49 protein-coding genes and 1 riboswitch (2 of these 50 cut by a window edge) are annotated in these 56,740 nt (G+C 73.1%); of the genes, 33 read left to right on the top strand and 16 right to left on the bottom strand.

What is annotated here, in order from left to right; translation table 11 throughout:
* The 4 genes from ABT123_RS15855 to ABT123_RS15840 form a co-directional block, all read left to right on the top strand.
* Positions 1-74 carry the final stretch of a serine/threonine kinase C-terminal domain-containing protein gene (locus tag ABT123_RS15855; RefSeq protein ID WP_351313844.1) on the top strand. Its footprint begins 2,533 nt before the window's first position, so the window shows 74 of its 2,607 coding nt (coding positions 2,534-2,607); its start codon lies off the left edge, out of view; the stop codon is at positions 72-74.
* A 137-nt stretch (positions 75-211) separates the two neighbouring features.
* Positions 212-1,948: a serine/threonine-protein kinase gene (locus tag ABT123_RS15850; protein ID WP_351313841.1), complete on the top strand. Its 1,737-nt coding sequence runs from the start codon at positions 212-214 to the stop codon at positions 1,946-1,948.
* Between the two features lie 119 nt (positions 1,949-2,067).
* Entirely contained in the window at positions 2,068-3,705 is a 1,638-nt protein-coding gene (locus tag ABT123_RS15845; RefSeq protein WP_351313838.1) for a succinic semialdehyde dehydrogenase, read from the top strand.
* Between the two features lie 11 nt (positions 3,706-3,716).
* Positions 3,717-5,507 carry a GMC oxidoreductase gene (locus ABT123_RS15840; RefSeq protein WP_351313835.1) on the top strand — a complete coding sequence of 597 codons (1,791 nt, stop codon included), beginning with the start codon at positions 3,717-3,719 and terminating at the stop codon, positions 5,505-5,507.
* Positions 5,508-5,533: 26 nt separating this feature from the next.
* On the opposite strand, the gene ABT123_RS15835 is transcribed toward ABT123_RS15840, so the two are convergent.
* Positions 5,534-7,174 carry a COG1361 family protein gene (locus ABT123_RS15835; RefSeq protein ID WP_351313832.1) on the bottom strand — a complete coding sequence of 547 codons (1,641 nt, stop codon included), beginning with the start codon at positions 7,172-7,174 and terminating at the stop codon, positions 5,534-5,536.
* Between the two features lie 258 nt (positions 7,175-7,432).
* On the opposite strand from ABT123_RS15835, the gene ABT123_RS15830 reads away from it, so the two are divergent.
* The gene (locus tag ABT123_RS15830) at positions 7,433-8,782 is read left to right on the top strand and encodes a hypothetical protein (RefSeq protein ID WP_351313829.1); all 1,350 of its coding nucleotides are present in this window, start codon (positions 7,433-7,435) and stop codon (positions 8,780-8,782) included.
* A gap of 229 nt (positions 8,783-9,011) precedes the next feature.
* Here ABT123_RS15830 and ABT123_RS15825 read toward each other — a convergent pair whose 3' ends face one another.
* Positions 9,012-9,290: a chorismate mutase gene (locus ABT123_RS15825; RefSeq protein ID WP_351313826.1), complete on the bottom strand. Its 279-nt coding sequence runs from the start codon at positions 9,288-9,290 to the stop codon at positions 9,012-9,014.
* Positions 9,291-9,582: 292 nt separating this feature from the next.
* On the opposite strand from ABT123_RS15825, the gene guaA reads away from it, so the two are divergent.
* The 4 genes from guaA (at position 9,583) to ABT123_RS15805 (ending at position 14,026) form a co-directional block, all read left to right on the top strand.
* Positions 9,583-11,163, top strand: coding sequence for a glutamine-hydrolyzing GMP synthase (gene guaA / locus ABT123_RS15820; protein ID WP_351313823.1), 1,581 nt, complete (start codon positions 9,583-9,585; stop codon positions 11,161-11,163).
* A gap of 115 nt (positions 11,164-11,278) precedes the next feature.
* Positions 11,279-12,070, top strand: coding sequence for a class II aldolase/adducin family protein (locus ABT123_RS15815; protein WP_351313820.1), 792 nt, complete (start codon positions 11,279-11,281; stop codon positions 12,068-12,070).
* Positions 12,071-12,180: 110 nt separating this feature from the next.
* Positions 12,181-13,446: a hypothetical protein gene (locus tag ABT123_RS15810; RefSeq protein ID WP_351313817.1), complete on the top strand. Its 1,266-nt coding sequence runs from the start codon at positions 12,181-12,183 to the stop codon at positions 13,444-13,446.
* Between the two features lie 58 nt (positions 13,447-13,504).
* Positions 13,505-14,026, top strand: a complete 522-nt coding sequence (locus ABT123_RS15805; protein ID WP_502970968.1) for a DoxX family protein — start codon at positions 13,505-13,507, stop codon at positions 14,024-14,026.
* Here the strand turns inward: ABT123_RS15805 and ABT123_RS15800 are convergent.
* The gene (locus tag ABT123_RS15800) at positions 13,972-14,196 is read right to left on the bottom strand and encodes a hypothetical protein (protein ID WP_351313814.1); all 225 of its coding nucleotides are present in this window, start codon (positions 14,194-14,196) and stop codon (positions 13,972-13,974) included. The genes ABT123_RS15805 and ABT123_RS15800 overlap by 55 nt on opposite strands.
* On the bottom strand, positions 14,183-15,505 hold the full coding sequence (locus ABT123_RS15795) for a PspC domain-containing protein (protein ID WP_351313811.1): 1,323 nt from the start codon (positions 15,503-15,505) through the stop codon (positions 14,183-14,185). The genes ABT123_RS15800 and ABT123_RS15795 overlap by 14 nt, the downstream gene beginning before the upstream one ends.
* 143 nt (positions 15,506-15,648) lie before the next feature.
* On the opposite strand from ABT123_RS15795, the gene ABT123_RS15790 reads away from it, so the two are divergent.
* The 3 genes from ABT123_RS15790 to ABT123_RS15780 all read left to right on the top strand — a co-directional run bounded on the left by ABT123_RS15790 (position 15,649) and on the right by ABT123_RS15780 (position 17,912).
* A complete protein-coding gene (locus tag ABT123_RS15790) occupies positions 15,649-16,944 on the top strand; it encodes an ATP-binding protein (RefSeq protein WP_351313809.1) in 1,296 nt (431 codons plus the stop codon).
* A complete protein-coding gene (locus tag ABT123_RS15785) occupies positions 16,941-17,624 on the top strand; it encodes a LuxR C-terminal-related transcriptional regulator (protein WP_351313806.1) in 684 nt (227 codons plus the stop codon). The genes ABT123_RS15790 and ABT123_RS15785 overlap by 4 nt, the downstream gene beginning before the upstream one ends.
* Positions 17,625-17,693: 69 nt before the next feature.
* On the top strand, positions 17,694-17,912 hold the full coding sequence (locus ABT123_RS15780; RefSeq protein WP_351313803.1) for a hypothetical protein: 219 nt from the start codon (positions 17,694-17,696) through the stop codon (positions 17,910-17,912).
* Between the two features lie 15 nt (positions 17,913-17,927).
* Here the strand turns inward: ABT123_RS15780 and ABT123_RS15775 are convergent, their stop codons facing one another.
* Entirely contained in the window at positions 17,928-19,049 is a 1,122-nt protein-coding gene (locus ABT123_RS15775) for a C40 family peptidase (protein ID WP_351313800.1), read from the bottom strand.
* A gap of 100 nt (positions 19,050-19,149) precedes the next feature.
* A complete protein-coding gene (locus tag ABT123_RS15770; RefSeq protein ID WP_351313797.1) occupies positions 19,150-19,503 on the bottom strand; it encodes a hypothetical protein in 354 nt (117 codons plus the stop codon).
* 83 nt (positions 19,504-19,586) lie between these two features.
* Here ABT123_RS15770 and pcrA point away from each other — a divergent pair, with 83 nt between their 5' ends.
* On the top strand, positions 19,587-22,085 hold the full coding sequence (gene pcrA, locus ABT123_RS15765) for a DNA helicase PcrA (protein WP_351313794.1): 2,499 nt from the start codon (positions 19,587-19,589) through the stop codon (positions 22,083-22,085).
* A gap of 52 nt (positions 22,086-22,137) precedes the next feature.
* Here the strand turns inward: pcrA and ABT123_RS15760 are convergent, their stop codons facing one another.
* A complete protein-coding gene (locus ABT123_RS15760; RefSeq protein WP_351313791.1) occupies positions 22,138-23,673 on the bottom strand; it encodes a M23 family metallopeptidase in 1,536 nt (511 codons plus the stop codon).
* Between the two features lie 221 nt (positions 23,674-23,894).
* Positions 23,895-24,725, bottom strand: coding sequence for an esterase/lipase family protein (locus tag ABT123_RS15755; protein ID WP_351313788.1), 831 nt, complete (start codon positions 24,723-24,725; stop codon positions 23,895-23,897).
* A 171-nt stretch (positions 24,726-24,896) separates the two neighbouring features.
* Here ABT123_RS15755 and icmB point away from each other — a divergent pair, with 171 nt between their 5' ends.
* The gene (gene icmB / locus ABT123_RS15750; RefSeq protein WP_351313786.1) at positions 24,897-25,304 is read left to right on the top strand and encodes a coenzyme B12-dependent isobutyryl CoA mutase small subunit; all 408 of its coding nucleotides are present in this window, start codon (positions 24,897-24,899) and stop codon (positions 25,302-25,304) included.
* 185 nt (positions 25,305-25,489) lie between these two features.
* Here icmB and ABT123_RS15745 read toward each other — a convergent pair whose 3' ends face one another.
* A complete protein-coding gene (locus ABT123_RS15745) occupies positions 25,490-27,031 on the bottom strand; it encodes a DUF5691 domain-containing protein (protein WP_351313783.1) in 1,542 nt (513 codons plus the stop codon).
* 67 nt (positions 27,032-27,098) lie between these two features.
* Positions 27,099-28,454 (bottom strand): SWIM zinc finger family protein, encoded by a 1,356-nt coding sequence (locus ABT123_RS15740; RefSeq protein ID WP_351313780.1) that lies wholly within the window; start codon positions 28,452-28,454, stop codon positions 27,099-27,101.
* A 135-nt stretch (positions 28,455-28,589) separates the two neighbouring features.
* Here ABT123_RS15740 and ABT123_RS15735 point away from each other — a divergent pair, with 135 nt between their 5' ends.
* The 5 genes from ABT123_RS15735 to sucD all read left to right on the top strand — a co-directional run bounded on the left by ABT123_RS15735 (position 28,590) and on the right by sucD (position 35,603).
* Complete coding sequence (locus ABT123_RS15735; protein ID WP_351313777.1) at positions 28,590-29,696, top strand: ATP-binding protein; 1,107 nt, start codon at positions 28,590-28,592, stop codon at positions 29,694-29,696.
* A complete protein-coding gene (locus tag ABT123_RS15730) occupies positions 29,693-32,047 on the top strand; it encodes a DUF5682 family protein (RefSeq protein WP_351313774.1) in 2,355 nt (784 codons plus the stop codon). Before ABT123_RS15735 ends, ABT123_RS15730 begins: the two co-directional genes overlap by 4 nt.
* 48 nt (positions 32,048-32,095) lie before the next feature.
* Complete coding sequence (locus ABT123_RS15725; RefSeq protein WP_351313771.1) at positions 32,096-33,271, top strand: VWA domain-containing protein; 1,176 nt, start codon at positions 32,096-32,098, stop codon at positions 33,269-33,271.
* A gap of 242 nt (positions 33,272-33,513) precedes the next feature.
* Positions 33,514-34,695, top strand: a complete 1,182-nt coding sequence (gene sucC / locus ABT123_RS15720) for an ADP-forming succinate--CoA ligase subunit beta (RefSeq protein ID WP_351313768.1) — start codon at positions 33,514-33,516, stop codon at positions 34,693-34,695.
* Positions 34,696-34,718: 23 nt separating this feature from the next.
* Positions 34,719-35,603 (top strand): succinate--CoA ligase subunit alpha, encoded by an 885-nt coding sequence (gene sucD / locus ABT123_RS15715; RefSeq protein ID WP_351313766.1) that lies wholly within the window; start codon positions 34,719-34,721, stop codon positions 35,601-35,603.
* Between the two features lie 94 nt (positions 35,604-35,697).
* Here the strand turns inward: sucD and ABT123_RS15710 are convergent, their stop codons facing one another.
* On the bottom strand, positions 35,698-37,161 hold the full coding sequence (locus tag ABT123_RS15710) for a helix-turn-helix domain-containing protein (RefSeq protein WP_351313763.1): 1,464 nt from the start codon (positions 37,159-37,161) through the stop codon (positions 35,698-35,700).
* Between the two features lie 110 nt (positions 37,162-37,271).
* Here ABT123_RS15710 and ABT123_RS15705 point away from each other — a divergent pair, with 110 nt between their 5' ends.
* On the top strand, positions 37,272-38,744 hold the full coding sequence (locus ABT123_RS15705; protein ID WP_351313760.1) for a cell division protein PerM: 1,473 nt from the start codon (positions 37,272-37,274) through the stop codon (positions 38,742-38,744).
* A gap of 450 nt (positions 38,745-39,194) precedes the next feature.
* On the opposite strand, the gene ABT123_RS15700 is transcribed toward ABT123_RS15705, so the two are convergent.
* The gene (locus ABT123_RS15700; RefSeq protein WP_351313757.1) at positions 39,195-39,797 is read right to left on the bottom strand and encodes a hypothetical protein; all 603 of its coding nucleotides are present in this window, start codon (positions 39,795-39,797) and stop codon (positions 39,195-39,197) included.
* Positions 39,798-40,041: 244 nt separating this feature from the next.
* On the opposite strand from ABT123_RS15700, the gene purN reads away from it, so the two are divergent.
* A complete protein-coding gene (gene purN, locus ABT123_RS15695) occupies positions 40,042-40,665 on the top strand; it encodes a phosphoribosylglycinamide formyltransferase (RefSeq protein WP_351313754.1) in 624 nt (207 codons plus the stop codon).
* Positions 40,662-42,224: a bifunctional phosphoribosylaminoimidazolecarboxamide formyltransferase/IMP cyclohydrolase gene (gene purH, locus ABT123_RS15690; protein WP_351313751.1), complete on the top strand. Its 1,563-nt coding sequence runs from the start codon at positions 40,662-40,664 to the stop codon at positions 42,222-42,224. The genes purN and purH overlap by 4 nt, the downstream gene beginning before the upstream one ends.
* 87 nt (positions 42,225-42,311) lie before the next feature.
* Here the strand turns inward: purH and ABT123_RS15685 are convergent, their stop codons facing one another.
* On the bottom strand, positions 42,312-42,968 hold the full coding sequence (locus ABT123_RS15685) for a hypothetical protein (RefSeq protein ID WP_351313748.1): 657 nt from the start codon (positions 42,966-42,968) through the stop codon (positions 42,312-42,314).
* A gap of 209 nt (positions 42,969-43,177) precedes the next feature.
* On the opposite strand from ABT123_RS15685, the gene ABT123_RS15680 reads away from it, so the two are divergent.
* The 6 genes from ABT123_RS15680 to ABT123_RS15655 all read left to right on the top strand — a co-directional run bounded on the left by ABT123_RS15680 (position 43,178) and on the right by ABT123_RS15655 (position 48,966).
* On the top strand, positions 43,178-44,038 hold the full coding sequence (locus ABT123_RS15680; protein WP_351313745.1) for a bifunctional methylenetetrahydrofolate dehydrogenase/methenyltetrahydrofolate cyclohydrolase: 861 nt from the start codon (positions 43,178-43,180) through the stop codon (positions 44,036-44,038).
* Positions 44,028-44,465 carry a DUF3017 domain-containing protein gene (locus ABT123_RS15675; RefSeq protein ID WP_351313742.1) on the top strand — a complete coding sequence of 146 codons (438 nt, stop codon included), beginning with the start codon at positions 44,028-44,030 and terminating at the stop codon, positions 44,463-44,465. Before ABT123_RS15680 ends, ABT123_RS15675 begins: the two co-directional genes overlap by 11 nt.
* 164 nt (positions 44,466-44,629) lie before the next feature.
* A complete protein-coding gene (locus tag ABT123_RS15670) occupies positions 44,630-45,619 on the top strand; it encodes a malate dehydrogenase (RefSeq protein WP_351313740.1) in 990 nt (329 codons plus the stop codon).
* A gap of 135 nt (positions 45,620-45,754) precedes the next feature.
* On the top strand, positions 45,755-47,518 hold the full coding sequence (locus tag ABT123_RS15665) for an AbeC-like domain-containing protein (protein ID WP_351313737.1): 1,764 nt from the start codon (positions 45,755-45,757) through the stop codon (positions 47,516-47,518).
* Positions 47,508-47,918, top strand: coding sequence for a hypothetical protein (locus tag ABT123_RS15660; RefSeq protein ID WP_351313734.1), 411 nt, complete (start codon positions 47,508-47,510; stop codon positions 47,916-47,918). Before ABT123_RS15665 ends, ABT123_RS15660 begins: the two co-directional genes overlap by 11 nt.
* 316 nt (positions 47,919-48,234) lie before the next feature.
* On the top strand, positions 48,235-48,966 hold the full coding sequence (locus tag ABT123_RS15655) for a serine/threonine kinase C-terminal domain-containing protein (RefSeq protein WP_351313732.1): 732 nt from the start codon (positions 48,235-48,237) through the stop codon (positions 48,964-48,966).
* Here ABT123_RS15655 and ABT123_RS15650 read toward each other — a convergent pair.
* Positions 48,956-49,468 (bottom strand): carboxymuconolactone decarboxylase family protein, encoded by a 513-nt coding sequence (locus tag ABT123_RS15650; RefSeq protein ID WP_351313730.1) that lies wholly within the window; start codon positions 49,466-49,468, stop codon positions 48,956-48,958. The genes ABT123_RS15655 and ABT123_RS15650 overlap by 11 nt on opposite strands.
* A gap of 46 nt (positions 49,469-49,514) precedes the next feature.
* Between ABT123_RS15650 and pdxR the strand changes: the two genes are divergently transcribed.
* Positions 49,515-50,924 (top strand): MocR-like pyridoxine biosynthesis transcription factor PdxR, encoded by a 1,410-nt coding sequence (gene pdxR / locus ABT123_RS15645; RefSeq protein WP_351313727.1) that lies wholly within the window; start codon positions 49,515-49,517, stop codon positions 50,922-50,924.
* Here the strand turns inward: pdxR and ABT123_RS15640 are convergent.
* The gene (locus ABT123_RS15640; RefSeq protein ID WP_351313724.1) at positions 50,921-51,766 is read right to left on the bottom strand and encodes a DMT family transporter; all 846 of its coding nucleotides are present in this window, start codon (positions 51,764-51,766) and stop codon (positions 50,921-50,923) included. The two genes, pdxR and ABT123_RS15640, sit on opposite strands and share 4 nt — an antisense overlap.
* A 115-nt stretch (positions 51,767-51,881) precedes the next feature.
* Between ABT123_RS15640 and ABT123_RS15635 the strand changes: the two genes are divergently transcribed.
* Both ABT123_RS15635 and ABT123_RS15630 read left to right on the top strand, forming a co-directional pair.
* A complete protein-coding gene (locus ABT123_RS15635; RefSeq protein WP_351313722.1) occupies positions 51,882-52,181 on the top strand; it encodes a hypothetical protein in 300 nt (99 codons plus the stop codon).
* A gap of 8 nt (positions 52,182-52,189) precedes the next feature.
* Entirely contained in the window at positions 52,190-53,383 is a 1,194-nt protein-coding gene (locus tag ABT123_RS15630; protein ID WP_351313719.1) for a glutathionylspermidine synthase family protein, read from the top strand.
* A gap of 13 nt (positions 53,384-53,396) precedes the next feature.
* Here ABT123_RS15630 and rocD read toward each other — a convergent pair whose 3' ends face one another.
* Positions 53,397-54,602 carry an ornithine--oxo-acid transaminase gene (gene rocD, locus ABT123_RS15625; RefSeq protein ID WP_351313716.1) on the bottom strand — a complete coding sequence of 402 codons (1,206 nt, stop codon included), beginning with the start codon at positions 54,600-54,602 and terminating at the stop codon, positions 53,397-53,399.
* A gap of 112 nt (positions 54,603-54,714) precedes the next feature.
* Positions 54,715-54,805: riboswitch (ZMP/ZTP riboswitch) on the top strand.
* 35 nt (positions 54,806-54,840) lie between these two features.
* Between rocD and glyA the strand changes: the two genes are divergently transcribed.
* Together glyA and trpS are read left to right on the top strand one after the other, a co-directional pair.
* Positions 54,841-56,106, top strand: a complete 1,266-nt coding sequence (glyA, locus tag ABT123_RS15620) for a serine hydroxymethyltransferase (RefSeq protein WP_351313713.1) — start codon at positions 54,841-54,843, stop codon at positions 56,104-56,106.
* Positions 56,107-56,266: 160 nt separating this feature from the next.
* Positions 56,267-56,740: the 5' portion of a tryptophan--tRNA ligase gene (trpS, locus tag ABT123_RS15615; RefSeq protein WP_351313710.1), read on the top strand. The gene runs 540 nt beyond the window's last position; 474 of the gene's 1,014 nt are visible here — the first part of the coding sequence; its start codon is at positions 56,267-56,269; the stop codon falls past the right edge of the window.

The following is a 56,740-nucleotide window of genomic DNA, read 5'->3' as shown; positions in this document are numbered from 1 at the left end:
GCCCGCAGGACGGCCAGGAGAAGGTGACCGAAGTACACGGAAAGGCCACGGGGAGTTACCGGCTTGGGCGTTGAGCGGCCCGTGACGCCGTCTGATTCCCCGTCACTACGGCAATTGCGTCACAGTGCAGTCTCACCGACCCCGCTTGGTTCCGGCCATACCCGCGGGCTCCGTAATCTGGCGTCCGAAGTGCACAGAGCGGCGAGGTTTCGTGGAACACAGGACAGGCGAGGGCGACGTACTCGCGAACCGGTACCGGCTCGTCGAGCCCATCGGCCGCGGCGGCATGGGCAAGGTCTGGCGGGCGCACGACGAGCTGCTGCACCGGACGGTCGCCGTCAAGGAACTGACCGCCGGTCTGTACGTCGCCGAGGCCGACCGGGCCGTCCTGCACGCCCGCACCCAGAAGGAGGCGCGGGCCGCCGCCCGCATCGCGCACCCGGCCGTGGTCACGGTGCACGACGTGTTCGAGCACGACGACCGGCCGTGGATCGTCATGGAGTTCATCGACGGTCCCTCCCTCGCCGATGCGGCCAAGGCGGCCGGCCGGATCGAGCCCCGTGAGGCGGCCCGGATCGGTCTGCACGTACTGGGTGCCCTGCGCGCCGCGCACGCGGTGGGGGTGCTGCACCGGGATGTGAAGCCGGGCAACGTGCTGCTCGCCAAGGACGGGCGGGTGCTGCTCACCGACTTCGGCATCGCCGCGATCGAGGGGGACACCTCGATCACCCGGACCGGCGAGCTCGTCGGCTCCATCGACTACCTGGCCCCCGAGCGGGTCACCGGCGGGGCTCCGGATCCGGCCTCCGATCTGTGGTCCCTCGGTGCCACCCTCTACACCGCGGTCGAAGCCCGGTCGCCGTTCCGTCGGACCTCGCCGATCTCCAGCCTGGCGGCCGTGGTCAACGACGAGCCTCCGCCGCCGCGCCAGGCGGGCGCCCTGGGGCCGGTCATCACGGCGCTGCTGCTCAAGGACCCGGCCCGGCGGCCCTCGGCCGCCGAGGCGGAGCGGATGCTGATGGAGGCGATGGAGGGCCGGGAGCCGAAGGCGGCGCAGGCGTTCGTCCCGACGCAGTCCTTTGCCGCAGCCGAGCGGGCCGCCGCGCACCCCGGCGGCCCGTCCGGGCCCGCCCCGGACCGCACCACCGGCCGCACCACCGCCCTCGGCACCCGTACCGGCGACGGCACCGCCCGGCTGCCCGAAGCGGCCGATGCCGATGCCGACGCCGGCCCGCCCGCGGCCCAGGGCCGCCCCAAGGGCCGGTTCCGGCGCGGTGTGATCGTGGCCCTGGTGGCCGCGCTGCTCGGCGGCGGCGGTGCCCTCGGAGTGATGAAATACCTCGACGGCGAGGACGAGGGCGACGGACGCCGGACGACGAACGGAGCGACGGCCGGCGGAACGGACACCGGCAAGGGCAACGGCACCGGCAAGGGCACGGGCACCGGCAATGGCACCGGCGGCACCCCCAAGGACAGCAAGCCGACCGCCACCGCCCCCGCCGGCTGGACCCAGGTCAAGGACCCGGCCGGGTTCACCCTCTTCGTTCCGCAGGGCTGGAAGCGCCAGAAGGACGGCGACCACATCGACTACACCCCGGACAACGGAAAGCACCGCATCCGGATCAGCGTCGACCCGACCCCGGACTTCCGGGATCCGTACGCCCACCTGCTCGACCTGGAGAAGCAGGTGAGCGCCCGGTCCGCCTACCAGAAGATCACCCTGCACCCGAATACCTTCCAGGGCCAGACCCAGTCCGCCCTCTGGGAGTTCACCTGGCAGGAGAAGAAGGACTTCCCGGGCCCGCGCCGCGCCATCGACCAGATGTACATCGGCCCGGACGGCAAGGAGTACGCGCTCTTCGCGGCCGGCCCGGCATCGGACTGGTCCAAGACCCGCGAACAGTTCGACACGGCGCTCAGCGGCTGGCAGCCGCCCGCCGCCCCCTGACGGCGCCCTCCGCCCTCAGCCCTCCGCCCGCCGACCCTGCCAGCGATCGCTGGCGGAAAACTCAAATTCCGGTTACCGGCGGGTACCCAAAGGGTTCCCCGGGGAATACGCTCACCCGCATGACGGACTCGCAGGCCCCGGCCACCGCCCCCGCCACCCCGGCCACCCCCGAATTCACCAATCCGGCCGCCGCCGCCCCGGCCGGCGCGCGCACCGCAGCCGACGTGGTGACCCCCGACCTGGTCGCCCGGCTGACCCGCGGGGTGATCGGCTCCGGCCGCACCGCCAACCACACCCCCTTCACCGGGGCGAAGCTGGCCGACCTCCCCGAGGCCACCCCCGAGGACGTCGCCACCGCCTTCGAGCGGGCCCGCACCGCCCAGGCCGCCTGGGCCGCCGTGCCGGTCCGCGCGCGGGCCGCCGTCCTGCTCCGCTTCCACGACCTGGTGCTCGCCCGGCAGGCCGAGGTCCTGGACCTGATCCAGCTGGAGACCGGCAAGGCCCGGCTGCACGCCCACGAAGAGGTCCAGGCCGTCGCCGTCGCGGCCCGCCACTACGGACGCAAGGCCCCCGCCTACCTGCGCCCCAAGCGGCACGCCGGCGCGATGCCCACCCTCACCAAGGTCACCGAGCTGCGCCAGCCGCGCGGGGTGGTCGGGCAGATCGCCCCCTGGAACTACCCGCTGGAGCTGTCCGTCGGCGACGCGCTGCCCGCCTTCGTCTCCGGCAACGCGGTGGTCATGAAGCCCGACACCGAGACCGCGCTGACCGCCCTGTGGGCCCGCGACCTGCTGATCGAGGCCGGGCTGCCCGCCGAGGTCTTCCAGGTGGTCCTCGGCGACGGACCGGTGGTCGGCCCCGAGGTGGTCCGGCACGCCGACTACGTCTCCTTCACCGGCTCCACCCGCACCGGCCGCGAGGTCGCCCAGGGCGCCGCGGCCCGCCTGGTCGGGGTCTCCCTGGAACTCGGCGGCAAGAACGCCATGCTCGTGCTGCACGACGCCGACATCGAGAAGGCCGCCCAGGGCGCCGTCCGGGCCTGCTTCTCCTCCGCCGGCCAGCTCTGCATCTCCATCGAGCGGCTGTACGTCCACGCCTCGATCGCCGACGCCTTCGTCGAGCGGTTCGCCGCCCGCACCAAAGCCATGCGGCTCGGCGCGGCGCTCGCCTACGGCGCGGACATGGGCTCGCTGGTCGGCGAGCGTCAGCTGGAGACCGTACAGCGGCACGTCGAGGAGGCCGTGGCCAAGGGCGCGACCCTGGTCGCCGGCGGGGTCGCCCGCCCCGACATCGGCCCGCTCTTCTACGAGCCCACCATCCTCGACGGGGTGGAGGCGCCGATGGCGGTGTGTGCCGAGGAGACCTTCGGCCCGGTCGTCTCCGTCTACCGGTTCACCGACGAGGACGAGGTCATCGCGCAGGCCAACGCCACCCCCTACGGCCTCAACTCCAGCGTCTGGACCAAGGACGCGAAGCGCGGCCACGCCGTCGCCGCCCGGCTGCGCACCGGCACCGTCAACATCAACGAGGGCTACGCGCCCGCCTACGGCAGCGCCCAGGCGCCCATGGGCGGCATGAAGGACTCCGGCCTCGGCCGCCGGCACGGCTCCGAGGGCATCCTCAAGTACACCGAGGCCCAGACGATCGCCCATCAGCGACTCCTCCCGATGGCCCCGTCGCTGGGCATGGACGACGACAAGTACGCCGCGTTCATGACCCGCAGCCTCAAGGTCATGAAGGCCCTTCGCATGCGCTAGGAGGCGCGGCAGTGTCGTTCGACAACGAGTACGACTACGACGTCATCGTCGTCGGATCCGGATTCGGCGGCTCGGTCTCCGCGCTGCGGCTGACCGAGAAGGGCTACCGGGTCGCCGTCCTGGAGGCGGGCCGCAGGTTCACCCGCGAGAGCCTGCCCAGGAACTCCTGGGACCTCCGCAACTACCTGTGGGCGCCCGCCCTCGGGCTGTACGGGATCCAGCGGATCCACCTGCTCGGCAAGGTGATGGTGCTGGCCGGCGCCGGAGTCGGCGGCGGCTCGCTCAACTACGCCAACACCCTCTACGTGCCGCCGCCCGCCTTCTTCCGGGACCGGCAGTGGTCCGCCATCACCAACTGGCAGGAGGAGCTGGCCCCGTACTACGACCAGGCCAAGCGGATGCTGGGGGTCCGGCTCAACCCGACCATGACCCCCTCCGATGTGCACCTCAAGGCCGCCGCCGAGAAGATGGGCGTCGGGGACTCCTTCCACATGGCCCCGGTCGGCGTGTTCTTCGGCGACGGGGACGACGCCGACGGCACCGCCACCGCCCGCCCCGGCGGCGAGGTGCCCGACCCCTACTTCGGGGGCGCCGGACCCGCCCGCAAGGCCTGCACCGAATGCGGCGAGTGCATGACCGGCTGCCGGCACGGCGCGAAGAACACCCTCAACGAGAACTATCTGCACCTCGCCGAGCAGGCCGGCGCCGTCATCCACCCCATGACCACCGTGACCGCCCTCGCCGAGCACCCCGACGGCGGATACCGGGTCCGGACCGTCCCCACTGACAACCGCCGCCGCGGCAAGGTGAAGGTGCTGCGGGCCCGCCGGGTCGTCCTCGCGGCCGGCACGTACGGCACCCAGACCCTGCTGCACACCATGAAGGACCGCGGCGAACTCCCGCGGCTCTCGGCCCGGCTGGGCGATCTGACCCGCACCAACTCCGAGGGCCTGGTCGGCGCGCAGACCGACGACCGCCGCTACCGCAGGCGGCACGGCAAGGACGAGCGGGCCGACTTCACCCGCGGGGTGGCGATCACCTCCTCCGTGCACCCCAACGCGGACACCCACATCGAGCCGGTCCGCTACGGCAAGGGCTCCAACGCCATGGGCTTCCTGACGATCCTCCAGGTCCCCTACGGCAGGCACCGGGTGGCGGCCTGGCTCGCCCGCACCGCCACCCACCCCGTCCAGCTGCTGCGCTCGCTGTCCAACCGGCGCTGGTCCGAGCGGACCATCATCGGCCTGGTGATGCAGTCGCTGGACAACTCCCTGACCACCTACCGCAAGCCGGGCGGCGTGGGGAAGGGCCTGCTCACCGCCCGCCAGGGCCACGGTGCACCCAACCCCACCCAGATCGAGGAAGCCACCTTGGCTGCGACCCTGCTCGCCGAGGAGATAGGCGGTTTCCCCGGCAGCAACGTCGGCGAGCTGATGGGCACCCCGCTCACCGCGCACTTCCTGGGCGGCTGCCCGATCGGCGCCTCCGCGCAGGAGGGCGTGGTCGACCCGTACCACCGGCTGTACGGCCACCCGGGCATCTCGGTGGTGGACGGCTCGGCGGTCTCCGCGAACCTCGGGGTGAACCCGTCGCTGACCATCACCGCGCAGGCGGAGCGGGCCATGTCGTTCTGGCCGAACAAGGGCGAGGCGGATCCGCGGCCGGCCCAGGGTGCGGCGTACGAGCGGCTCGCGGCGGTGGAGCCGGTCTCCCCGGCGGTCCCGAAGGAGGCGTTCGGCGCGCTGCGGCTGCCGTTCCTGGCGGTCCCGGAGGTCCCGCCGAAGCGACAGCCGCAGCCGTAGCCGATACGCCGTACGTCGATACGCCGTTACGCGCGGCCGGTGCGGCGGCGGAACACCACGAACAGCGCGGCTCCGGCCGCGACGATCGCGGCCGAGGCGGCGGCGAACGGCACCACCGAGCTGCCGGTGTTGGCCAGGCCGCCCTGCGGGGTGGTGCTGTTGCCGTTGCCGGTCGCGCTGGCCGCGGGCGTCGGCGTGGACGTCCCGGAGGCCGAGGGCGAGGCCGAGCCCGTGGGCGTCGGGGTCCCGGTGCCCGGGGACTGGCTGGCGCCCGGGCTGGGCGAGGTGCTCGGGGACGGCGAGGTGCCGGCGGTGTTCACCGTGACGGCGGCGGTGTTGTTCGCCGGGTTCCGGTCCCAGGCGGGGAGGCTGTAGCCGTGCTCGTCGCCGAGGACCGTGACCGACCCCTTCGCGCCCGCGACGGCCTTGTCGATCTTCAGCTCGAACGGGAAGCCGACCTTGGCGTTCTCGGAGAGGGAGATCCCGCTCCTGCAGAGGTGGCGGATGCCGCCGTTCGGCAGGTCGCTCCTGGTCTCGCAGGCCGTGGACTTCTTGACGACCGAGACGCCCTCGGGGAGCCGGACGTCGAGGAAGGCCACCGGCGACCCGGAGTCCTCCGGGTTGTCGACCGAGTGGTCGATCCACGCCGGACCGTTGTTACGGAAGCCCAGCCGGGCCTTGACCGTCTCGCCGGGCTTGCCCGCCAGCACCGTCTCGTCGGCGGACAGGTCGGCGGTGTTCGCGACCGAGAGGCGCACCCGGCGGGTGTTGTCCTCGGGGTTCACGTCGGGGTCCGCGGAACGCAGCGCCGCCGCGCGCGGGACGGCCTTGAGCAGCGGGCCGGCGCCCGGGGTGGCCGGAGCGGGCGCGGCGTGGGCCGCGTAGTCCAGGGTCTCCCGGAAGGCGCGGGTGTTGGCCTTGAGACCGATGGCGGTCTCTGAGGACACCTCGTAGGTGACGCCCGGCTGGAAGTCGCCCTCCAGCGTGCAGGACAGGTGGGACTGCTCCGTGGCGGTGCAGTTGCCGTACCGGCCCAAGAGGTCCAGGCCGCGGGAGGCCTGCAGGCTCAGCCGTACGGCCTTGACCGGCTTGGTGCCCTTGTTGGTGAAGGCCGGCCGCAGGGCCTGCTGCTCGCCCACCTCCGGCTTGGTGTCGAGCGGGAGGTCCGCCACGGCGAGGTCGGGGCCGTCGGACACGGTGACCTTGGCGGTGCGCGGGGCGAAGGTAGTGCCGGCCGCCACGCCCGTCACCGTGATCTCGCCGGTCTCGCCGCCCTTGGTCCCCTGGGCCGCCGTGAGGTTCAGGACGGCCACGCCCTCCCGGATCGGGTAGCTCTGCTTCCGCTCGCAGACCACGACCGTGCCGGTGAGGGTGCAGCCCTTGTTCTCGGAACCGGCGGGCAGGGTGGCGTCGGCGATGCCCCGGAGCTTGCTCAGGTCCAGGCGGTAGGTGACGTCGAAGGGGATGTCCTCGGGCGTCTCCGGGACCAGGTAGCTCACGCCGAAGCCGAGCCGGTAGGGCGCCGGGCTGCCGGACTTCGGGTAGGGCTTGAGGAACACCTCCGGCTGGCCGGTCAGGATGTACTGGGGCTCCGCTGCACCGGCCGGCACGGCCGACCCGAGGGCGATCAGGCCGGCCGCAGCCAGCAGGGACAGTTGCTTTCTCATGTCTGGCGAGACCGGCGACCCCGCACCGGAGTTGCACCCTCCGGTATGTGAGGCAGGTCACATCCGAAAGTGGCCGGCCGGCGTGCAACCTTCCGGGTCGACCACCTGTCACTTAGGTGCGATCGGCGGGGACCGCGCTCGGAGGGGGAGCGCGGTCCCGCCCTCGTTCTCGTCCGTTCCCGCCCGCTCCCGTCGGCGTGATCTGGGTCACGCACCGGGTGGGGCAACTCCGTGCCGTGGTCGGAGGTCCACCTCGGCATGAGACCCATCTCCCTGCCGGCCGTGACGGGCCTGCTGGCCCTCGCCCTGGCTGCCCCGGCTCCGGCACACGCGGCAGATCCCGCGTCCGCGGCCGGTCCGGACCTCGCCGTGCACGAGCTGCCGCTGCGCACCACCGGCCTCAAGCCGGGCGACCGCCAGTCGGCGCTCTTCGCCTTCACCAATCGCGGCACCGTCGCCGCGAACGGCGTGCAGCTGGTGGTGAAGGGGACCCGGGGCCTGGAGTTCGTCGAGCGCTACCGGAACTGCCGGACCGTCGCCGGCACCTGGGACGCGGTCACCACCTGCACCTTCCCCGGCAGCTACGAGGCCGGTGCGAGCTACCGGCTGAGCGGGCCGCTCACCCTGCGCGCCGCCGAGCGGGCGCAGGACGAGGAGCTCGTCTACGGCTTCCACCCGGCGCCGGCGACTGCCGCCTTCGGCCAGGAGCCGACCGGCGGGACCACCCTCGGCCTGGCCGCAGCGGCCACCGCAGCCGAACCGGCCACCGCAGCCGCACCCGCGCCCGCAGCCCCGGCCGCGCAGTCCGGCCGGTTCTCCGCGGACGACACCGACCCGGGCAACAACACCCGCCGGGCCCGGCTCCGGGTGGCCAACACCGCCGATTTCGCCGCCGTCGGCGCCACGGTCGCCGGCCGGGTCGGCGATACCGTGCGCGCCGAGGTCGGCTACCGCAACCGCGGCCCCGCCTGGGCCGGATCGCCGGACGCCCCCAAGCCGGTCCCGTACGCCCTGGTCGAGGTGGTCGTCCCGCGGGGCGCCCGGGCCGTGGCGACCCCGCCGGGCTGCACCGAGCTGGGTGCCGTGCGGCCCCCGGGTACGGACCCGAAGGCCCAGGTCTTCCGGTGCGGCAGCCGGACCGCCGTGCGCGAGGACGAGGTGCGGACCTTCGCCTTCACCCTGAAGATCGAGCAGGCGCAGGCGGACTCCGCCGGCCGGGTCTCGGTGGGCCCGTACGAGACCGACGGCAATCCGCTCAGGTCCCACACCACGGACCCGAAGGGGGACAACAACACCTCCGCGCTGGTCCTGCACTCCGGCACCGGACCCGGTTCACCGGGGCCGTCCACCGGCCCGAGCACGAGCCCGTCCGCGCACCCGTCCACAACCCCGTCCAAGCCGACAGCGAGTACGGGTCCGACGACCGGTACGGGCACTCCCGCCCCGAGCGCGTCGGCGAGCAGTGCCGCCCCCGCCCCCGCCCCGACCGCAACGGGCGGCGGACTCGCCGCCACCGGCTCCGGCGCGGGCCTGCTGGCCCTGGTGGCAGCCCTGGCGGTGGCCTGCGGCCTTGCGCTCCACCGTGCCGTACGGCGTACGGGACGCTGACCGAGAAGACAGAACGGCCGGCCTCGGGCGTCCCCGAGACCGGCCGTCCTTCATGGGTGACCGGGCCGCTGTCCCCTGCCGTCCGGTCACGCGCCGGAACGAGGTCCCACGACGCACGCTCCACGGGCCGTACGTCTCATCGCTCCGGCGGAGCCACGCGTGACACCCTCACCAACGAAGGCCGCCGGGGGCGGTCACGGCCCGGACGGGTGACGAACAGGCGCCCAGGTCAGACCCGGCCGCGGCACAGCTCCAGCACGGTCATGGCCAGCGAGGTGCCGGGCTTGCCGAGCGCGTCGCTCCAGTGCTGGAGCACCTCCATCTCGCGTGAGAGGTGCACCCGGCGCCCGCCGGAGGAGATCCGGGCCTCCTGGATGACCGCCGAGACGGCCATCCGCTCCTGGATCAGTCCGATGATCCGGTCGTCGATGGCGTCGATCCGCTCGCGGGAGTCGGCGATCAGCTGCTCGGGGGCGATGGCGGCGGTGGCGGCGGTGGCAGTGGTCATGGTTTCTCCTGAAGGTGTGTGCCGACAGGAGCGGAAACGCAGAGCGCCCCGGTCCTGTCGGACCGGGGCGCTCTGGGAAGTCAGCGGCTCAAGCGAGCATCACGCGGACCCATGGCGACCGGACCGGCCGGTGCCATAGGTAAAGAGGAAGCTCAGCTGCTTGCGCATGGGAGGAATTATGACCGTCCGTCCCGCCCCGGGCCAACCAGGTTCGGATGGTGAGACGAAGACGGCCCTGCCTCCCCCGTTAGAATCGACAACACACACCCTCTTTCCGCCGGAAGGCCGCCCCGTGCCAGTAGCACCCACCGCCGCACCGGACGTCGTCCTCGTTGTCGACTTCGGCGCGCAGTATGCCCAGCTCATCGCCCGCCGCGTCCGTGAGGCCCGGGTCTACAGCGAGATCGTGCCCAGCACGATGCCCGTCGCCGAGATGCTGGCGAAGAACCCCAAGGCGATCATCCTCTCCGGCGGCCCGTCCTCCGTGTACGAAGAGGGCGCCCCGCAGCTCGACCGCTCCCTCTTCGAGGCCGGGATCCCCGTCTTCGGCATGTGCTACGGCTTCCAGCTGATGGCGACCACCCTCGGCGGCACCGTCGACAACACGGGCGCCCGCGAGTACGGCCGCACCCAGCTGGCGGTCAGCAAGCCCGGCTCCACCCTCTTCGAGGGCACCCCCGAGCACCAGTCGGTGTGGATGTCGCACGGCGACGCCTGCTCCGCCGCCCCCGAGGGCTTCACCGTCACCGCCTCGACGAACGTCGTGCCGGTCGCCGCCTTCGAGAACGACGAGAAGAAGCTGTACGGGGTCCAGTACCACCCCGAGGTCATGCACTCCACGCACGGCCAGCAGATCCTCGAGCACTTCCTCTACCGGGGTGCCGGCCTGGCCCCGAGCTGGACCACCGGCTCCATCGTCGAGGAGCAGATCGCGGCCATCCGCGAGCAGGTCGGCGACAAGCGCGCCATCTGCGGCCTGTCCGGCGGCGTGGACTCCGCGGTCGCCGCGGCCCTGGTCCAGAAGGCCATCGGCAACCAGCTGACCTGCGTGTACGTCGACCACGGCCTGATGCGCAAGGGCGAGACCGAGCAGGTCGAGAAGGACTTCGTCGCCGCGACCGGAGTGCAGCTGAAGGTCGTGGATGCGCAGGAGCGCTTCCTGGCCGCCCTCGCCGGGGTCTCCGACCCCGAGGAGAAGCGGAAGATCATCGGCCGCGAGTTCATCCGGGTCTTCGAGCAGGCCCAGGCCGAGATCATCGCCGAGGCCCCGGACGAGACCCCGGTCGAGTTCCTGGTCCAGGGCACCCTCTACCCGGACATCGTCGAGTCCGGCGGCGGCACCGGCACCGCGAACATCAAGTCGCACCACAACGTCGGCGGCCTGCCCGAGGACCTGGAGTTCCAGCTCGTCGAGCCGCTGCGCCAGCTGTTCAAGGACGAGGTCCGGATGGTCGGCCAGGAGCTCGGCCTGCCGGACGAGATCGTCCAGCGCCAGCCGTTCCCCGGCCCGGGCCTCGGCATCCGGATCGTCGGCGAGGTCACCAGGGAGCGCCTGGACCTGCTCCGCGAGGCCGACGCCATCGCCCGCCACGAGCTCACCGCGGCCGGTCTCGACCGCGAGATCTGGCAGTGCCCGGTGGTCCTGCTCGCGGACGTCCGCAGTGTCGGCGTCCAGGGCGACGGCCGCACATACGGCCACCCGATCGTGCTGCGCCCGGTCTCCTCCGAGGACGCGATGACCGCGGACTGGACCCGGATGCCGTACGAGGTGCTGGCGAAGATCTCGACCCGGATCACCAACGAGGTTCCCGATGTGAACCGCGTGGTCCTGGACTGCACCAGCAAGCCCCCGGGCACCATCGAGTGGGAGTAGTCCCCACCCGGACCCGAGACGAAGCCGCCGCTCCCTCCGGAGCGGCGGCTTCGTCGTGTGTCTGGCCACTTCGCGGGGGCGCGGGTACCTTGCGCCGCGACCCGAAGGAGGGGCCATGCCGGACCAGCCAGCACCCGAACCCGTGCCCGTGGAGCGGCTGGGCTTCGACCTGCCGCCCGAGCTCGGCACCGCCGAGCAGGAGCGGGCGCACCGCAAGGAACGGCTTGCCGAGGCGTTGCGGCTGCTGGCGCGGCTTGGCTGGGAGGACGGGGTGGCCGGGCACATCACCGCGCGGGATCCGGAGTTCCCCGACTGCTACTGGGTGAACCCCTTCGGGCGGGCCTTCGGCGGGCTGACCCCCGCCGATCTGCTGCTGGTCGACGGGGACGGGCGGGTGCTCCGGGGCGGGCGCCGGGTCAACGAGCTGGCCTTCGCCGTGCACGCGGCCGTCCACCGGGCGCGCCCCGAGGTGGTGTCCGTGGTCCGGGTGCCGGCCCCGTACGGCCGGGCCCTGGCCGCCCTCGGCGAGCTGCTGGCCCCGATCACCCAGGAAGCCTGCGCCTTCTACGAGGACCACGCCCTGCTGGACGAGTTCACCGCGACCGAGGATCCCGCCCGGATCGGCCGGGCGCTGGGCCCGTACAAGGCGCTGATCCTGCGCAACCGCGGGCTGCTGACGGTCGGAGGCTCGGTGGACGCGGCGGTCTGGTGGACCATCGCGGCGGAGCGGGCCGCGCAGGTGCAGCTGATCGCGCGGGCGGCCGGGAAGCCGGTACCCGTGGACCACCGGGCGGCGGTCGCGACCCGCGAGCGGTTCGGGTCCGATCTGGCGGCCTGGGTGAGCTACCAGCCGCTCCGCGAGCAGGGACACGAGCAGGGGGACACGCCGGTGGCGTCAACATCATGAACGGTTAATCACCTGCTCTGACATCGTGCGCAATCCGGAGCACTGGCGCAGTGGTGCACAATTCGCAGGCATTGCACCGGAGTTCAGTAGCTCAGAGAGGCGGCACGCTCGTGGCTGTCCAAGAGATCCACCGAACCACCCACGGCGGCGGCTGCACCTGCGACGACTGCCCGCACGGGGCGCGCGAGGGCCACCGCCGCGCCGACCAGGCCTTCCGGGAGAAGCGCGACGGGTTCGCCGCCGGACACGGGCTGCCCGCGGCCGTCGCCCGCTCGGCCGGGGCCTCCCGCCAGTGGGTTTCCGACGAGCTGACCGTGTCCGCCCGTACGGTCGCCGAGCGGGGCCGCGAGGCCGGCCATTCCTGGCTGTACCTGCTGTCCCGGCGGGCCGTGCTCACGGTGTGGATCGCCGCCGGGGTGCTGCTGCTGGTCCAGGTCGGCACCGCGCTCGGCACCGGCTGGTCCACCGCCCGGACCGCCGGGCTGCTGGCCGCGCTGCTGCTGGCCGGGCTCCTCACGGTGGCGGCCCGGGCGCAGACCCTCCGCGGCGGCCTGCTGGCCCCGCTGGTCGGCGAGGACAACCGGCTGTCCACCTCCAAGGCGGTGCCCTGCGCCTGGCTGCTGCTGACCGCCTTCGCCGCGCTGCTGCCGGCGCTGCGGCTGGCCGCCTCCGGGCCGGGGGCGGAGCGGGACGCCCTCTACGCGGGTCTGGAACTGTGGCGGGCGGTGCCGCTGCTGGCCGTGGTGGCATTGACCTCCGGGGTGGCGGTGCTGGTCCGCCGGGTGGTCTCGTTGCGGATCCTCGCGCAGCGGCTCCAGAAGCTGCCGGCGGACCGGCCGCGCGGGGCGGACCTGCTGACCGACGACTCGGGGCGGGGCAGCTTCCCGGACGCCCAGTACGTGCTGGTGTCCACGGTGGTGCTGGCCTATGCGGCGGTGTCGCTGGCCCGGTTCCCGGACCGGCTGCCGCGGCTGCCCTGGGCGCTGACCCTGCTGGTCGCCCTGTCGGCCGCCGTCTATCTGGCCGCCAAGTACGCGGAGGGCAGCCGTCCGCTGGTGCTGTCGGTGGTCCGGATCCGGGAGCCGGGGGACCTGGACGCGGCGGTCCGGACCGGGGACGACATCGAGATCCGCGGGGTGGGTTTCGTGCCGCCCGGGGCGCACACCCCGGAGATGCTGGCGCGGCTGGTGGTGCGGATCGGGGCGGTGCATGTGCATGTGCCGCTGGTGCCGGTCGCGGGCGGGTTCACCAACCCCTCGGACACCGTGCTGGTGGTCCCGGTGCCGGCCGAGGTGGAACCCGGGCGCACCGACATCCAGGTGGTGACGGCTGCCGGGGTGGAGTCCAACCGTTGCGTCGTCGACGTGGCCGACTGACCGGTATCGGGGTAGACATGGGGGCGTGACCCAGACATCCGAACGGACCTCCGAACCCCTGCCGCATTCCGGGTCGCGGCGCGCCGCCCTGTGGTCGCGGCTCGCTGCCCTGCGGGAGACCGTCGCCCCGTACGCCCTGCTGCCGCTGCGCCTGTTCCTCGGCGTGACCTTCGTCTACGCCGGGTTGGACAAGCTGTTCGACCCCGCCTTCCTCTCCGCCGACCCGGAGCTCCAGGGCTCGATCGCCTTCCAGATGACCAATATCCGGGACCTGTCGGCGATCCCGTCCCTGGTGGACCTCGGGCTCGAGGCGCCGGTGGCCGTCGGTGCGGCCATGGCCGTCGGTGAGCTGCTGGTGGGTCTGGGCACCCTCGCCGGGCTGTTCGCCCGGGTCGCGGCCCTCGGCGGGGCGCTGATCTCGCTCAGCCTGTGGCTCACCATGAGCTGGCAGGCCTCCCCGTACTACTACGGAAACGACCTGCCGTACCTGATGGCGTGGCTGCCGCTGGTGCTGGCGGGGGCGGCCTACTGGTCGCTGGACGCGCTGATCCGGTCGCGCTGGTCCCGGCGTACGGCATAGGTGATCAGGCCCAGCAGGGCGGCCAGGGACAGCCCGCCCATGGCCATCGGGACGATCACCCACCAGGCCAGGTCGGCCTCGCCGGTCGCGTCGAGCAGGTAGAGCACGCCCGCCACCAGCAGGACCAGGCCCGCGAGGAGCCGGCCGGGCTGGAACTCATGCCGCCGCACGGGCCACCTCCACCTGTCCCACACCCGCGGTCAGGTGCAGTTCGATCGTCCCGCCGGCCTCGGTGCCGGCGGCGGGCGGCAGGGTCGCCGTCCGCTTCTGGTTGCGTACGCCCTCGATGTGGTCGGGCCGGTCGCCGGGCAGCTGTACGTCGCCCACCCGGACCCGGATGTCGGCCTCGGCGGTGACCTCGCGGGGCAGGATCACCTTGAGCCGGCCGGCGTCGATGGCGGCGGTGACGGCGAGGGTGCTGCCCTTGGCCACGTCCAGCCGGCTGAGGTCCAGGGTGGCGAGGCCAGTGCCGGCCTCATAGGACGGCTTGACCTCGGCGACGGCGGCCGGCCGCCAGTCGACCCGCCGGAAGTCGGTGCCGATGTCCCGGGGCAGCACGGCCGCCCCGGCCAGCAGGCCGGCGGTGAGGACGCTGAGGAGGACGGTGCCGAAGCCGGTACGGCCACGGAAGGCGCTGACCGCGAGGCCCAGGCCGAACACGGCGAGGGCGCAGGCCAGACCGACCTGGAGGGCATGGCCCAGCGGATTGCCGTGCCAGGTGGCGGCGGTGCCGACGAGGGCGCCGAGCAGCGCGAGCACGAAGACCCGGCCGCCGATGCCGCCGCGCGGCGGCCGGTTCCCGGAGGTGGGGTCCGGTCCGGGGCCCTTCGGTGCGGACGGGTCGCCGGGGTCACCCGGCACGGCGGCGGCCCCGTCGGGGCCCCACAGGTAACCGGTGCCCGGGGCCCCGTCCTTGACCAGCGGGTCCTTCCACCAGGAAGGGGCTCCGGGGGTGGGCGGGGCCTGGGTCTCCGGCGGGGCCTCGGCCCGCGGGTGGGCCGGCTCGGCCTGGGCGGCGGGCACCGACCGGCGGCGGTGCGACCAGTAGGCGGCACCGGCCACGGCCAGGATCACCAGGACCGAGAAACCGCCCACGCCGCCGTTGTCCAGCAGCGACAGGAACACCGCGCAGCCGACCAGCGCGGCCAGCACCGCGGCCAGGGTGCCGCCCTCGATCCGGCCGGTGAGCAGCTTCTTGGCCTCGTTGTCCTCCTCGCCGTCCAGGGGCAGCAGCAGCCAGGCGAAGCCGTAGAAGATCAGACCGACGCCGCCGGTGACCGCGAGGACACCGAGCACGATCCGGAAGATCACCGGGTCCAGGTCGAAGTACCGGCCCAGGCCGCCGCAGACGCCCGCGAGCACCTTGTCGCGCTTGCTGCGGCGCAGCGGCGGGCGGTCGGCCGGGACGGCGGCCGGCTCGCCGGCCGAAGCGGCCGGACCGGCCGGTTCGGCCGGCGGGGACTCGTGCACATCGGTCATGCCTCCATGGTGACGGCCGCCCCGACCCGCCGGTATCCGGCCCGACCCTGGCGCAACCCTGATAAACCCCCGAGGGCGGCAGAGGGAAAACCGGGGGCTGCCCCGATGTCCCTTGTTCGCCCGCGCGTGTGACCATCGGGAACATGCCAGTGGTCGCCGCTTCCAGTACCCCGCACGCCCCCGATGCCGAGGAGCTGCCGCAGCGCAAGCTCTACCGGAGTGCCGACGGGCGGATGCTGGGCGGTGTCGCGCGCGGTCTCGCCGGGCACCTCGGGCTGCCCGTGCTCTGGGTCCGGCTCGCCTTCCTCGGCATGCTCATGTTCGGCGAGGGGCTGGGGGTGCTGCTCTACGCCGCGTTCTGGGTTTTCGTACCGCTGGGAGTCGGCGGCAAGCCGACCGGCCGCTCGCTCTTCGAGACCCTGCCGGACGGCCGCCGCCGGCTCCGCACCCCCGACAAGGGGCAGATCGTCGCCCTGGTCGTGCTGGCCGTCGGGGTGGCCCTGTTCATCACCAAGGTGCAGGCCGGCGGCGAGTCCGGCCGCTATCTGTGGCCCACCCTGCTGGTCGGGGCCGGCGTGGTCCTGGTGTGGCGGCAGGCCGACAACGCCCGCCGCGCGCACTGGACGGCCGCCGCCGGCCGGCACGGCCGGCTGCTCCAGGTGGGCCGGGCGCTGGCCGGAGTCGCGCTGGTGGGCGTCGGGCTCACCGTGTTCATCGTCGTACGGGGCTCCGCCGCACAGCTCGGCAACGTCCTCACCGCTACCCTCGCCGTCCTCGTCGGCATCGCCCTGCTGGCCGGGCCCTGGCTGATCCGGATGACCCAGGACCTCTCCGAGGAGCGGCTGATGCGCATCCGGGCCCAGGAGCGGGCCGAGGTCGCCGCCCACGTCCACGACTCGGTGCTGCACACGCTCACCCTGATCCAGCGCAATGCGGAGGACGTCGGCGAGGTCCGGCGGCTGGCCCGGGCGCAGGAACGCGAGCTGCGGAACTGGCTGTACAAGCCGGAGGGCACCGGCAAGGACGAGGCGGAGGAGCCGGACACGCTGGCCGAGGCCGTCAAGAAGACCGCGGCCGAGGTGGAGGACCACCACGGGGTCCCCATCGAGGTCGTGGTCGTCGGCGACTGCCCGCTGGACGACCGGCTGGGCGCACAGCTCCAGGCGGCGCGCGAGGCAATGGTGAACGCCGCCAAGTACGGTGGCGAGGGCGGGCCCGTGCAGGTCTACGCGGAGGTGGAGGGGCGGACGGTGTTCGTGTCCGTACGGGACCGGGGGCCGGGCTTCGACATCGACGCGGTACCCGACGACCGGATGGGCGTACGAGAATCGATCATCGGCCGGATGCAGCGCAACGGCGGGACCGCCCGGCTGCGGTCCGCGGCCGGCGGGGGCACGGAAGTCGAGCTGGAGATGGAGAGGGCGGCGAGCACGCAATGACCGAGGAGAACAATCGGGGCCGGCACGTCCGGGTGGTGCTCGTCGACGACCACCGGATGTTCCGTACGGGCGTCCAGGCGGAGATCGGCGAGACGGAGCGCACCGGGGTCGAGGTGGTCGGCGAGGCCGCCGACGTGGACCAGGCGGTCACCGTCATCACGGCCACCCGCCCCGAGGTGGTGCTGCTGGACGTGCACCTGCCGGGCGGCGGCGGGGTCGAGGTGCTGCGGCGCTGCGCCCCGCTGATGGCGGCGGCGGAGAATCCGGTGCGGTTCCTGGCCCTGTCGGTGTCGGACGCGGCCGAGGACGTCATCGGGGTGATCCGGGGCGGCGCCCGCGGCTACGTCACCAAGACGATCACGGGCGCCGACCTGGTCGACTCGGTCTTCCGGGTGCAGGAGGGCGACGCGGTGTTCTCGCCGCGGCTGGCGGGCTTCGTGCTGGACGCCTTCGCCTCCACCGACGCGCCGCCGGTGGACGAGGACATGGACCGGCTGACCCAGCGGGAGCGGGAGGTGCTGCGGCTGATCGCCCGCGGGTACGCGTACAAGGAGATCGCCAAGCAGCTGTTCATCTCGGTGAAGACGGTCGAATCGCATGTCTCGGCGGTGCTGCGCAAGCTCCAGCTGTCGAACCGGCACGAGCTGACCAGGTGGGCGACGGCACGCCGGCTGGTGTAACCGATGTGACCGATACCGCAAAATAACGGGGCAACCGGGACGGGTTGCGCACCCCTCTAGGGATGCGTGATGAGCCTGACCGGGACCCCGCTCTACGCGACGGTCTCGCTGTGGCTCTCCGGCGCCCCGAAGGACGGCTACGAGTCCGCCCGGGCCCTGGCCCGGGCGGCATACCCGCCGACGCTGGTCCACGCAGCACAGGTGGCCGGCGGCCACAACATCGAATCCTGGGTCCGCCAGCTCCCGCAGACCTTCACCTGGCTGGGCACGCGGCTGAAGGCGGCCTGAGGGGGCGGCGCGCGGTCAGGCCGGGCGGCTGGCGCCGGACCAGGGCATGGAGTCCACCGGGGCGATGCGCACCGTGGAGCCCGGGCGGGGGGCGTGGATCATCTTGCCGTCGCCGATGTAGAGCCCGACATGGCTGACCCCGGAGTAGAAGAAGACCAGGTCGCCGGGGGCCAGCCCGCTCTTGGTGATCCGCTGCCCGGCGTTGATCTGGGTGTAGGTGGTGCGCGGCAGGGAGACCCCCGCGGAGCGCCAGGCGGCCTGGGTGAGGCCAGAGCAGTCGAAGGAGCCGGGGCCGGTGGCGCCCCAGACGTACGGCTTGCCGATCGCCGCGTACGCGAAGGCGACGGCGCGGGCTGCGCGGGAGCTGCCGGCCTGCGGGCGGGCCGGTGCCGGCGCCCGGCGGGCGGCGGTGGCGGTACCGGCCTTGGCCGCGGCGGCGGCTGGTGCGGTCGTGGCGGGCGCGGCCGGCGAGGCGGGTGCGGTCGCGGGGCCGGAGTGGGCGTGCCGGGCCTCGTACGCAGCCCGCTCCTCGGCGGTCAGCCGGGCCAGCAGCCGCTTGGCGGCCTCCAGCTTGGACTCCACCGTCTGCTTGTGGCGGGCCAGCTCGGCCTGCCGCCCGCGCAGCTCGGCCAGCCGCCCGGCGGCCTGCGCGCGCAGGGTGCCGACCTCGTCGAGCTGCCGGCGTACGGAAGCGATCTCGGCGGCCTTGCGGTCGCCGGTCCGTTCCAGCATGGCCGCCCGGTCGAGGTACTCCTGCGGGCTGTCGGCGAGTACCAGCTGGACGGCCGGCCCGAGCGCCCCGCTGCGGTACTGGGAGGCGGCCAGCGAACCCAGGGCGTTGCGGGCGGTGTTGAGCCGGTCGGTCTTGCGGGCCGTCCGCTCCCGCAGTTCGGTGAGGGACCGCTCGGCCCGGTCGGCCTTCTCCTTCGCCCCGTTGTAGCGCTCGGTCGCGGCCTCGGCCTCCTCGTAGAGGCGGTCCACCTGGCCCTTGACCTGGTCCGGGGAGAGCCGCGGCTCCGCCTGCGAGGTGCCTTCGAACGTGGTGGCGGTGGCAGCGCCCGCGAGGGCGAGGGTGGCGGCCGTCCGGACGGTACCGCCGGAGAGCGGGCGCTGCCTGGGCTTTCGATGACTGGCCACGGGGGCGTCCTTCCGTTCGTCTTGGGGGAGGACGCTAGACCCGGAGGTAACGGGCAGATGACGAGATGGCCCGAACTGATCGGATGTGACCGATTACCGGTTAGTTCCAGAGGACGGCGATAAAGATGTTGAGCACGGTCAGACCGCCCACCGCACCGAACAGCGCCTTGTCCACCTGCTCCTCGTCCCGCTTGACGTAGACCAGCGCGAGGATGACGAACAGGACGGCGAGCTTCACGCCGACCTTGATGTTGTTGACCGCCTGGCCGTCCATCTCGTTGAAGCCGACCAGCAGCACACCGGTGACCAGCATGGTCAGCGCGCCGTGCAGCATCGAGGGCGAGAACCGCGCCGTTCCCGCACCCATGGCCTTCATCTGGGTCAGGAAACCGCCGAGCAGCGAGGCTATGCCGATGATGTGCAGGCCGACGAAAACATTGATGAGTACGTCCATGCCGCGAGCGTACGGGGCCCCCGTCGGCGAGATCCGGCGGGGGCGGCCCGGCTGTCGGCGCGGAGCTCTAGACTCGGAAAGCGATGAGCAGCCTCTTTGACGACAGTTTCCTGGCGGACCTCACCCCCTCCCACGAGGAGCCGCCCCCGCCGCCCGAGGAGTACGCCCCGGAAGCCGGGGCGGACGACCTGTTCGGAGGGCATTTCGACGTGCCCATGAGCGGGGACCGCTACTACCGGGACGGGGCGCCGAAGCCCGTCATCGACCCGGCGACCCTGCTGGACGGGCTGAACGAACAGCAGCGCGCCGCCGTGGTGCACGCGGGCTCGCCGCTGCTCATCGTGGCCGGCGCCGGCTCCGGCAAGACCCGGGTGCTCACCCACCGCATCGGGCACCTGCTGGCCGCCCGCAATGTCCACCCCGGCCAGATCCTCGCGATCACCTTCACCAACAAGGCCGCCGGTGAGATGAAGGAGCGGGTCGAAGGCCTGGTCGGCCCGCGGGCGAACGCGATGTGGGTGTCCACCTTCCACAGCGCCTGCGTCCGGATCCTGCGCCGCGAGTCCAAGCGGCTCGGCTTCACCTCCTCGTTCTCGATCTACGACGCGGCCGACTCCAAGCGCCTGATGGCCCTGGTCTGCCGCGATCTCGACCTCGACCCGAAGCGGTTCCCGCCCAAGTCCTTCAGCGCCAAGATCTCGAACCTGAAGAACGAGCTGATCGACGAGGACGCCTTCGCCGGGCAGGCCGCCGACGGCTTCGAGAAGACCCTCGCCCAGGCCTACGCCATGTACCAGTCGCGGCTGCGCGAGGCCAACGCGCTCGACTTCGACGACATCATCATGACCACGGTGCACCTGCTCCAGGCCTTCCCCGATGTCGCCGAGCACTACCGGCGCCGCTTCCGGCACGTCCTGGTCGACGAGTACCAGGACACCAACCACGCCCAGTACACGCTCGTGCGCGAGCTGGTCGGGCAGGGCTATCCGGACCTGCCGCCGGCCGAGCTGTGCGTGGTGGGCGACGCCGACCAGTCGATCTACGCCTTCCGCGGCGCGACCATCCGCAACATCCTCCAGTTCGAGGAGGACTACAAGGACGCGACGACGATCCTGCTGGAGCAGAACTACCGCTCCACCCAGACGATCCTCTCCGCGGCCAACGCGGTCATCGAGCGCAACGAGAACCGCCGCGCCAAGAACCTGTGGACCGAGGCCGGCTCGGGCGCCGGGATCACCGGGTATGTCGCCGACACCGAACATGACGAGGCGCAGTTCGTCGCCGACGAGATCGACCGGCTGACGGACGCGGGCGACGCCAAGGCCGGCGACGTCGCGATCTTCTACCGCACCAACGCCCAGTCCCGGGTGTTCGAGGAGATCTTCATCCGGGTCGGCCTGCCCTACAAGGTCGTCGGCGGCGTCCGCTTCTACGAGCGCAAGGAGGTCCGGGACGTCCTGGCCTACCTGCGGGTGCTGGCCAACCCGGAGGACAACGTCCCGCTGCGCCGGATCCTCAATGTGCCCAAGCGCGGCATCGGCGAGCGCGCCGAGGCGATGATCGACGCGCTGGCGCTCCGCGAGAAGATCACCTTCCCGCAGGCGCTGCGCCGGGTGGACGAGGCGTACGGCATGGCCGCCCGCTCCACCAACGCGGTCAAGCGGTTCAACGTCCTGATGGAGGAGCTCCGTACGATCGTCGACTCCGGCGCCGGCCCGGCGGTGGTGCTGGAGGCGGTCCTGGAGCGGACGGGATACCTGGCCGAGCTGCAGGCCTCCACCGACCCGCAGGACGAGACGCGGATCGAGAACCTCCAGGAACTTGCCGCCGTGGCGCTCGAGTTCGAGCAGGCCCGCGGCGAGGAGGCGGCCACCCCGGGCACCCTGGCGGAGTTCCTGGAGCAGGTGGCGCTGGTCGCCGACTCCGACCAGATCCCTGACGAGGACACGGAAGGCACCGGCGTCATCACCCTGATGACCCTGCACACCGCCAAGGGCCTGGAGTTCCCGGTGGTCTTCCTGACCGGCATGGAGGACGGGGTCTTCCCGCACATGCGGGCGCTCGGCCAGACCAAGGAACTGGAGGAGGAGCGGCGGCTCGCATACGTCGGCATCACCCGCGCCCGCGAGCGGCTCTACCTGACCCGCTCCAGCATGCGCAGCGCCTGGGGCACCCCCTCCTACAACCCGCCCTCGCGGTTCCTGGAGGAGATCCCCGACCAGTACCTGTCGTGGAAGCGGACCGGACCGGTGCAGAAGCCGGCCGGCCCGATCTCGGGTGCGCGCGGCGCGGGGAAGTCCTCGGCCTCGTCCTCGTCGTCGTCCTCTTTCGGGACCTCGCCGGAGGCGTTCCTGTCCTCCTCGCGGACCAGGTCGGGACCGTCCGGTTTCGCGACCCGCCGGGCCGCCGAGAAGCCGGTGATCTCGCTGACGGTGGGGGACCGGGTCACCCACGACCAGTTCGGCCTGGGCACGGTCATGGAGGTCCGGGGAGCCGGCGCGGACGCGCAGGCCACCATCGACTTCGGAGACGCCAAGCCGAAGCGGCTGCTGCTGCGCTACGCGCCGGTCGAGAAGCTCTGAACCGAACCCGGGGCGGCGGCGGCAGCGGCTGCAGCCGTCCCGGGTTTGTTGATCAGTTCGGGTTGAGGCCGTGGCTGCGGAGCCAGGAGCTGGGGTCGATCGCGGCCCCGCCGCCGGGCCGTACCTCGAAGTGGAGGTGCGGGCCGGTGGAGTTGCCCGAGTTGCCGGAGTACGCGATGACGTCCCCGGCCTTGACCTTGCCGGCCCGGATCTTGGTGCTGCTGAGGTGGCAGTACCAGGTCTCGGTGCCGTCGGGCGAGGTCACTATGGCCATGTTGCCGTAGGCGCTGTTGTACTGGGTGCGCACGGTGCCGTCGGTGGCGGCCATGACCGGGGTGCCGTAGGAGACCGGGAAGTCGATGCCGGTGTGCACGGACATCCACATGCCGCCGGACTGGCCGTAGCCGGCACTCAGGCCGTGCTGCCGGACCGGGAGCGCGAACTTGGGGCGGAGCGCCTCCTTGCGGGCCGCTTCCTCCACCCGCTTTTTGCGCTCCTCGTCCTGGCGCACCTTCAGGTCGATGCGCTCCTGGGTGCGGCTCGCGCGGTCCGCGAAGTCACCGGCGTCGGCGCTGAGGGCGGCGAGCTGGGTGTCGAGCTTGGTGTTCGCGGCGACCGGCTTGACGGAGGACGGGTCGGGCGCGGCGGCAGTGGTGATCTGCTCGTCGGCCTTCTCCTCGCCGCCGGTGAGACCGCCCACGGAGGCGGCGGCGACGCCCGCGACGCCCATCACGCACACGGAGGGCACGGCCACGGTCAGCAGGGCGGAACGCTTCGCCGGGGTGCGGCGTCGGCCGGCCGCGGCGGCGGAACGGGTGGTCGCACCCTTGGCGCTGCCGGCCTTGCCGGCGTTCTTGGCGGCGGCCTTGCCGGCGGCGCGGCGTGCGGAGCGCGGCACGGAGGCCTCCTCCGAGGCCGGCTGCTGCGGCATGGTCTGGGTCTCGGCGCCGTGCAGCGCGTCGGGCCCGTCCGGCGCTTCGGCCTCGTCGGGCTCCGCGAGCTCCGGCGGGACGACCTCGAAGGTGGCGGTCGGAGTGGGAGCCTCGGGAGCGGCGTCGCCCGCCGGGTAGCCGGCCTGCGGCTGCTGCTCGTACGCGTAGGCCTGCGGCTGCGGCTGCTGCTCGTATTCGTGCTCGTACGTGTACTGCTGGGGCAGTTCCTCCGGCGCGACCGTGTTCCAGGCGGTGGCGTCGTATGCGCCGGTCTCGGTGCCGACCATGGTGCCGTAGCCGGGCATCGCCCAGTGGCCGGTCTGCTCGGCCGAGGTGGTGTCGTAGCCGAAGGCGGTCGGCTGGGCCGACAGGTCCTGCTGGTACTCGGCCGCGTACCACTGGCCGGTGGTGTCCTGCGGAGCCGGCTGCGCGGGGATGGCCGCGGACCAGGCGGTCGTGTCGTACGCGCCGGTCGTGTCGTAGGAGGCCGAGGACTCGTAGGACGCGGCGGCGTAGGGGGTGAACCCGCCCGAGTAGTCGTACCCCTGAGCCTGCGTTTCAAAGGAGCCGTAACTCAGGTCACCAGCGAAAGTGGTGGTGGAGAGGCCGTCGTACCCGGCATCCGGGTACTGGCCCAACGAGGGGCGGTCGTTCACCAACTTCTCTTTCGCCTCGGCAGTGGGGGGCCTGGGTGGCCGGGGAAACGGAATCCCCGGAGGAGAGCAGTGGCGTGACTGTACCCGGCGGTTCCTCGCGGCGACAATCTTCGACGGCTTTTGACCTCTCAAGAACCGGGCATTCGGCCGCCTTTCGGTCGCACCCACACAGACCCTTGGCCTTGAGTTCGATATCCGTTCGACTTGAGGTCGATTCCGGTTCAGGCGACGGAAGCGGCTCCGGAGCCCTCTCCGGAGGCATCTCGGGAGGCATCCCGAACCGCCGCCTGGACGGGGCCGTCGAGAGCGCGGCGGACCGCAGCGATGACCGCCGGGTGGGCGGGCAGGGCCAGATGTCCGATTCCGGTGACCTGCACGTTCTCCACGAGCAGGTCGGGGTGTTCCAGGCGGGCCGTGTGCACCGGGGCCATCAGCGCGTCGAACTCGCTCCAGAACGCGACGAACCGGGTCCGGCAGCCGGGCGCCGGCGCAGCCAGCTCCGCCAGCACCTCCGAGTCCGGACGCATCTGCCGGACCACCGGGTGCGCGTCCATGAACGGCGCGACGGTGGTTCCGGAATGCGGGGTGCCGAGGGTGACCAGGGTGCGCACCCGGGCGTCCCCGCCGAGGCACTGCACGTAATGGCGGGCGACCAGACCACCGAGGCTGTGCCCCACCAGATCCACCCGCTCCTGCCCGGTCCGCGCGCACAGCTCCTCGACCCGCCGGCCCAGCAGCCGGGCCGCCGCGCGCAGATCGCAGGTGAACGGCGAGTAGTTGTACGTCTCCACCCGGCGCCGGCCGTCCGCGCCGAGGGCGCGGCGCAGCAGCACGAAGACGGACCGGTTGTCGCCGAACCCGTGCAGCAGCAGCGCGGGGGGCCGCGCGTCGCGGTCGTTGCCCGGGGCGCCCGGGGGAGCGGTCCGCTCCTGGGCGATCCCGGTCGGGTAGAGCAACAGATGGCCGGCCAGCACCACCAGCTCCAGCACGACTGCGCGCAGCGCACCGGCGGATCGGGGCGCGGCCCCGGAAGGTACGACTGAAAGCCCCATCCGACGCCCTCCCCCGATGCGTCGGCAGCGCCGCCGTGCCGTGCGGCTGTCGGCACGGAGGCGCTGCACCCCGTACGGTGCTTGCTCTGTGATTTCCCCCTCGTGGTTGACCGCGAAACGGTGTCGTGCGGGATGCTGTACTTAACGTTCGTTCACTCGGGAGGCAGTGCGATGGGTGTGACCGGTCCGATCCGTGTGGTGGTGGCCAAGCCGGGTCTCGACGGCCACGACCGCGGCGCGAAGGTGATCGCGCGGGCGCTGCGCGATGCGGGTATGGAGGTCATCTACACGGGCCTGCACCAGACTCCGGAGCAGATCGTCGACACGGCCATTCAGGAGGACGCGGACGCGATTGGGCTGTCCATCCTGTCGGGCGCGCACAACACGCTGTTCGCCAAGGTGCTGGAGCTCCTGAAGGAGCGCGACGCGGAGGACATCAAGGTCTTCGGCGGCGGCATCATTCCGGAGGCGGACATCGCTCCGCTGAAGGAGAAGGGCGTGGCGGAGATCTTCACGCCGGGCGCGACGACGACGGCGATCGTGGACTGGGTCCGCGCCAACGTCCGCCCCGCGGCCTAGCCCCGCCCCCTGCCCTTGGGGCTGCGCCCCCGCTTATGGGGCTGCGCCCCAGCGGGGTCCGGGGCGCAGCCCCGAAAACGAGTGCGGGCGGAGCCCGGGCATCCCGACGGGGTCCGGGGCGGAGCTCCGGTTTCGGGAAGGGGCGGGGTGGGGGAAGGCTTCGCGGAGCGGGGCCCGGGCCGGGGTTAGGCGGGGGTGGTTAGTTCGGTCAGCATGGCCGCCCGCATCCGCAGCGTGGCCACCAGCCGCGCAAACGCCTCCGCCCAGTACCCCGCAGCCCCCTCCACCGGCTCCGGCCCCCGCACTGCGGCCACCGCCTCGAGCCGCCCCGCCTCCGCCGGATCAAGGCAACGCTCCGCCAGCCCCATCACCCCGCTGAAGCTCCACGGATAGCTGCCCGCCTCCCGCGCCGCCTCCAGCGCTTCCACCACGGCCCGCCCCAGCTCCCCGGCCCAGGGCACGGCGCACACCCCGAGCAGCTGGAACGCCTCCGACAAGCCGTGTGCCCGGATGAACTCCGCGACCCAGGCCGCCCGTTCCTCCTGGGTCAGGGTCTCCAGCAGCTTCGCCCGCTCCGCCAGCGAGGCTGTGCCCGGGCCCGCGGCCGGCGGGTCGGCGGCCGAGCCCAGCAGGGCCTTCGACCACTCCGGGTCCTGCTGCCGGACCGCGGCCCGGCACCAGGCGGCATGGAGTTCCTCCGCCCAGCCCTCGGCGACCGGCACGGCCACGATCTCCGCCGGGCCGAGCCCGCCGAACCGCTCCCGCCAGCAGGCCAGCGGCGCCGCCTCCACCAGCTGGCCCAGCCACCAGGCGCGCTCCCCGCGGCCGGCCGGCGGGCGGCGGACCACCCCGTCGCGCTCCATCCCCTGATCGCACTCGGCGGGCGGGGTCACCCCCTCCGGGCCCACACAGGCCAGCGCCCGCTCCGCCATCCGCCCCGCCAGCGCGGACCCGGGCAGCGCCGACAGCAACTCCGCCGCCAGTGCACGCACATTGCGGCTCCGGTCGCCCAGCGCCCCTTCCAGGAACGGCTCGTCCTGCGCGGACAGCCCCGCCCGCAGGGAGTCCAGGAACATCAGCCGGTCCTCGGCCCGCTCGGCGGCCCAGGCGGTCGAGAGCAGCGCCACCGCCCCCGCCGGATCCGCCGCCCGTACGGCACCCAGCACGGCCACCCGCTCCGCGAACAGCCCCTCCTCCCACAGCCGGGCCACCCCCTCCCGGTCCTCGGGGCCCGGGAGCTCCGCTCCGCCCGCCCCGCTGCGCAGCGCGAACCGCCAGTCCGGGTTGAGCCGGGCCAGCCAGCGCCCCCGGGGGCCGGCCAGGGCCAGCGCCTGGGGCCGCAGGTCGGTCCGCGCCCGGGCCGCGTCCAGCAGCGCCGGCAGCTGCGCGGCCGGCGCCCGGTACCCGTGCCGGGCGGCGGCGGCCAGCCACTGCGGCAGCAGCTCGGTCAGGTCCGGGGCCGAGCCCCGCCGACCGCCTGCGGCCCCGGCCCGGCCGGCGAGCAGCTGGGCCAGCCGCCGCCGGGCTGCCTCGGGCGGCTCCGGCCGCGGATCGGGTGCCGCCGGCTCCGGCCGCGGGCCGGCCTCCGCCGGCCGCAGCCCGGCCCGGCGCCGCAGTGCCTGCACCGCCGCGGCGTCCAGCAGCGCCTCCGGCGTGCCGCCCTGTCTTCGGTCGGTGCCGAGCAGCGCGGTGCCGACCAGGTCCTCCCAATCCCCGTACCCGTTCACGAAGCCCCTCCCTCTGTCCGTTCCGTGCGTGTCGATGTCTCGTGTCAGGTCGCGTGGTTGTCGTTGCTCACGACAGCGATACCGGCTCCCCCGTCCCCATTTCCGTCCCCGTCCCCGTCTGCCAGGCCGTCAGCGGCACGAAGCCCCGATGGCCGCACTCTCCGAACACCGTCACCGGCCCGCCCCCGGACAGCGCGGCCAGCTGCCACAGCCCGGCCCCGGCCCGCCCGCCGCCGGTCCGCACCGGCAGGGCGTCCTTCCCGTCCGCGTCGGCCAGTTGCCAGCCCAGCTCCCCGGGTATCGGCACGACCCGGTCCAGCACCACCGGCCAGGACTCCAGCCAGGGGTCCTCCCGGAGGGCGGTGCCGTACCCGTCCAGCGCGGCGCCCGTGCTCATCCCGCCCGGCGGCCGGGCATGCGGGGCCGGCGCGGCGTACCGGTCGCCGAGATCGGCCCGGAGGCCGGCCGAGCCCGGCCGGAACCGGGCCTCCGCATCCAGCACCAGGCCCACCGGCAGAGCCAGTTGGGGCGGCCGGCCGGGCGGCCCGTAGTCCATCACCAGGGCCTTGCGACCGCTCTCCAGGCCCTGGAGCCAGAGCCGCCGGGTGGTCAGCCGGCCGTCCGCGGAGGCCGAGTCGTACTGCGCGAGCACCAGCCAGCGGTCCCGCACCCCGGCCGCCCCCTCCGCGGCCGGGGGCAGTCCCACTCTGGTCCGCACGGTGGCGGCCAGCGGCTCCGGCAGCCCGGCCGCCCCCAGCCAGGCCCGGTCCAGCAGGTGCAGCAGCGCGCACTCCTCCAGCATCCGGCCCGGCCAGCCCGCGCCGGAGCTGGGTATCGTCCCCAACTCCCGGACCCTGGCGGCCAGTCCGGGCGCCTGTGCATCGACCATCCGGGCCGCGGTCTCCTCCCACGCCCCGTATCCCGACTGCTCCTGCCCGGCCAGTCCGCCGCGCAGCAGATCGGCGAGCCGCCGCTCCAGTTCGGTGACGCCCGCCCCGATCCGGCCGGCCCGCCGCTCGGCGCGCTTGCGCGCGGCCTCCGCGTCGGCCGGTCCGGCCGACGCGGACCGGGCGGCGGCCTTCGCCGCCCGCCCGGCCAGCCACTCCGCGGCCCAGTCCGGGACCTCGGCCGGCTCCCCCAGCCCCTCCGCGGCCCAGAGCAGCAGCAGTCCCAGCGCGTGCTTGCACGGGAACTTCCGGCTCGGGCAGGAGCATGAGTACGCCGGCCCGGTCAGGTCCACGACCGTCCGGTACGGCTTGCTGCCGCTGCCCTTGCACCACCCCCACACCGCACCGGAAGCGGAACCTCCGGTCTGCGACCACGGACCCGCCCCGCCGAGCTTGCCTCCCGCTTTGCGTGATGCCTCGTCAGGAGCCAGAGCCAGTACCTGTTCCGCTGTCCAGCGGACCCCCTGCTCAGTCATGACAACCACCGTAGGGACCCCCACTGACAATCGCTCTGACCTGCAACAACATGGACAGCAAAGGGCGTTGTCAGTGGGGTGGTGCACGGTGGTGGACAGCAGCCGGAAAGGGCTGCCGAGTCTGGAGGGGGACCCATGACCATGCCCGAGAACGGCACCGGTGCCGAGGCGCTGCGACCGCACGCCGAGGACGCCTTCGCGCACGAACTGAAAGCCCTCGCGGCGAACGACGACCACCCGCGCCCGGTCCGCTGGAAGCTCTCCCCGTGGGCCGTCGCCACCTACCTGCTGGGCGGCACCCTCGCGGACGGCACGGTGATCACCCCGAAGTACGTGGGGCCCCGCCGGATCGTCGAGGTCGCCGTCACCACCCTCGCCACCGACCGCGCCCTGCTCCTGCTGGGCGTCCCCGGCACCGCCAAGACCTGGGTGTCCGAACATCTCGCCGCCGCCGTCAGCGGCGACTCCACCCTGCTGGTCCAGGGCACCGCCGGAACCCCGGAGGAAGCCATCCGGTACGGCTGGAACTACGCCCGGCTGCTCGCCCACGGCCCCAGCCGCGAGGCCCTCGTCCCCAGCCCCGTCATGCGGGCCATGTCCGAGGGCATGACCGCCCGGGTCGAGGAGCTCACCCGTATCCCCGCCGATGTGCAGGACACCCTCATCACCGTGCTGTCCGAGAAGACCCTCCCCATACCGGAGCTGGGCGAGGAGGTGCAGGCGGTCCGCGGGTTCAACCTCATCGCCACCGCCAACGACCGCGACCGCGGGGTAAACGAGCTCTCCAGTGCCCTGCGCCGCCGCTTCAACACCGTGGTCCTGCCGCTGCCCGCGACCGCCGACGCCGAGGTCGACATCGTCGCCCGCCGCGTCGACCAGATGGGCCGCGCGCTGGACCTGCCCGCCGCCCCCGAGGGCCTGGCGGAGATCCGCCGGGTCGTCACCGTCTTCCGCGAGCTCCGCGAGGGCATCACCGACGACGGCCGGACGAAGGTCAAGTCGCCCAGCGGCACCCTGTCCACCGCCGAGGCCATCTCGGTGGTCACCAACGGCCTCGCGCTGGCCGCCCACTTCGGCGACGGCGTGCTCCGCCCCTCCGACGTGGCCGCCGGCATCCTCGGCGCGGTCGTCCGCGACCCGGCCGCCGACCGGGTCGTCTGGCAGGAGTACCTGGAGGCGGTCGTCCGCGAGCGGGACGGCTGGAAGGACTTCTACCGCGCCTGCCGCGAGGTGACGGTATGACGGCCACCGTCCCCGCCGCCCCGGGGCCTCTGCTCCTCGGGGTACGGCACCACGGGCCCGGTTCGGCCCGCGCCGTGCGGGCCGCTCTGGAGGCGGCCCGGCCGGCGGCCGTCCTGATCGAGGGCCCGCCCGAGGGCGACGCCCTGCTGCCGCTCGCCGCCGACCCCGGAATGAGGCCGCCGGTCGCGCTGCTCGCGCATGCGGCTGCCGACCCGGGCCGGGCCGCGTTCTGGCCGCTGGCCGAGTTCTCCCCCGAGTGGGTGGCGATCCGCTGGGCGCAAGAGGCCGGCGTACCGGTCCGGTTCATCGACCTGCCGGCCGCCCACTCGCTGGCGGCCGAGCAACACCCGGGCGACGCGGGTGACCCGGACGCCGCGGGCGACCCGGAGGCCGCCGGGCCCGGCTCCGTACGGATCGACCCGCTCGCGGTGCTGGCCGAGACCGCCGGGTATGACGACCCCGAGCGCTGGTGGGAGGACGTCGTCGAGCACCGCGGTGCGGGCCGGGCCGATCCGCTGGCCCCGTTCGAGGCCCTCGGCGAGGCGATGGGCGCCCTGCGCGAGGCCTACGGCGACGGCGGCCACGCCCGTGACCTGGTGCGCGAGGCGTACATGCGGCAGAAGATGCGGGCCGCGAAGCGGGAGTTCGGCGCGGCATACGCGGTGGTGTGCGGGGCCTGGCACGTCCCGGCGCTGCGTGCGAAGACCACCGCGGCGGCCGACCGGGCGCTGCTCGCCGGGCTGCCCAAGGTGAAGGTGGAGACCGCCTGGGTGCCCTGGACGCACCGCCGGCTCGCCCGGGCCGGCGGGTACGGGGCGGGCATCACCTCTCCCGGTTGGTACGGGCACCTGTTCACCGCCCCCGACCGGCCGGTCGAGCGCTGGCTGACCAGGATCGCCGGCCTGCTGCGGGCGGAGGACCGGCAGGTCTCCTCGGCCCATGTCATCGAGGCGGTCCGGCTCGCCGACACCCTGGCCGCAATGCGTGGCCGGCCGCTGCCCGGCCTTTCCGAAACCCTGGAGGCGGCCCGGGCGGTGATGTGCGACGGCTCGGATATACCGCTGGCCCTCATCGAGGACCGCCTCGTCGTCGGCGACCTGCTCGGCGAGGTCCCGGAGACGGCACCGATGGTCCCCCTCCAGCGGGACCTCGGCCGGCTCCAGCGCTCCCTGCGGCTGAAGCCCGAGGCGCAGGACCGGGAGCTGGAGCTGGACCTGCGCAAGGACAGCGACGCGGCCAAGAGCCTGCTGCTGCACCGGCTGCTGCTGCTCGGGATCGGCTGGGGCACGCCCACGGTGTCCCGGGGCAGCACCGGCACCTTCCGGGAGACCTGGCGGCTGTGCTGGGAGCCGGAGCTGTCGGTGCGGGTGGCCGAGGCCGCCGTCTGGGGCAACACGGTGCAGGCCGCCGCCACCGCCAGGGCGGAGGCGGATGCGACCGCCGCAGCGGAGCTGGGTGAGGTCACCTCGCTGGCCGAGCGCTGCCTGCTGGCGGGGCTGTCCGAGGCGCTGCCCGCCGTGCTGCGGGCCCTGGCCGACCGGGCCGCGCTGGACACCGATGTGGCCCGGCTGGCCAAGGCGTTGCCCGCGCTGGCCCGCTCCCTGCGGTACGGGGACGTCCGCGGCACCGACACCGCCGCGCTGGGCACGGTCGCGGCGGGCCTGGCCGAGCGCATCTGCGTGGCGCTGCCGCCCGCCTGCGCGGCCGGACTCGATGCCGACGGCGCGGCGGAGCTGCGCAACCACCTGGACGCGGTGCACGGAGCGATCGGCCTGCTCGGCCACGCCCCGGACGGCCCGGGCGGCGCCGATCGCCCGGACGTCCCGGAGCCGGCCGAGCCGGGGCTGCCGGAGCGCTGGGCGGCGGTGCTGCGCACGCTGGCCGGGCGGGACACCGTCCCCGGGCTGATCCGCGGCCGGGCGGCCCGGCTGCTGCTGGACGAGGGCCGGCTGGCCCCCGAGGAGACGGCCCGGCTGATGGGGCTGGCCCTGTCCCCGGCAGCCGGCCCGGTGGACGCGGCCGGCTGGATCGAGGGCTTCGCGGGCGGCGGCGCGGGCGGCGGCACCCTGCTGGTCCACGACGAACGGCTGCTCGGCCTGATCGACACCTGGCTGACCGGCGTACCGGAGGGCGCGTTCACCGACGTACTGCCGCTGCTGCGGCGGACGTTCGGGGCGTACGAGCCGGGGGTGCGGCGCTCCCTGGGCGAGTTGGTCCGCCGCGGCCCGGGCGGCGGCACCGCCGGATCCGGCTCGGCGGGCGCCATCGAGGGCTTCGCCCCGGACCTGGACGAGGCCCGCGCGGACGCGGTGGTCCCGCTGGTCCGGCTGCTGCTCGGCACGGCCGCCTGACGGGCCGCCGGCCCGGACACACCACACCACAACGAGGGGGATGGACAGATGACGGCAACGCCCATGGCAACGGGACCGGACGGCGAGCGGCTGCGCAGGTGGCGGCTGGTGCTCGGCGGGGGAGAGGCCGACGGGACCGGCTGCGCGCTCGGCGGCCGGGACGCGGCGATGGACGCCGCGCTCGGCGCGCTCTACGGCGGCACCGGGGGCGGCAGCCGCCGGCGCGGCGGGGAGCGGTCGGCCGGCCTGGGCGGCTCGGCGCCGTCGGTGGCCCGCTGGCTCGGCGACATCCGCGAGTACTTCCCCAGCTCGGTGGTGCAGGTGATGCAGCGCGATGCCATCGACCGGCTCGGTCTGTCCTCGCTGCTGCTGGAGCCGGAGATGCTGGAAGCTGTCGAACCGGACGTGCACCTGGTGGGCACCCTGCTCTCACTGAACAAGGCGATGCCCGAGACGACCCGGGAGACCGCCCGCGCGGTGGTCCGCCGGGTGGTCGAGCAACTGGAGAAGAAGCTGGCCTCCCGCACCCGGGCCACCCTCACCGGAGCCCTCGACCGGTCCGCGCGGATCAGCCGCCCCCGGCACCACGACATCGACTGGAACCGCACCATCCGGGCGAACCTGAAGAACTACCTCCCCGAGTACCGCACGGTCGTGCCCGAACGGCTGATCGGCTACGGCCGGGCGAGCCAGTCCGTGAAGAAGGAGGTCATCCTCTGCATCGACCAGTCCGGCTCGATGGCCGCCTCCGTGGTCTACGCATCGGTCTTCGGCGCGGTGCTCGCCTCGATGCGGTCGATCGCCACCCGCCTGGTCGTCTTCGACACCTCCGTGGTGGACCTGACGGATCAGCTCGACGATCCGGTCGACGTGTTGTTCGGCACCCAGCTGGGCGGCGGCACCGACATCAACCGGGCGCTCGCCTACTGCCAGTCCAAGATCACCCGACCGGCCGACACGGTGGTCGTCCTGATCAGCGACCTCTACGAAGGAGGCATCCGGAACGAGATGCTCAAGCGGGTGGCGGCGATGAAGGCGGCAGGCGTGCAGTTCGTCGCGCTGCTCGCCCTGTCCGACGAAGGAGCCCCCTCCTACGACCGCGAGCACGCAGCCGCCCTGGCCGCCCTCGGCGCTCCCGCCTTCGCCTGTACCCCCGATCTGTTCCCGGAGGTGATGGCCGCCGCGATCGAGAAGCGACCGCTGCCCGAGGTCGCGAGTTCGTGAGATCCCACGAATATCCAGCTCAACCCTGGGGCGATCTGTGACAGGTATCACCGCTCCGGTGTGATCTGCGATTTAGGGACCGGTGTCCCACGGGGATAACCTGCGGGACGGACATGCCGCGTCCACGGTCACCGTGTGCGCTCCCCTTGTGACAGCGCCGTCACGTTGCCCTCCGCGGCACGCCCACGCAGACAACCGCGATCACTGCGAAGCGAATCTTTAAAGACAAGGGACGGACGCGCGTGGACCTGTTCGAGTACCAGGCGAGGGACCTCTTCGCCAAGCACGGTGTACCGGTGCTGGCCGGTGAAGTCATCGACACGCCTGAGGCGGCTCGCGAGGCCACCGAGCGGCTGGGCGGCAAGTCGGTCGTCAAGGCGCAGGTGAAGGTCGGCGGCCGTGGCAAGGCCGGTGGCGTGAAGCTCGCCGCGACCCCGGACGAGGCCGTCGCCCGCGCGACGGACATCCTGGGCATGGACATCAAGGGCCACACGGTCCACAAGGTGATGATCGCGGAGACCGCTCCCGAGATCGTCGAGGAGTACTACGTCTCCTACCTGCTCGACCGCACCAACCGCACCTTCCTGGCCATGGCCTCGGTCGCGGGTGGCATGGACATCGAGCAGGTCGCCGAGGAGACCCCGGAGAAGCTCGCCAAGGTCCCGGTGAACGCCAACGAGGGCGTGACCATCGAGAAGGCCCGCGAGATCGTCGCCCTGGCGAAGTTCCCGGCCGAGGTCGCCGAGAAGGTCGCCGAGGTCATGGTGACCCTGTGGGCCACCTTCATCGCCGAGGACGCGCTCCTCGTCGAGGTCAACCCGCTCGCGAAGGTCGCCAACGGCGATGTCCTCGCGCTCGACGGCAAGGTCTCGCTCGACGAGAACGCCGAGTTCCGCCAGCCGGGCCACGAGGAGTTCGTGGACCACGCTGCCGCGAACCCGCTCGAGGCCGCCGCCAAGGCGAAGAACCTCAACTACGTCAAGCTCGACGGCGAGGTCGGCATCATCGGCAACGGCGCGGGTCTCGTCATGAGCACCCTGGACGTCGTCGCGTACGCCGGCGAGAACCACGGCGGCGTCAAGCCCGCCAACTTCCTCGACATCGGCGGTGGCGCCTCCGCCGCCGTCATGGCCAACGGTCTCGAGATCATCCTCGGCGACCCGGACGTCAAGTCGGTCTTCGTCAACGTCTTCGGTGGCATCACCGCGTGCGACGAGGTCGCCAACGGCATCGTGCAGGCCCTTCAGCTCCTGAAGGACAAGGGCGAAGAGGTCACCAAGCCGCTCGTCGTCCGCCTCGACGGCAACAACGCCGAACTGGGTCGCAAGATCCTGTCGGACGCCAACCACCCGCTGGTCCAGCGCGTGGACACCATGGACGGCGCGGCCGACAAGGCCGCCGAGCTCGCTGCGGCTGCGAAGTAAAGGGACGAGGTCACAGACTCACCATGGCTATCTTCCTCAACAAGGACAGCAAGGTCATCGTCCAGGGCATGACCGGTGCCACGGGCATGAAGCACACCAAGCTCATGCTGGCCGACGGCACGAACATCGTCGGCGGCGTGAACCCGCGCAAGGCCGGCACCACCGTCGACTTCGACGGCACCGAGGTTCCGGTCTTCGGCTCGGTCGCCGAGGCGATGGAGAAGACGGGCGCCAACGTCTCCGTCCTCTTCGTCCCGCCGGCCTTCGCCAAGGCCGCCGTCGTCGAGGCCATCGACGCCGAGATCCCGCTGGCCGTCGTCATCACCGAGGGCATCGCGGTGCACGACTCCGCCGCCTTCTGGGCGTACGCGACCGCCAAGGGCAACAAGACCCGGATCATCGGCCCGAACTGCCCGGGTCTGATCACCCCCGGCCAGTCCAACGCCGGCATCATCCCGGGCGACATCACCAAGCCCGGCAAGATCGGTCTCGTGTCCAAGTCCGGCACGCTGACCTACCAGATGATGTACGAGCTGCGTGACATCGGCTTCACCTCCGCCGTCGGTATCGGTGGCGACCCGGTCATCGGCACCACGCACATCGACGCCCTGGAGGCCTTCGAGGCCGACCCGGAGACCGAGCTCATCGTCATGATCGGCGAGATCGGCGGCGACGCCGAGGAGCGTGCGGCGGACTTCATCGCGAAGAACGTCACCAAGCCGGTCGTCGGCTACGTCGCGGGCTTCACCGCCCCCGAGGGCAAGACCATGGGCCACGCGGGTGCGATCGTGTCCGGCTCTTCCGGCACCGCGCAGGCCAAGAAGGAGGCCCTCGAGGCCGCCGGCGTGAAGGTCGGCAAGACGCCGACCGAGACCGCCAAGCTGGCCCGCGAGATCCTGCAGGGCTGATCGCCGCGGCTCTGCCGTTGCGTGCTGTGTAACGGGCGTGGCCCGCACCCCGGGAAGGGGTGCGGGCCACGCCCGTTTGCGTACTCGGCCTCTGTCACTCGGTTTGCGGTACCAGCCGGGCGGGGCCGGTGGCCGGCTCGGAGCGGAGCTTCTCCTGGAGGAGCCGGTCCTCGTCGGTGAGCTGCTGCGGGCCGTGGTGCGGGGGAACCCCGGACACGCTCGCGCCCGGGGCGATCGGAGGCACGTACTGGGTCGGCGCGGTGACGGCGGTGTACGCGCCCGCGGCGGCGATCACCGCGGTCAGGCCGACCGCCGCCCGCGACCAGAAACGGGTGCGGTGCTCCCCGGCCGTCCGGACCGCCGCCGCCGGGCGGACCTCGAGCCGGACCGCCGGGGTGAGGGTGCCGAGCCGGTCGTGCAGCAGGGCGGACTGCTTCTCCGGGGCCACGCCGTTCAGCTCGGGCAGCCGGGCGGCGAGGTTCTCGTGGGCGTGCATCAGCCGGCTGCCGGCCGTGGGCGTGCTGGCCTCGGTCTCGGCGGCGGTGTCGGGCAGGTCGAGCCCGACCCCGTCGTAGAGCAGGACCGTACGGCGGTGCGCGGGCGACAGGGCCAGCATCGCGTCGAGCAGCGCCCGGTCGCCGAGGTCGGCCGGGGCCCGGTCGGGGTGCTTGTGGGCCCGGCGGAAGCGGTGCCAGGGGGAGAGCGCGTGCTCGTACGCCGCCGCCCGCACCCAGCCGACCGGATCGGGGTCGGTGGCCACCTCCGGCCAGTGCGCCCAGGCCCGCTGGAAGGACCGTTCCACCGCGCCCCGGGCGATCGCCCGGCGGCCGGTCAGCAGGTAGGACTGCCGGAGGAGGGCGGGCGCGGCATGCGCGTAGAGCGCGTCGAAGGCCTCGGCCGGGGTCGGCGGCGGGCCCTTCGATTCGGTCGCCGGCTCGGCCGTCGCTGCTGACGCGGGTTCATCACCGGCCGAGTGGTGTCGGCCTGACGGGCCGGTGTCCGGGGTGGCGGCGGCCGGGGAGCCCTGACGGCCGGTCGGGCGTGTCGGGGCCGGTGCCGGGTCCACGTCCGCGTCCGGTTTCGGTTCCGGTGTTGTGGCGTCGGTCGGCCGGGTCCGGCCCTGCGCTTCCTGGGTGGTGGCGGCCCGGCCCGCGGGGCCACCGTGGGCCGGGGGCTTCGACGCCCGTTTGGCGGCGGCCTTCGGCCGGGTGCCGGCGGGGGAGCCGTGTCCGCCGCCGCCCTTGGCGAAGGCGCGTACGGCACCCGCCACCCGCAGGGCGGTGCCGCCCAGCCGGTGCTCCTCGGCGGGAGCGGGAGTGCTGGTTCCCGGGTCCGCCGGTGGTTTGGCGAGCTCGACCAGCAGTTTGGCGTAGGCCGCGCGGAGCCGGCCGCGGGGTTCGGTGCGGCCCGACTCCCAGGAGCGGACCGTGGTGGCGGTGACCCCGACCGCCGCCGCGACCTCATCGTGCGTCAGCTCGCGGGCTTCGCGCAGTCTGCGGCGTTCCTTGGGTGACGGGAGGGCAGCCGGCTCCGCGGCCGTGTCCACACGCTGGCTCATGCCACACCCCGGCAGGTCTGGGCGAAAAAGTACATAACCGTATCTTGGGCGACACCACGGTCATTCGCCTGTTACCCGCCCATAGCGCGTGTCGTTGGGACCATGGCGGGGTGACCCAAGTGACCGAACGCGGGACGTCGTTGCCGACGCCCCCGCGGGCTGCGGGCCGCCGTCGCACTCCGGCGGCTGCCGCCTGCGTACTGGGCGGCGCCATGGCCGCCGGGCTGGGGCTCGGCTCCCTCGCCGTCCTCGTGATGGTGCTGTGGATCAGCTCCCCGTACCCCGACAGCGGACCGGGCGGTGCCCTCCATGTGGCGGCCGGGCTGTGGCTGCTCGCCCATGGCACAGAGCTGATCAGGTACGACACGCTGTCCGGGGTGCCCGCCCCGGTCGGGCTGACGCCTCTTCTGCTGGTGTGTCTGCCCGTGCTGTTGATCCGGCGGGCCGCCCGGCTGGCCGTGGACGACGGAGGGCTGCCCGGCAGTGCCGTGTTCTCCGCCGTGACCTGCGGATATCTCATCGTCGGTGCGGCTGCCACGGCGTATGCGGCGGGCGGGCCGCTGCCCGCGGATCCGCTGAGCGCGGCCTGGCACCTGCCGCTGGTGGCCGTGGTGGCCGCCGTCGCGGGGGTGTGGTCGGCGGTGCCGTCCTGGCTGCCGTCCCTGCTGCCGGGGGGCGTACGGAAGGTGTGCGAGCGCCCCCGGTATGCGCTGGCGCTGCGTGCGGGCGCCGCCGGGGCGCTCACCCTGCTGGGTGGTGGGGCGCTGCTGCTCGGTGCCTCGCTGGTCTGGCACGGCTCGGCCGTGCAGGACACGTTCCTCGAGCTCACCGGGGTGTGGTCGGGGCGGTTCGCGGTCCTGCTGTTGGCGCTGGCGCTGGTGCCCAATGCGGTGGTGTGGGGTGCGGCCTACGGGCTCGGGCCCGGGTTCGCCCTCGGTGCGGGAGCCACCGCCACCCCATTGGCCGTCACCGGAACGCCCGCACTGCCCCGCTTCCCGCTGCTGGCGGCGCTCCCGCCGGAGGGGCCGGGCTCGCTGCTGACCTGGGCGGCGATGGGGGTGCCGGTGGCGGCGGGGCTGGTGGCCGGCTGGTTCGCGGTGCGGCGGGCGCGGGAGGTCTCGTACGGGGAGACGGCGCTGACGGCGGCGCTGGGCGGGCTGGTGTGCGGGGGGCTGATGGGGGTTCTGGCGTGGGCGGCTGCGGGGCCGCTGGGGACCGGGGCGCTGGCCCGGTTCGGGCCGGTGTGGTGGGAGACGGGTGGGGCGGCGGCGGTGTGGACGGTGGGGGTGGCGGTGCCGGTGGCTGTGGCTGTGCAGGGGTGGCGGACGCGGCCGGTTTGGGGGGCGGGGCAGGAGCCGGCGCAGGAGCCGGCGGTTGGGGAGGGGTGGCATGTGACGGGGGTGCGGGAGCTGCGGCGCGCGGCGCCCCGCGACACCTCGGGCCCGCTGACCCCGCCCCTCCCGGGCCCGGCTGTGGCCCCGGCTGCGCCGGAGCCTGTGGCAGCTGCTGCTGTGCCGGCTCCGGAGCTGCTGCCAGGTGTGGCGGGAGCCAGGGTGCTGACGCGGCGGGACCGGGCGACCTAGCGGGACGGGGGTCCGCTGCGCGGAGCCATTCCCCCACCCCGCCCCTTCCCGAAACCGAGGCTCCGCCCCGGACCCCGAACCCCGGGCTCCGCCCGGCCCCCGGACGCGCTGCCCGGGCTGCGCCCGGCAGCCGCCTCCCGGGGGCTCCGCCCCCGGACCCCGCCTTTTCGGGGCTCCGCCCCGGACCCCGGAACCGCCCCGGGCCCCCGGCTCCGCCCGGCCCCCGCTTTTGGGGCTGCGCCCCGGGACTGCCTCGGGCTGCGCCCGGACCCGACTCCCGGGGCTTCGCCCTGGATCCCGGGCGGGCTCTCCGGGATGCGCCGGCGGCGATTTTCGGGGCTTCGCCCCGGGCCTGGGCTGCGCCCGGCCCCCGCTCTCGGGGCCGCGCCCCGGGCTCCGCCCGGCACCCGTACCGGCTTGCCGGCCTCGGCGGGGCTGCTCAGCATCGGGTCAGGGCTGGATGCCCAGGATGCCGCGGAGGGGCTTCGGGAGTTCGTTGTTGCACTTCAGTTCTGCCGTCTGGGTCAGTGCGTCGTCCCGGCAGACGTAGAAGTCCTTGTACACGATCTGCAGTGTGTACGACCCCACCGCGAACAGGATCGCCAGCGACGCCGTCACCAGCCCGCTCACCGCCGCCGTCCGCTGCGGACGGGCGTACGACGCCGGGAGGGGGGTCGCGGGAGCAGCCGAAGCGGGCTGGGTGGGCGTGGGCTTTGGGTTGCCGCGGAGGGCCGTGATGCCCCAGTACAGCGCCAGCGCCCCCAGCAGCAGGCCCATCGACGGAATCCCGAACAGGCCGAAGAAGAAGCCCCACATGCCCGCGAGCAGTGCGTACCGGGCCCGGCGCTGGACCGGGTCGGTGGGGTCCCAGCGGGACGGGCCGCCGCCTGTGTTGCCCGGGCCGCCGGACGGCTCCTCGCTCCGCCGGTGCTCGTCCGCGCCGTTGCGTGGCTGCCACGGCTGGTCGGGGCGCCCCTCCGGGGGAGCCGCGAACGGGTTGTCGTCGCCGTTCGGCGCGGACGGCGGGGTGGAGGACTGGCGGCGGTCCGGCATCGGGTGCGTTTCTTCCCCTGTGGTGTGGGCGGGCAGTGCTGGATGTGTGCTGGGTGCGTGCGCGTTGGTGGCTGGATGCGTTGGTATGCCAGACGCTACCCCGCTGGCAGGGGGCCGTCCCTCGGGGGCCTTCCGGTGTGCCGGTATCGTTGCAGGCGGTCGATGGCTTCGTAGGGTCCCCCGTATATCAGGGGCCCGGAGTTTCGTACGATCGCATAAGACGAACCCGTGAGAAAGGGCCCCCATGGCCGTCTCCCGCCTGGTCGTGCTGGTCTCCGGTTCCGGCACCAACCTCCAGGCCCTGCTTGATGCCATCGACGCCGATCCAGAGGGGCCCGAAGGGTTCGGCGCGCGCGTCGTGGCCGTGGGAGCGGACCGGGACGGCATCGCCGGGCTGGAGCGGGCCGTGAAGGCCGGGATTCCGACCTTCGTGTGCCCGGTGAAGGCGTACCCCACCCGCGAGGACTGGGACCGTGCGCTCACCGAGGCCACCGAGGCCTTCCAGCCCGATCTCGTCGTGTCCGCCGGGTTTATGAAGATCGTGGGCAAGGAGTTCCTCGGCAGGTACGGGGGGCGGATCGTCAACACCCACCCCGCCCTGCTCCCCGCCTTCCCCGGCGCGCACGGGGTCCGGGACGCGCTCGCCTACGGCGCGAAGGTCACCGGCTGCACCGTCCACTTCGTGGACGCCGGCGTGGACACCGGTCCGGTCATCGCCCAGGGTGTGGTCGAGATCCGGGACGAGGACGACGAAGCCGCTCTCCATGAGCGCATCAAGGAAGTCGAGCGCAGGCTGCTCGTCGATGTCGTGGGGCGACTGGCCCGGCACGGCTACCGCATTGAGGGACGAAAGGTAACGATCCAGTGACCACGACGAAGCGGGCGATCCGCCGGGCGCTGATCAGCGTGTACGACAAGACCGGGCTGGAGGAGCTCGCGCGCGGGCTGCACGAGGCGGGTGTCTCGCTGGTCTCCACCGGGTCGACGGCGTCGCGGATCGCCGCCGCCGGGGTGCCCGTCACCAAGGTCGAGGAGCTCACCGGCTTCCCCGAGTGCCTGGACGGCCGGGTCAAGACCCTGCACCCGCGCGTGCACGCCGGCATCCTCGCCGACCTCCGGCTGGAGAGCCACCGCGAGCAGCTCGCCGAGCTCGGGGTCGAGCCCTTCGACCTCGTGGTGGTCAATCTGTATCCGTTCCGGGAGACCGTGGCCTCCGGGGCCAGCCCCGACGAGTGCGTCGAGCAGATCGACATCGGCGGCCCGTCCATGGTCCGCGCCGCGGCGAAGAACCACCCGTCGGTCGCCGTGGTCACCAGCCCGGCCCGGTACGCCGACGTCCTCGCCGCCGCCCAGAGCGGCGGCTTCGAGCTGGGCGCCCGCAAGCGGCTCGCCGCCGAGGCCTTCCAGCACACCGCCGCGTACGACGTGGCCGTCGCGTCCTGGTTCACCAATGCGTACGCACCGGAGGCGGAGGAGGGCGCGCTGCCCGAGTTCCTCGCCGGGGCGTGGGACCGCAAGGCCGGCCTGCGGTACGGCGAGAACCCGCACCAGGCCGCCGCGCTCTACACCGACGGTCAGCCGGGCGGACTCGCCAATGCCGAGCAGCTGCACGGCAAGGAGATGTCCTTCAACAACTACGTGGACACCGAGGCCGCCCGCCGGGCCGCCTACGACCACGACGAGCCCTGCGTCGCGATCATCAAGCACGCCAACCCGTGCGGGATCGCGATCGGCGCGGACGTCGCCGAGGCGCACCGCAAGGCGCACGCCTGCGACCCGCTGTCCGCCTTCGGCGGCGTGATCGCGGTCAACCGGCCGGTGACGGTCGAGCTGGCCGAGCAGGTGGCGGAGATCTTCACCGAGGTCATCGCGGCCCCCGGGTACGAGGACGGGGCCGTCGAGGTCCTCGCGAAGAAGAAGAACATCCGGGTGCTGAAGGTGGACGGTACGCCGCACCAGCCCGGTGACCTGAAGCCGATCAGCGGCGGGGTGCTGCTCCAGCAGTCCGACCTGCTGCAGGCCGAGGGCGACGACCCGGCGAACTGGACCCTGGCGACGGGCGAGGCCCTGTCGGAGAGCGAGCTCGCCGAGCTCGCCTTCGCCTGGAAGGCCTGCCGGGCCGTCAAGTCGAACGCGATCCTGCTGGCGAAGGACGGCGGCTCGGTCGGCGTCGGCATGGGCCAGGTGAACCGGGTCGACTCGGCGAAGCTGGCGGTCGAGCGGGCGGGTGCCGAGCGCGCTCAGGGCTCGTACGCCGCGTCCGACGCGTTCTTCCCGTTCCCGGACGGCCTGGAGATCCTCACGGCCGCCGGCATCAAGGCCGTGGTCCAGCCGGGCGGTTCGATGCGTGACGAGCAGGTCGTGGAGGCCGCCAGGGCCGCTGGCGTGACCATGTACTTCACCGGGACCCGCCACTTCTTCCACTGAGCGGTCCCCAGATCCCCCTGTCGTACGGCGAAGGCCGCGTCCCCGCGATCGGTGCGGGGCGCGGCCTTCGGCGTATCCGGCAGGTGGTTACGGGCGGCGGAAGTAGGCGCCCGCGGTCGAGTTGGCCAGGGCCGCGATGATCCAGATGCTGAGTCCGAGGGCGACCGCGTTGATCAGCAGCGAGAAGACGAGTCCGCCGGCTGCCGTTCCGTTGTCGGCGCCGAGGGCGAGCAGGTTGATGAGCACGCTCACGACGTTGATCAGGCTGACCACCGAGCCGTAGATGATGCCGGAGACCCGGACGCCGGTGCGCCCCTTGCTCAGCTTGGCGGCCGTCAGGATCGGCCACAGAGCGATGCCGATCACGATGAGCCCGACGATCACGCCGGCGGCACCGGCCAGCGCGCCCAGGTCCTCCACCTCGGAGGAGTTGGAGTCGCTGGCAGCCGCAGCGAAGAGGCCGGCGACCAGCAGGATGATCACGCCGATGATGGCCTGGATGCCGCCGAAGATGAACAGGATGACGCGGGCGGCGACCACACTGCCCGGCATCCCCATCGGCATGCCGGCGTTCGGGTATCCCATGCCCGCACCCACCGGGTAGGCCGGCATGCCCTGCGGCGCCTGCGGGTAGCCGTAGCCGGCCTGCGGCGGGACGCCCTGCGGGGCCTGCTGGGGGTAGCCGTACTGGGGCTGGCCCTGGGGCTGCTGCCCGTACGGGTTGTTCGGATCGCCGAAGCTCATCTGGGGTGTTCCTCCGTGGGAGTGCGGGGACGCGCGGCTCGCTCGGAGGAATGTCAGCGGTGCGGTCCGCCCCCCGGCACTGCCCGCGGCACTACTTCCGGCCATCGTGGTCGTTTTCGCGATGCGTTGTCCAGTCGGGGGCCAGGCGGTGCGTGCCAGGCCGGTCGACCGACTGGAATCGGGGCCGGTCCATCCGGGAGGATGGGGACATGACCGCCCAGATTCTCGACGGCAAGGCCACCGCAGCCGCGATCAAGTCCGAACTGACCACCCGCGTCGCGGCGCTCAGGGCCCGGGGTGTCACCCCCGGCCTCGGCACCCTGTTGGTCGGCGACGACCCGGGCAGCCGCTGGTACGTCAACGGAAAGCACAAGGACTGCGCCGAGGTCGGCATCGCGTCGATCCGGCGGGAACTGCCCGCGACGGCCACCCAGGAGGAGATCGAGGCGGTCGTCCGGGAGCTCAACGAGGACCCGGAGTGCACCGGCTACATCGTGCAGCTGCCGCTCCCCAAGGGCATCGACACCAACCGGGTGCTGGAGCTGATGGACCCGGAGAAGGACGCCGACGGCCTGCACCCGATGTCGCTGGGACGGCTGGTCCTGAACGAGCCCGGCCCGCTGCCCTGTACCCCGTACGGCATCGTGGAACTGCTCCGCCACCACGGTGTGGAGATCAACGGCGCGCATGTGGTGGTGCTGGGCCGCGGGATCACCGTGGGCCGGTCCATCGGCCTGCTGCTCACCCGCAAGTCGGAGAACGCGACCGTGACCCTGTGCCACACCGGCACCCGCGACCTGTCCGGGCTGCTGCGGCAGGCGGACATCGTCGTGGCCGCCGCCGGTGTTCCGCACCTGGTCAAGCCGGAGGACGTGAAGCCGGGCGCGGCCGTCCTGGACGTCGGTGTCAGCCGTGACGAGGGCGGCAAGATCGTCGGCGATGTGCACCCCGGTGTGGCCGAGGTGGCCGCCTGGATCTCCCCGAACCCCGGCGGGGTGGGTCCGATGACCCGCGCCCAGCTCCTGGCCAACGTCGTCACGGCGGCGGAACGGTCGACCAGTGCAGGCTGAACGGCAACAGGGGCAGGGCGGGCCCGCCGGGCCCGCCGGAGCCCGGTCCCGGCGCTTTCCGGAGGTCACCCGGGACACCGCCCGCCCCGAGGGCGGCGGCCGGGCGGCCCCCCGGGACGCGCCCGCGCCGGCCCGCCAGTGGCCGATGCTCAGCGTGCTGGCCGCGACCGCGGCCGGCCTGCTGTCCACCGCGCTGGGGCATCCCCGGGTCGGCTGCCTGCTGATCGGGGCGGTGCTGATCGCCGCCGCCGTGCTGCGGCAGGTGCTGCCCTCGGTGGGCATGCTCGCGGTCCGGTCCCGGTTCACGGACATGGTCACGTACGGGATCCTCGGCATCTCGATCACCCTGCTCGCCCTGGTGATGGAGCCCGAGCCGATGCTGGAGATTCCGTTCCTGGAAAGCACCGTACGGTTCATCGTCCGCTAGGCCCTGTCCACGGGAACAAGGCCGGAAGGCCTCTTGGCCTTCGAACTCCCGGGCGACGTGTGCGACGTGCCACACCGACCCGGGGGTTGGGCCGTCCTGCGGTCGGATAGCCTGCGCACATGGGGCAGGGACGTCCCACCGCCAGCTGTCTAACGGAGAAGGCCATGACCCGCACTCCCGTGAATGTCACCGTCACCGGCGCCGCCGGCCAGATCGGTTACGCGCTGCTCTTCCGCATCGCGTCCGGCCACCTGCTCGGCGCGGACGTGCCGGTCAACCTGCGCCTCCTCGAGATCCCGCAGGGCCTCAAGGCCGCTGAGGGCACCGCCATGGAGCTCGACGACTGCGCCTTCCCGCTGCTGCGCGGCATCGAGATCACCGACGACGCCAACAAGGCCTTCGACGGTGCGAACGTCGCCCTGCTCGTCGGCGCCCGCCCGCGCACCAAGGGCATGGAGCGCGGTGACCTGCTCGCCGCCAACGGCGGCATCTTCAAGCCGCAGGGTGCTGCGATCAACGCGCACGCCGCGGACGACATCAAGGTCCTGGTCGTCGGCAACCCCGCCAACACCAACGCCCTGATCGCCCAGGCCGCCGCGCCGGACGTCCCGGCGGAGCGCTTCACCGCGATGACCCGCCTGGACCACAACCGCGCGATCTCGCAGCTGGCCGCCAAGACCGGTGTCGCCGTCTCCGACATCAAGCGGCTCACCATCTGGGGCAACCACTCGGCCACCCAGTACCCGGACATCTTCCACGCGGAGATCGCCGGCAAGAACGCCGCCGAGGTCGTGAACGACCAGGCCTGGCTGGCCGAGGACTTCATCCCGACCGTCGCCAAGCGCGGTGCGGCGATCATCGAGGCCCGTGGCGCCTCCTCGGCCGCCTCGGCCGCCAACGCCGCCATCGACCACGTCCACACCTGGGTCAACGGCACCGCCGAGGGCGACTGGACCTCCATGGGCATCCCCTCGGACGGCTCCTACGACGTCCCGGCGGGCCTGATCTCCTCCTTCCCCGTCACCTGCAAGGACGGCAAGTACGAGATCGTCCGGGACCTGGACATCAACGAGTTCTCCCGCGCGCGCATCGACGCGTCCGTGCAGGAGCTCTCCGAGGAGCGCGACGCGGTCCGCGAGCTCGGCCTCATCTGAGCTGGTGAGCCGCTGAGCCGCTGAGCCGCTGAGCTGAGCTGCAGAACCCTTTAAGCGCCCCGGTCAAACATGACCGGGGCGCTTTGGCGTGAAAAAGCCTGTCCGGTGTATGTACCGGATAAATAGGGTCGGGCGGTGACCGAGATCCCCATTCCCTCTCAGCCCGCCGCGGGCGGCTGGGACGATCCGCGCAACGGCCGCCCCCCGGTGCACCCCTCGACCAGCGTGGCCGGACGGCTGCTGTGCGCGGGCACCTACATCGACGGGGGTTACCGCGACCGGGTGATCGACGAGCTGTACGTCCACGAGGAGCGCATCGCCGCCCCCTCGTACGGGTTCGACGCCGCCCGCGTCCTCGCCCACGCCCTGCGCGCCCGCCGCGCCGAACTCGGCTGGGCGGCCGGGGTCCTCGGCGCCTGGTTCGTGGGCGCCCTGCTCACCGGCGGCGCGCTCCTGCTCCTGCTCATCCCCTTCCTGGCGTTCCGCCTGGCCGGCTGGCTGCGCGCGCGGGGATCCGCGCTGCTCCGGTTCCTCGGCCTGGTGGTCCGCGTCTATGCCGCCATCTTCCTGATCCTGGTGGTGCTCGGCCTCCTCGGCACGGGGATCGCCCTGACCGACCTCGTGACCGACGGGCCGGGCGGGGGCCTGCCGTTCGGGGACGACCCGTACGAGAGCTCGTACGGCTCCTACGGCCCCTACGGGTCGTCCGACTCCTCCGCGCTCGCCGTGGGCGCCGGCCTGATCTGGGGGACGGGGGCCGTGTTCGCCGCCCTGGTCACCCTGGTCGCCCTGCAGCGCGGCCATGTCGCGAAGACCATCGCCACCGACCTCTCCCCGGACCGGTACGCCGACCAGGCCGCCGACCCGGCCGAGGCCGCGCCCGGTGCCCGCCTGACCCGGATCCTGCGGCGCATCCGCCGCGAACAGTGGTCGCCGCTGGTCGTGTACGACATCAACGACCCGCTGTGCGGGGCGGGCGACCCCTTCCGGCCCTGGCACCTCTCGGTCGAGCTGCGTCCGCGCGACGACCTCGGCCTCGACCGGAAGCCGACCCCGCTGGACAACACGCACATCCTGGGGAAGGTGGTCCCCCGGCTGCAGGGGCTGCGCGTCCCGTCCCGGCACGGCTCTGCCCAGGCCGAGGCCGCCGTCATGGACCGGCTGCGCGAACTGGTCATCGAGGAGTGCGTGTTCGTACCCGCCACCGGGCTGCCGCACCGCGATGCCGCGCCGGTCACGGCCGAGGCCTTCGCCGAGCACCGCGCCGCCTCCGTCGAGGAGGGCGGCGAGCAGCGCCGCCACTTCCTGCGGGTCCGGGTCGGCGGCTGGGACGAGAACCTTGTCGTCACCGTCTTCGTCCGGGTCCACACGCAGGGCGGGATGCTGATGCTGGAGGTCGCACCGCATGTGCTGCTGCCGCTGCCGGTGCACTTCCTGAACGCCGACGCCGACGCCCAGCGGTACTTGAACAACCACTGGTTCGGCAAGGCGGTGTGGGCACTGGTGAACACCCCCCGCTCGTTCACGGCGGCCGTCCTCACCCTGTGCCGCGGCCTGGCGAGCTGGTGGCGGATCGTCACCGGCGGCCATGGCGGCGCCCGGCCGGAGGGGGCGTGGGCGTCGGTGCGCCAGATCGCCTCGCAGGACAACGGCACGATCTTCCACCTGATGGACTTCGACCGGTACCTGAAGACCATTCAGGACCGGGTGGTGGCCGGGGTGACCGAGGCCCTGCACGAGGCCGGCTGGCACACCGAGGAGTTCGCGCAGCGCGCGATCAACGTCGCCGAGGGCGGGGTGTTCATCCAGTCCGTGAACCAGAGCGCGTTCACCGTGGGCGGTTCGGGACACACCAACAACGTCAACCAGGCGGTCAAGGGGAGCAGCGGTGGCAAGTAACGGAACCGGCGGAACCGGTGGGACCGGCGGGACGGAGCAGCCCGCGGTGCGGCTCGGCGATGTCAGCGGCAGCGCCTTCAGTATCGGCGGCAGCAACCACACCAACAGCGTGACCCACCACCACGGGGGCGGCGGCCCGGCGGCCGGGCCCGGGGCGGAGGAGCTGCTGGAGGCCGTACGCGACCTCCGGGCCGCGCTGGTCCGGCTGCCGCGCGGCGCCGACCGGTCCGCCCTGGACGGCGAACTGGACGAGGTGGCGGGCGAGCTGGAGGACGAGGGCGCGATCCGCCCGGCCATGCTGACCCGGCTGCGGGGCGCGCTGGAGCGCTGGGCGCCGCTGGTCGACTCGGTGGGTGCGGCGGCCTCGCTGGGCGGCCTGCTGACGGCGCTGGGCGGCTGAGATGTCCCCTTCCACCCCCCGCTGGGACCCCCGCACCCAACGCTGGGTCCAAGACGCCCCCCCAACCCCACCAAAGCCCTCCCAGGCCCCGCCCCAGGTCCCTGCCCAGGCGCCTGCTCAGCCGCCTGCCCCGGCCGCGGGCCCTGCCCAGGCACCTGCCTCGGCCCCGGCGGCTCAAGCCCCGGCCCAGGCCCAGACTCAGGACCAGGCTCCGGCCCAGGCCGCGGGCCCTGCCCAGGTTCCTGCCCCGCCCCAGGCCCCGGCCCCGCCCCACCTGCCGCCGCAGCTGCCTCCGGTCGCCCCGGCGGAGCCGGTGGTGCCGGTGGGCAGCCCCGGTCCGCCGCGCGACCCCCGTGCGCGCAGCCCCTGGCTGACCCCGGCGACCGCGGGGATCGCGGTGGCGGCCGTTGCGCTGGGTGCCGCCGCCGTGTGGTTCGTACAGCGGGACGAGGGGCCGGAGGCCGGGGCGCAGGCCCCGGTCGTCACCCTCACGGACGCTCCGAGCGGGTCCCCGTCCCGGGAGGAGCCGGCTCCGGGCCCGGAGGAGTCCGAGTCGCCCTCGGTCTCGGCCTCACCGTCACCCTCGCCGTCCAGCTCGGCTTCCGGCGGGGCCGGTGGCCACCGGGTGGTCACCGACGCCGAGGGCTTCACCGCGGCGGTCCCCGCCGACTGGAACCGCGAGGAGACCCCCAACGGAGTGTTCTACCGTTCACCGGACCGGACCGCCCTGCTCCAGTTCTTCCCGGTCACCGAGCCCGAACTGAGCCCGCTCGACGCGGTCAAGGGAGCCTCGGCGGGTCTCCGGAGCGGTACCTCCGGCTACACCGAGATCCGGGTCGGGACGGTCCCGGACGGCTCCGGAGCCGCCGAACTCGTCTACGAGTACGACAGTGCCGAGTCCAAGGGCCGGCGGCGCGGCGTGGAACGCGTCCTCCTCCTGCCGGGCGGCGCCAAATGGGCGGTGCTGGCCGCCGGCCCGGCCGGAGAGTGGCCGCGTACCCAGGAGAATCTGAAGGCGGCGCTGGAGGCCTTCCGGGTCAGTGCTTGAACATGCCCGGGGTGTAGTGCCCCGGCACCGAGCGGGTGGTCACGGCGAACCGGTTCCACGAGTTGATCGTCACGATCACCGCGGTCAGCTGGGCCAGTTCCGCCTCCTCGAAGTGCTTGGCGGCGCGCGCGTACACCTCGTCCGGGACGAAGCCCTCCGTCAGGAGGGTGACGGCCTCGGTGAACTCGATCGCCGCCAGCTCCTTCTCGGTGTAGAAGTGCCGTGACTCGGCCCAGGCGCCGAGCTGGACGATCCGTTCGACGGTCTCGCCCGCGGCGATCGCGTCCTTGGTGTGCATGTCGATGCAGAAGGCGCAGTGGTTGAGCTGCGAGGCGCGGATCTTGACGAGTTCGACGAGGACCGGGTCCAGGCCCTTCCGGGCGGCGATCTCCAGGGCGACCATCGCCTTGTAGACCTCGGGGGCGAGCTGGTGCCATTGCATGCGGGCGGGCTCTTCGGCGGCGTAGGTCCTGTTCGTGGTGGTATCTGCGTTGTTCGTCATGTATCCACCGTAGGCCGTGGAGCGTCCGCCGATATGGTCCATATCCATGACGGATTCCTGGGCCAATTCGATCGGCTTCGACGGCGCCGATCTGCATCTGGAGCCGGCCGCCGGCCGCGGGCTGAAGGCCGGTCTCGCCGAGGCGCTGCGGGAGGCCGTGCGCGGGGGCCGGCTGGCGCCCGGCGTCCGGCTGCCGTCCTCCCGCAGCCTCGCCGCCGACCTGGGCATCGCCCGCAACACGGTCGCCGAGGCGTACGCCGAGCTGGTCGCCGAGGGCTGGCTCACGGCCCGGCAGGGCTCCGGCACCCGGGTCGCGCCGCGGGCCCGGCCCCGCAAGGGCGCCGCGGCGCCGCTGGTACGCCTTCCCACCCGGCAGGGCCGGGCAACGTACAGCCTGCTGCCCGGCTCCCCGGACCTCGGCGGCTTTCCGCGCGCGGCCTGGCTGACGGCGGCCCGCCGAGCCCTGACGGACGCCCCGAACGAGGCCTTCGGGTACGGGGACCCGCGCGGCCGGGTGGAGCTGCGGGAGGCCCTCGCCGGATACCTGGCGCGGGCCCGCGGGGTGTACGCGGACCCGGAGCGGATCGTGCTGTGCGCGGGCTTCGTGCACGGGCTGATGCTGATGGCCCGGGTGCTGCGGGCCCGGCGGGTGCGGGAGGTGGCGGTCGAGTCGTACGGCCTGGGCGTGCACCGGGGCCTGCTGGCGGCGGAGGGGCTGCGGACCCGTCCGCTGCCGCTGGACGCGGCGGGCGCGTGCACCCCGGACCTGTCCGGCATGGCCGCGGGGGCGGTCCTGCTCACCCCGGCGCACCAGTTCCCGACCGGGGCCGCGCTGACCCCGGAGCGGCGGGCGGCTGCGGTGGACTGGGCGCGGGCCGCCGGCGGGGTGATCCTGGAGGACGACTACGACGGGGAGTTCCGCTACGACCGCCAGCCGGTCGGGGCGCTGCAGAGCCTGGACCCCGACCGGGTGGTGTACCTGGGAACGGCCAGCAAGTCCCTGGCGCCGGGGCTGCGGATCGGCTGGATGGTGGTCCCGCCGGGCCTGCTGGACGAGGTGCTGGCGGCCCGCGGCCCGGTCGACTGGACCTGCAGCGCGCTGGAGCAGCTGACCCTGGCGCAGTTCATCACCTCGGGGGCGTACGACCGGCACGTACGCGGCATGCGGCTGCGGTACCGGCGCCGGCGGGACCAGTTGGTCGCGGCGCTGGGCGGGCGGGTCGCGGTCTCCGGGATCGCGGCGGGGCTGCACGCGGTCCTGGACCTGCCGCCGGGCACCGAGCGGGCCGTCCTCCAGGCCGCCGCCTGGCACAGCCTGGCCCTGGACGGCCTGTCGGGCTTCCGGCACCCGGAGGCGGACCTGCCGCCCCGCGACGCACTGGTGGTCGGCTACGGCACCCCGACGGACAGCGCCTGGGCCCCCACCCTGGCCGCCCTCTCCGCCGCCCTTCCCTAGGCGGCGTCCGGCCCCGGCCCGGGCCCCTCGCCCGGGTCGCCGAAGCGGGCCAGGGCCAGGGCGCCCGCCACTGCCACCACGAAGCCGAGGATCGCCAGCCAGGACAGGCCCGGGCGGGTGGTGTCGCCCAGCCAGACCACGCCGATCAGGGCCGGCCCGATCGTCTCGCCGAGGACCATGCCGGCCGTTGCGGCCGTCACCGAACCGCGTGCCAGCGCCGAGGTCAGCAGCAGGAAGCCGGCGGCGCCGCCCAGCAGCAGGGCGTACAGCGCCGGATTGGTCAGGACGGCCGGGGAGATCTCGTCGATCAGGCGGACCGCGACCTCCACCACCCCGAAGCCGGCGCCGGCCCCCAGCCCCAGCACCAGGGCCCGCGGCCCGTCCGGCAGCCGGCCCGCCGCCGCGCCCGCCAGCAGGATCAGCACCGCCGTCAGGAGCAGGCCCAGCCGCAGGGCGGTCGAGCCGGGCCGGGTGCCCTCCGGGCCCGCGGCGAGGCCGAGCATGAAGAGGCCGGCGCAGACCACGCCGACCGCCGTCCATTCCGTCCGGCTCAGCCGCACCCGCATCAGCCGGGAGGCCACCACCGCCGTCACGGCGAGACTGGCCGCCAGCGCAGCGCTCACCGCGTAGATCGGGAGGTGGCGCAGCGCGATGATCTGGAGGACGAACCCGGCCCCGTCGAGCGCCAGACCGAGCAGATACCGCCACTGCCGGAGCGCCCGCAGCAGCAGGGCCGCATCCACCCCCGAGCCGCCGGACGGACCGGCCGCGGCCCGGGCCGCGACCGCCTGGAGCACCGAGGCCGTACCGAAACAGACGGCCGCGCCCAGCGCAGAAAGCATCCCAATCAGCACAAACAGACTGTAGTGGAGGGGTGATCAGACGGCCGGATTCCGTCCCCTCCACCCCCGGCTCTAGTCTGTCCGCTGTACGCCACCGTCAGGGGGAGCATCGGACATGGACAGCAGCACCAGTACTCGGCGACGCATGCGTTCCGGCGGGGTCGCCCTCGGCGGCATGGGTCTGCTCGCGGCGGCCCTGGTCGCCTGCGGCAGCAGCAAGGAGCCGGACCGGCGCTGCGCCGACCGCCTCACGCTCGACCAGTACTCCATGGAGGAGTGCAAGAAGGGCGGCCGGGGCTCGTACTACTACGGCGGCCACGTCCCCACCGGCAACAAGGTGTCCGGCGGCAGCTTCGACAAGAAGGCCGTCGAGCGGGGCGGCATCGGCGGCGGCTCCTCCTCCAGCGGCGGCTGAGCACCGGCATGCAGCGGCACACCATCGAGCCCCGCCCCGGCTGGCAGCAGACCGTCGAGGAGCAGGGGCTGATCTACCCGCTCACCCGCTACCCGGACGACTCCCTGCGCCCCTACTGGGACGAGAGCGCCTACTACGCCTTCAGCCTCCCCGAGGTGGAGGCGCTGGAGGACGTGGTCGAGGACCTGCACGCCATGTGCCTGGCCGCCGCCGCGCACATCGTGGAGCAGGACCGTTTCGCCGACCTCGGGATCACCGACCCCCGGCTGCGCGAGCGGATCGTGGAGTCCTGGGGCCGCCGCACCGAACAGCCCTCCCTCTACGGCCGCTTCGACCTGCGCTACGACGGCACCGGCCCGGCCAAGATGCTGGAGTACAACGCGGACACCCCCACCTCCCTGGTGGAGGCGGCCAGCCCGCAGTGGTTCTGGATGGAGGAGCGTTTCCCCGGCGCCGACCAGTGGAACTCCCTCCACGAGCGCCTCGTGGACGCCTGGCGCCGCCAGGCCGAGCTGCTGCCGCCCGGCCCGCTGCACTTCGCGCACTCCGAGGCCGACGAGCTCGGCGAGGACCTGATGACGGTCGCCTACCTCCAGGAGACCGCCGAGCAGGCCGGCATCGAAACGCACGCCCTGGCCGTGGAGAAGATCGGCTGGGACCGGCTGTCCGGCCGGTTCGTGGACGAGAAGCTCCGCTTCATCCGCAGCTGCTTCAAGCTCTACCCGTGGGAGTGGCTGGCCACCGACCCGTTCGCCCCGCAGGTCCTGGACACGATGGACAACGGCGGCGGTTCCGGCACCACCTGCTGGATCGAGCCCGTCTGGAAGATGCTGCTCTCCAACAAGGCGCTGCTGGCGGTCCTGTGGGAGCTCTTCCCCGAGCACCCGAACCTGCTGCCCGCCTACCTCGACGGCCCGCGCGAACTCGCCGAGGACGGCGGGTACGTGGCCAAGCCGCTGCTCGGCCGCGAGGGTGCCGGGGTCACGGTCCACGAACCGGGTCCGGACGGGGTGCCGTTCACCCCGCAGGACGGGGAGACGTACTGCTTCCAGGCCCTTGCCCCGCTGCCCGAGTTCGACGGCAACCGCGTGGTGCTCGGTGCGTGGGTCGTCGAGGACGAGGCGGCGGGGCTCGGCATCCGGGAGTCCGCGGGGCTGATCACGGACGAGTACGCCCGCTTCCTGCCCCACGTGATCCTCTAAAGGGATAATTCGGCTAGACGGACAGCTCGGCGCGCAGCTGGTCCAGGCCCCAGTCGAGGTCCTCCTTGCTGATCACCAGTGGCGGGGCGATCCGGATGGTGGAGCCGTGGGTGTCCTTCACCAGCACCCCGCGTTCCATCAGCCGTTCGGAGATCTGCCGCCCGGTGCCGTGCGAGGGGTCGATGTCCACCCCGGCCCACAGGCCCCGCCCGCGGACGGCGGTCACCGCGCCCCCGCCGGTCAGCAGGCCCAGCTCCCCGTGCAGGTGGTCGCCCAGCTCGGCGGCCCGCTGCTGGTACTCGCCGGTGCGCAGCATCGCGATGACCTCCAGGGCGACCGCGCAGGCCAGCGGGTTGCCGCCGAAGGTGGAGCCGTGCTCGCCGGGCCGGAACACCCCGAGCACGTCCCGGTCGGCGACCACCGCCGACACCGGCACCACTCCGCCGCCGAGTGCCTTGCCCAGGATGTAGACGTCCGGGACGACCTCCTCGTGCTCACAGGCGAAGGTCTTCCCGGTGCGCCCGAGGCCCGACTGGATCTCGTCCGCCATGAACAGGACGTTCCGCCGCCGGGTCAGTTCCCGTACACCGCGCAGGTAGCCGGCCGGCGGCACCAGCACCCCGGCCTCGCCCTGGATCGGCTCCAGCAGCACCGCCACCGTGTTCTCGGTGACGGCCGCGGACAACGCGGTCAGGTCGCCGTACGGGACGATCTCGAACCCGGGGGTGTAGGGCCCGAAGTGGTCGCGGGCCTCGTGGTCCGTGGAGAAGGACACGATGGTGGTGGTCCGGCCGTGGAAGTTGTCGGCGGCGACCACGATCTTGGCGTGCCCGTCCGGTACGCCCTTGACTTCGTAGCCCCACTTTCTGGCCGTCTTCACCGCCGTCTCGACCGCTTCTGCACCCGTGTTCATGGGAAGCACCATCTCCTTGCCGCACAGCTCGGCGAGCTGCGCGCAGAAGTCGGCGAACCGGACGTGGTGGAAGGCCCGCGAGGTGAGGGTCACCCGCTCCAGCTGAGCCTTGGCGGCATCGATCAGACGGCGGTTGCCGTGGCCGAAGTTGAGAGCCGAGTAACCGGCGAGCATGTCGAGGTACCGCCTGCCCTCGACGTCCGTCATCCAGGCACCTTCGGCTGAGGCGACCACGACGGGAAGCGGGTGATAGGTGTGCGCGGCGTGCGCGTCGGCGGAGCGGATGGCATCAGCAGTTGTCGACACGGGGTCTCCGTTTCGTCCGTCCTGGCCTGTGACGTGGGTGGCGTCACTTTCTATCGTCGCTCCTCGCCGCGGACGGGGAAAGCGTCCGGGTGTCGGGGCCGATAAGGTGTGCGGTACGCACGGCGACTGGCGTACGGAGATCCAACTCCGGGGGAGTCGTGCGCGCACGTCCGCACACAGGGCCGCTCGCCTGGGCCTCGCGGGGTACGAACCACCATCGACCCCGGAGGAGCCCGCCATGACCGCGCGCCATCCCGCCCTGCTGTCCACCGATCCCGAGCTCGCCGCGCTCGTCGCCGCGGAGGAACGGCTCCAGGCCGACACCCTGCGTCTGATCCCCAGTGAGAACTACGTCTCCGCCGCCGTGCTGGAGGCCTCCGGGACGGTGCTGCAGAACAAGTACAGCGAGGGCTACCCCGGCCGCCGGTACTACGAGGGCCAGCAGAACATCGACCGGGTGGAGGCGCTCGCGGTCGAGCGGGCGAAGGGCCTGTTCGGCGTCGACCACGCCAACGTCCAGCCGTACTCGGGCTCCCCGGCGAACCTGGCCGTGTACCTGGCCTTCGCCCGGCCGGGTGACACGGTGATGGGCATGGCGTTGCCGATGGGCGGCCACCTGACACACGGCTGGGGGGTCTCGGCCACCGGTTCGTGGTTCCGGGGCGTGCAGTACGGCGTGCGCGCTGACAGCGGCCTGATCGACTACGACGCGGTGCGCGAGCAGGCCCTCGCCGAGCGCCCGAAGATCATCTTCTGTGGGGGTACGGCGCTGCCGCGCACCATCGACTTCGAGGCCTTCGCGTCGATCGCGAAGGAGGCGGGCTCGGTCCTGGTCGCCGACGTGGCGCACATCGCCGGCCTGATCGCGGGCGGGGCGCACCCCTCGCCGGTGCCGTACGCGGACGTAGTCTCGACGACCACCCACAAGACACTGCGGGGGCCGCGGGGCGCGATGCTGATGTGCCGGGAGGAGCACGCGAAGGCCATCGACAAGGCGGTCTTCCCGGGCCTCCAGGGCGGCCCGCACAACCAGACGACGGCGGGCATCGCGGTGGCCCTGCACGAGGCGGCCCAGCCGTCCTTCGTGTCGTACGCGCACGCGGTGGTGGCCAACGCGAAGGCTCTCGCGGCGGCGCTGCTGGAGCGGGGCTTCGACCTGGTGTCGGGCGGTACCGACAACCACCTGGTGCTGATGGACCTCACGGCGCAGGGGGTGCCGGGGAAGACCGCGGCGAAGGCGCTGGACCGGGCGGGGATCGTGGTCAACTACAACACCGTCCCGTTCGACCCGCGCAAGCCGTTCGACCCGTCCGGGATCCGGATCGGCACCCCGTCGCTGACCTCCCGCGGGCTGGACGCCTCCCACATGCCACAGGTCGCGGACTGGATCGTGCGGTCCGTCGCCGCAGCCGCAGCCGGGGACGAGCCCGCCCTGGCCGCGATCCGCGCCGAGGTCGCCGACCTGATGGCAGCCTTCCCGGCCCCCGGGCTCCCGCTGTCGTAGCCCTGCGGCCCGCCGTCCTGGGGCGCCGCCCCAGACCCCGCGCCTCAAACGCCGGCGGGGCTGGAGTCGGGCTCCGCCCCGGGAAAGCGGTCGCCCGGCCGGGGTGAGATTCGGCCGCCGGCGGGCCCGAGTGACCCCCCACACCTGAGAGAATGGGTGCATGGCTTCTGATCGTCCTCGCGCGCTCTCCGGTATCCAGCCCACCTCCGGTTCGTTCCACCTCGGGAACTACCTCGGAGCCATCCGCCAGTACGTCGCCCTGCAGGAGACGCACGACGCCTTCTACATGGTCGTCGACCTGCACGCGATCACCATGCCGCAGGAGCCCGCGGCCCTCCGGCAGAACACCCGGCTGTCCGCCGCCCAGCTCCTCGCCGCCGGGCTCGACCCCGAGCGCTGCACGCTGTTCGTCCAGAGCCATGTGCCCGAGCACGCGCAGCTCGGCTGGGTCATGAACTGCATCACCGGGTTCGGCGAGGCCAGCCGGATGACCCAGTTCAAGGACAAGTCCGCCAAGGGCGGCGTCAACAACGCGACCGTCGGACTGTTCACCTATCCGATTCTCCAGGTCGCCGACATCCTCCTGTACCAGGCGAACGCCGTGCCGGTCGGTGAGGACCAGCGCCAGCACATC

This window comes from Streptomyces sp. NPDC002054 (genome assembly GCF_040296685.1).
Lineage (GTDB): Bacteria > Actinomycetota > Actinomycetes > Streptomycetales > Streptomycetaceae > Streptomyces.
The sequence above is the reverse complement of the archived record's forward strand: the minus strand, read 5'-3'. Positions and strand labels throughout refer to the sequence as shown.

Bases quoted from the DNA above. Each gene is read 5' to 3' on its own strand.
- purN (WP_351313754.1), top strand. From the start codon at position 40,042: ATGGCCGTCTCCCGCCTGGTCGTGCTGGTCTCCGGTTCCGGCACCAAC.
- ABT123_RS15650 (WP_351313730.1), bottom strand. From the start codon at position 49,468: ATGACGAACAACGCAGATACCACCACGAACAGGACCTACGCCGCCGAA.
- ABT123_RS15740 (WP_351313780.1), bottom strand. From the start codon at position 28,454: ATGACTGAGCAGGGGGTCCGCTGGACAGCGGAACAGGTACTGGCTCTG.
- ABT123_RS15680 (WP_351313745.1), top strand. From the start codon at position 43,178: ATGACCGCCCAGATTCTCGACGGCAAGGCCACCGCAGCCGCGATCAAG.
- ABT123_RS15780 (WP_351313803.1), top strand. From the start codon at position 17,694: ATGAGCCTGACCGGGACCCCGCTCTACGCGACGGTCTCGCTGTGGCTC.
- ABT123_RS15845 (WP_351313838.1), top strand. From the start codon at position 2,068: ATGACGGACTCGCAGGCCCCGGCCACCGCCCCCGCCACCCCGGCCACC.
- icmB (WP_351313786.1), top strand. From the start codon at position 24,897: ATGGGTGTGACCGGTCCGATCCGTGTGGTGGTGGCCAAGCCGGGTCTC.
- ABT123_RS15785 (WP_351313806.1), top strand. From the start codon at position 16,941: ATGACCGAGGAGAACAATCGGGGCCGGCACGTCCGGGTGGTGCTCGTC.
- ABT123_RS15795 (WP_351313811.1), bottom strand. From the start codon at position 15,505: ATGACCGATGTGCACGAGTCCCCGCCGGCCGAACCGGCCGGTCCGGCC.
- ABT123_RS15685 (WP_351313748.1), bottom strand. From the start codon at position 42,968: ATGAGCTTCGGCGATCCGAACAACCCGTACGGGCAGCAGCCCCAGGGC.
- ABT123_RS15700 (WP_351313757.1), bottom strand. From the start codon at position 39,797: ATGCCGGACCGCCGCCAGTCCTCCACCCCGCCGTCCGCGCCGAACGGC.
- ABT123_RS15640 (WP_351313724.1), bottom strand. From the start codon at position 51,766: ATGCTTTCTGCGCTGGGCGCGGCCGTCTGTTTCGGTACGGCCTCGGTG.
- ABT123_RS15815 (WP_351313820.1), top strand. From the start codon at position 11,279: ATGCCGGACCAGCCAGCACCCGAACCCGTGCCCGTGGAGCGGCTGGGC.
- ABT123_RS15730 (WP_351313774.1), top strand. From the start codon at position 29,693: ATGACGGCCACCGTCCCCGCCGCCCCGGGGCCTCTGCTCCTCGGGGTA.
- ABT123_RS15825 (WP_351313826.1), bottom strand. From the start codon at position 9,290: ATGACCACTGCCACCGCCGCCACCGCCGCCATCGCCCCCGAGCAGCTG.
- ABT123_RS15710 (WP_351313763.1), bottom strand. From the start codon at position 37,161: ATGAGCCAGCGTGTGGACACGGCCGCGGAGCCGGCTGCCCTCCCGTCA.
- glyA (WP_351313713.1), top strand. From the start codon at position 54,841: ATGACCGCGCGCCATCCCGCCCTGCTGTCCACCGATCCCGAGCTCGCC.
- ABT123_RS15670 (WP_351313740.1), top strand. From the start codon at position 44,630: ATGACCCGCACTCCCGTGAATGTCACCGTCACCGGCGCCGCCGGCCAG.
- ABT123_RS15735 (WP_351313777.1), top strand. From the start codon at position 28,590: ATGACCATGCCCGAGAACGGCACCGGTGCCGAGGCGCTGCGACCGCAC.
- ABT123_RS15635 (WP_351313722.1), top strand. From the start codon at position 51,882: ATGGACAGCAGCACCAGTACTCGGCGACGCATGCGTTCCGGCGGGGTC.
- pdxR (WP_351313727.1), top strand. From the start codon at position 49,515: ATGACGGATTCCTGGGCCAATTCGATCGGCTTCGACGGCGCCGATCTG.
- ABT123_RS15630 (WP_351313719.1), top strand. From the start codon at position 52,190: ATGCAGCGGCACACCATCGAGCCCCGCCCCGGCTGGCAGCAGACCGTC.
- ABT123_RS15755 (WP_351313788.1), bottom strand. From the start codon at position 24,725: ATGGGGCTTTCAGTCGTACCTTCCGGGGCCGCGCCCCGATCCGCCGGT.
- sucD (WP_351313766.1), top strand. From the start codon at position 34,719: ATGGCTATCTTCCTCAACAAGGACAGCAAGGTCATCGTCCAGGGCATG.
- ABT123_RS15725 (WP_351313771.1), top strand. From the start codon at position 32,096: ATGACGGCAACGCCCATGGCAACGGGACCGGACGGCGAGCGGCTGCGC.
- ABT123_RS15830 (WP_351313829.1), top strand. From the start codon at position 7,433: ATGAGACCCATCTCCCTGCCGGCCGTGACGGGCCTGCTGGCCCTCGCC.
- ABT123_RS15770 (WP_351313797.1), bottom strand. From the start codon at position 19,503: ATGGACGTACTCATCAATGTTTTCGTCGGCCTGCACATCATCGGCATA.
- ABT123_RS15835 (WP_351313832.1), bottom strand. From the start codon at position 7,174: ATGAGAAAGCAACTGTCCCTGCTGGCTGCGGCCGGCCTGATCGCCCTC.
- ABT123_RS15790 (WP_351313809.1), top strand. From the start codon at position 15,649: ATGCCAGTGGTCGCCGCTTCCAGTACCCCGCACGCCCCCGATGCCGAG.
- pcrA (WP_351313794.1), top strand. From the start codon at position 19,587: ATGAGCAGCCTCTTTGACGACAGTTTCCTGGCGGACCTCACCCCCTCC.